This is a genomic window from Amycolatopsis sp. NPDC004772, from assembly GCF_053601215.1.
In genome coordinates this window covers 1-51,819 of record NZ_JBSGBK010000067.1, presented here as the reverse complement: position 1 = coordinate 51,819, position 51,819 = coordinate 1, and the positions used below count along the sequence as shown (strand labels likewise).

Below are 51,819 nucleotides of genomic sequence, written 5' to 3'. Positions count from 1 at the left end.
TCTGCCCACACCGCATCGGCGCCATCGTCCAAGCAGCACTCGTCCTGACCCATCACGAACACCACGGCCGCTACTGAGAAAACCTCATTGGGGCGTTTGGAGCCTCAGCGGCCGCCGGTGCTTTCGCGGATCTCCAGGGCGAACGGGGTCTGGATGTCCTGGGGCGGGGACGTTTTGTCGCCGGTGATGCGGCGGTGCACGAGGTCCACCGCGGCCTCCGCCAGGGCCGTTTTGTCCGGCGCGATCGTCGTCAGCGACGGGAGTGAGAATGCGCTCTCTTCGTTGTTGTCGAAACCCACGATCGCGACGTCCTCCGGCACCCGCAGGCCCAGCTCGGCCACCGCGCGCAGCGCGCCGATGGCCAGCAGGTCGTTGAAGCAGAACACCGCGTCCGGCGGCGAAGGCAGGGCCAGCAACGACTTCATCGCCGCCGCGCCCACCGAGCGGTGCCACTTCTCCGCGGGGGCCACCAGAGTGTCCGAATAGGACAAACCCGCCGCGGCCAGCGCCGCCCGGTAGCCGGCCAGGCGCTGCGACGACGTCCCGCGGGAGGGATTCCGCCCGATCGCCGCGATGCGCGTGCGCCCCAGCGAGGCCAGGTGGGACACCGCCGTGCTCGCGGCCAGGACGTTGTCGATCGCCACGTGGTCGATCGGCACGTCCACCGCGTGCTCGCCCAGCATGACCAGCGGGATTCCGCCCGGGTCGGCCGGGAAGTCCGCCGCCTCCAGGGCTTCCGGGTGGACCAGGGCGCCATCGACCAGGTGCGGTCCCAGCGACGAAAGCGTCTCCCGCTCCCGCGACCGCGTCCCCTGCGTCTGTTCGATCAGGACGCTCCAGCCGCGCTTCTGCGCCGCCGTGATCACCAGGCCGGCCAGCTCGCCGAAGTACGGGATGGACAGCTCCGGCACCATCAGCGCCAGGAAGCCGGTGCGGCCGCGGCGGAGGTTGCGCGCCCCGACGTTCGGCCGGTACCCGGTCGCCGCCAGGGCTTCCTCGACGCGCCGCCGGTTCTCCGGCTTGACGAAGGCGTAGCCGTTCACGACGTTCGACACCGTCTTCACCGACACTCCGGCAAGCGTGGCGACGTCCTTGAGCGTCACGGTCACGGGCGGTCCCTTCAGAGAGTGAGCACGAAGTGTAGCCAACGGCTGCCGGTTTACAACGTTGTTCCAACGATGTAAAAAGTACCCCAAGGCTCCCGTGGTGACCCCGATCACCCCGGCGAGCGGGCCACCAACGACGCTGCCCGAGGAGTCGACGTGCTTCTGCCCTCCCGTCCCCGACTGGTCCTGGTCACCGCGGCCGCCGCCGCGCTGACCCTCACCTCCTGCACCGCCCGGGAGGAAAGCCCCGCGGCGCCCTCCAGCGGCGGCGGACCGGCCGCCAGCGCCCAGTCCGCCGCGCCGTCCGCCGACGGCTGCACGCTCCAGAAAACCGGTTACCCCAAGGTCGACCTGAAGACCGCGGTGGTGGGTTTCTCCCAGTCCGAAAAGGAGGCCAACCCCTTCCGGATCACCGAGACGCAGTCCATCCGCGACGAAGCCGCGAAGCTGGGTATCGGCAACCTGCTGGTCACCAACGCCCAGAGCGACCTGAACCGCCAGATCAGCGACATCAAATCGATGCTCGACCGCGGTGCCCAGCTGCTCATCGTCGCGCCGCTGAACTCCGACGGTCTCCAGCCCGCCCTCGACGCGGCGAAGGCCAAGAAGGTCCCGGTCGTCACCATCGACCGCAAGGTGACGTCCCAGCCGTGCACCGACTACCTGACCTTCATCGGCTCGAACTTCGTCGAGCAGGGCAAGCGCGCCGCCCAGGAGACCGCACGGGTCACCGGCGGCACCGGCAAGGTCGCGATCCTGCTCGGCTCGTCCGGCAACAACGTCACCACCGACCGCACCAAGGGGTTTAAAGACGAGCTCGCGAAGACACCGGGCCTGTCCGTGGTCGCCGAGCAGACCGGCGAGTTCGACCGCTCCAAGGGCCAGGCCGTGATGGAGCAGCTCATCCAGAGCCACCCGGACATCACCGCCGTCTACGCCGAGAACGACGAAATGGGCGTCGGCGCGGTCAACGCGCTCAAGACGGCGGGCAAGACCCCCGGCAAGGACGTCAAGATCGTCTCCATCGACGGCACCCGCAACGCCGTGCAGCTCATCGTCGACGGCAGCTACAACGCGGTGATCGAGTCGAACCCGCGCTTCGGCCCGCTGGCCTTCCAGACGCTGCAGAAGTTCGCCGACGGCGAGGCGATCCCGCCCAGCATCGTCATCACCGACGACCAGTACGACGAGACCAACGCGGCGCAGAAGGTCGGGAACTCCTACAAATGACGGCCACCACCGAAGTGCGGACCGCACCGGTGCTCGAGGTGACCGGGGTGACCAAACGGTTCCCCGGCACCCTCGCGCTCGACGACGTCAGCTTCGCGCTGGCCCCGGGCGAGGTGCACGCGCTGGTCGGCGAGAACGGCGCCGGCAAGTCCACGCTGATCAAGGTGCTCACCGGCGTCTACCAGCCCGACGAGGGCGAGGTGCGGCACCTCGGCGAGCCGGTGACGTTCAAGCGGCCGATCGACGCCCAGCGCGCCGGGATCTCCACCATCTACCAGGAGGTCAACCTCGTCCCGCTGATGAGCATCGCCGGCAACGTCTTCCTCGGCCGCGAGCCGCGCACGAAGGCCGGCCTGGTCGACTGGTCGAAGATGTACGCCGACGCCCGCGAGCTGCTCAAGGGCTACGGCATCACCGACGACGTCAAGCGGCCGCTGCACACCCTCGGGGTCGGCGCCCAGCAGATGGTCGCCCTCGCCCGCGCGGTGTCAACCGACGCCAAGGTCGTCATCATGGACGAGCCGACGTCCTCGCTGGAACCGCGCGAGGTCGAGACGCTGTTCGAGGTGCTGAACCGGCTGCACGCCCACGGCATCGCGATCGTCTACGTCAGCCACCGGATGGACGAGCTGTACCGGGTCTGCGACAGCGTCACCGTGCTGCGCGACGGCCGGGTCGTCCACAGTGGACCACTGAAGCCGCTGCCGCGCATCGAGCTCGTGTCGCTCATGCTCGGCCGCGAGATCCGGCAGATCCGCGAAGAGGGCGTCACGGCGTTCGGCGAGGAGCACGACGTCGAGCGCGAGCCGCTGCTCAAAGCCGAAAACCTCAGCGGCATGCGGAAGCTGCACGACGTCTCGGTGAGCATCCGGCCCGGCGAGGTCGTCGGCCTGGCCGGGCTGCTCGGCTCGGGCCGCAGCGAGACGGCCCGGGCCATCGTCGGCGCCTTCCCCCTCGACGGCGGCAGCGTGCTGCTCGCCGGGAAACCGCTCAAGAAAGGCCGGATCGCCCAAGCGATGCGGGCCGGGATCGCGCTGCTGGCCGAGGACCGCAAGACCGACGGGATCATCCCGAACCTGTCGGTCCGCGAGAACATCGTGCTCGCCGCGCTGCCGGCCCTCTCGCCGTTCGGCCTGGTCAGCAAGGCCAAGCAGGACCGGATCGTGAAGGTCTTCATGGAGCGGCTGCGGATCAAGGCGGCCAGTCCCGAACAGAAGGTGTCGGAGCTGTCCGGCGGCAACCAGCAGAAGGTGCTGCTGGCCCGCTGGCTCGCCACCGGCCCGAAGATCCTGCTGCTCGACGAGCCGACCCGCGGCATCGACGTCGGCGCGAAGGCCGAGGTCCAGGCGCTGATCGACGAACTCGCGCAGGAAGGGCTCGGCGTGCTGCTCATCTCGTCCGAACTGGAGGAACTGATCGACGGCTCCGACCGCGTGGTCGTCCTGCGCGACGGCGCGGTGGCCGGCGAGCTGACCGGCGACCGCATCACCGAAGAGAACGTCCTGACGGCCATCGCGGCGGAAACCACCGGGGGTGACAACGATGTCCACGGCCACCCTTGAGCGCGCGAAGGTCACCGCGTGGCTGCAGAACTACGGCGTCTACCTGGCCGTCGTCGTGCTGCTGCTGTTCAACGTGGTGTTCACCGAGAACTTCCTGTCCGCGGCCAACTTCCGCACCCAGCTGGTGCAGGCGGCGCCGGTCTGCATCGTCGCGCTCGGGATGGCACTGGTGATCGGCACCGAGGGCATCGACCTCTCGGTCGGCTCGGTGATGTCGATCGCCGCCGCGCTCATCCCGCTCTACCTGGGCGCGGGCCCGCTGACGGCGATCGTCGTGGCCGTCATCGCCGGGATCGTCTCCGGCCTGTTCAGCGGGTACCTGGTGGCCTACCTGGGCATCCAGCCGATCATCGCGACCCTCGCCCTGCTGGTCGGCGGCCGCGGGCTCGCGCTGGTCATCGCGCACGGCCAGCTCGTCCAGCTGCACAACCGGGACTTCCTCGAACTCGGCACCGGTGACGTCCTCGGCGTCCCGATCATGGTCGTCGTCGCGGGTGTCCTCGCCGTGCTGGCCGGGCTGGTCGTCCAGCGCACGACGTTCGGGCGGCACCTGGTCGCCGTCGGCGGCAACCGCGCGGCGAGCACCCTGGCCGGGCTGCCGGTGAAACGCGTGCTCGTCGGCGTCTACGTCATCTCCGGGGCACTGGCCGCGGTGGCCGGCGTGCTGGCGACGTCGAGACTCGGCGCGAGCGACCCCAACGACCTGGGGCTGCTCATGGAACTGTCCGCGATCACCGCGGTCGTCGTCGGCGGCACGCCGCTGACCGGCGGCCGGGTCCGCGTGCTCGGCACCGTGTTCGGTGCGCTGCTCATGCAGCTCGTCCACGCCACTCTGATCAAGCACAACCTGCCGGACTCGACCGCGCAGATGGTCCAGGCGGCCATCATCGTCGTCGCCGTCTACGTCGCTCGCGAGCGGAGCAGCCAGTGACCACACAGCCCGCAACGCAGACCACGGAACGCAACGCCGCCTTCGCCGGAGTCCTGCAACGCCAGGGCGCGGCCGTCGTGCTCGTGCTGGGCATGGCCGCGGCGTGGTTCGCCTTCCCCCGCTTCGGGTCCGCGGACAACCTGCGGGACCTGGCGCTGCAGAGCTCCTTCCTGGCGGTGATCGCGCTCGGGATGACGTTCGTGATCATTTCCGGCGGCATCGACCTCTCGGTCGGATCGAACTACGCGCTCGGCGGCGTCCTGGCCGCGTACGGCGCCCAATACGGCCTGGTCGTGGCGATCCTGCTGCCCCTGGCGGTGTGTTCGCTGATCGGGTTCGTCAACGGCGTGCTCATCGCGCGCACCGGGATGGCGCCGTTCATCGTCACGCTCGCGTCGCTGCTGTTCGCCAGGGGACTGCTGCTGGCGCTGACGTCCGAGGGGGCGACGACGTACAAAGTGGACGCCGGGTCGGCGTTCCTCTGGCTCGGCCAGGGCACGATCTTCGGCATCGGCGTCCCGGTTTACCTGACGCTCGTCCTGTTCGCCCTCGGCGGGCTCCTGTTGCGCCGCACGCGCTTCGGCCAGTCCGTGTTCGCCATCGGCGGTGCCGAGCAGTCGGCGCTGCTGATGGGACTTCCGGTGGCCCGCACCAAGATCGGCCTCTACACGCTCAGCGGCGCGCTCGCCGGCGTCGCGGGCATCCTCACCGCCGCCTACCTGCAGTCCGGCGTCACGGTGATCGGTGTCGGCACCGAACTCGACGCGATTTCCGTCGTGGTCATCGGCGGCACGCTGCTCACCGGCGGCGCCGGGACGATCATCGGCACGCTCGTCGGCGTGCTGCTGCGCACGCTCATCCAGAACGTCATCAACCAGATCGGCACCCTCGACTCCAATTACCAGACGGTGGTGAGCGGGGCCTTCCTGCTCGTCGTCGTGGTGATCCAGCGCCTGCTCGCGCGCGCCCGAACCCGCTGACCCCTGTCCCCTACCAGGAGGTTCGACGATGCTCCGCCCCGCCCGCCTGGCCGCCGTGCTGGCCCTGGCGCTCACCGGACTCGCGGTGCCCACCGCGAACGCCGCGGCGCCACCTCAGTGGCAGCGGCTCGCCCCGCCGCTGTCGACGCCGTGGACGAACGACGTCTCCCCCACCAACGCCCTGCCGGACTACCCGAGACCGCAGCTGACCCGCGCGAAGTGGCAGAACCTCAACGGCGTCTGGGAATTCTCCTCGGCCAAGCCCGGGGAGGCCGTGCCGGTGGGCAAGACGCTGGGTGAGCGGATCCTGGTGCCGTACCCGGTCGAGTCGGCGCTGTCGGGGATCATGCGCCACGAGACGAACATGTGGTACCGGCGGACGTTCCAGCTGCCCCGCGACTGGCGGGGCCAGCGCATCCTGCTGCACTTCCAGGCGGTCGACTACGACACGACGGTGATCGTCAACGGCAAGACCGTCTCCCGGCACACCGGGGGCTACGACGCCTTCTCGGTCGACGTCACCGACGCCCTGACCACCGCCCGCGACCAGGAGCTGATCGTCGGCGTCGCCGACCCGAACGACCAGGGCGGGCAGCCGATCGGCAAGCAGCGCCAACCCGGGGACGGCATCTTCTACACGCCGTCGTCGGGCATCTGGCAGACGGTCTGGATGGAACCGGTCGCGCCCGCGCGCATCGATCGCCTGGACGTGACGCCGGACCTCGGTTCCGTGACGGTGACCGCGGTCGTCGGCGGGCCGGTGAAGCAGCGCGTCGAAGCGACCGCCTACGACCACGGCCGCCCGGTCGGGCGCGTGTCCGGCGACGCGAACAAGCCGTTGAAGCTCAAGGTGGACCGGCCGCACCTGTGGTCGCCCGACGATCCGTTCCTCTACGACCTGCGGGTGAAGCTCGTCCCGTCGGGCGACGAGGTCGGCTCGTACTTCGGGCTGCGCACGGTCGGGCTCGGCAAGACCGTCGACGGCAAGCAGCGGATGCTGCTCAACGGCAAGTTCGTCATGCAGGTCGGCCCGCTCGACCAGGGCTTCTGGCCGGACGGCATCTACACCGCGCCGACCGACGCCGCGCTGAGGTTCGACCTGGAGCAGGAGAAGGCGCTCGGCTTCAACATGGTGCGCAAGCACATCAAGGTCGAGCCGGACCGCTGGTACTACTACGCCGACAAGCTCGGTCTCCTGGTCTGGCAGGACATGCCGGCGATGAAGGACGACGTCGAGCCGTCCGCGGCTTCGCGGGTCAACTTCGAGTCCGAGCTGAAGCGGATGATCGACCAGCACCGCAGCTTCCCGTCGATCGTCAGCTGGGTGCCGTTCAACGAGGGCTGGGGCGACTACGAAGTCGGCCGCATCGCCGACCTGGTCAAGTCGTGGGACCCGACGCGGCTGGTGAACGCCGAATCCGGGGTCAACTGCTGCCGGTCCGAACCGGACAGCGGCAAGGGTGACGTCTACGACGACCACACCTACACCGGCCCGGGCACCCCGGCGCAGACCGGCACCCGCGCGGCGGTCGACGGCGAGTACGGCGGCCTCGGCCTCAAGGTCGCCGGGCACGAGTTCGACCCCGCGGGCAGCTTCGCCTACGAAATGGAGCCCGACAGCGCGACGCTGACCCGGCGCTACGGCGAACTCCAGCAGCGCCTGCTGCTGGTCGCCCAGCGGTGCGGGGTGTCCGCGGGTGTCTACACGCAGACCACCGACGTCGAGAAGGAGGTCAATGGCTTCTTCACCTACGACCGGCAGGTGAAGAAGATGGACTTCGCGGCGGTCCGCGCGGCGAACCTCGCGGTGATCAAGGGGGCCACCGGCGCCCCGGTGTCCGGTCCGTCGGTTCCCGCCGGAACGCCCGGCATCGACGGCATCGCCGCCTACCCCTTCGACGAGAACGTGGGCACGGTGGCCGAGGACGTCGTCGGCAGCCACGACGCCACGCTCGTCGGCGGCGCGTCCTGGACGGCCGGCAAGAGCGGGTCGGCGTTGGCCACCAACGGTTCCGGTCAGTTCGCCGACACCGGCGCGGCCCTGGTGAACACCGAGGGCAGCTACAGCGCGGCGGCGTGGGTCCGCTTCAACGCCGTGGGCGACGGCTTCCAGACCGTGGTGAGCCAGGACGGCGACGACCACAGCGCGTTCTTCCTGCAGTACTCGGGCGCCGACCACCGGCTCGCGATGAGTTTCGTGGGCACGCGGGCCCTGGCGCCCACGGCTCCGGAGGCGAACCGCTGGTACCACGTGGTCGGCGTCCGTGACGCGGCCGCGGGCACGCTCAAGCTGTACGTGGACGGTCAGCTGGCGGCGACGAAAAGCGTGTGCCTCGGCGAAGCGTCGACGGGCCACACGGTGATCGGCCGCGGCAAGTACGGCGGCGGCCCGGTCGACTTCCTCAACGGGGCGGTCGACCAGGCCCACGTCTACGACCGGGCCCTGTCCGATTCGGACGTGAGCGCGTTGTACTCGAGCGGGAAGTAGCGAAGCAACCGGACGGCCCCGGGGACCGCGGTCCCCGGGGCCGTCCTTCACCCTTGCCGCGCGACCAGCCCGGCCAGCAGGTTCGTGAGGCCCTCGGCCAGCCCGAACACCGGCCCTTCGACGGCCGCCACGGCGGCCGTCGGGTTGGCCGCGGGCCACGAGCCCGACAGCAGGACCACCACCCCGCCGGCGAAGTGGCGGGCCGCGTCGGGCGGCAGTTCCGGCAGGCGGACGCGCACCAGCTCGCCCAGCCGTTCGGTGTTCGCCGCGGCCCGGCGTTTGAAGCTGCGGGCGAACGCCTCCGGGATGTTGCGCTCCAGCACCGGCGCCATCGAACTCAGCAGCTCGCACAGCACCCGGCGGCCGGTCAGCGTCGCCGCGATCGTGCTCGCGATCCGTTCCTCGCGCGCGAAGCCGGGCTCCGCCGGGCCCGGTGCGCCGAGCGCCTCCCCGAGGTCGTCGAGCCACGCCGTCCACGCGCTGTCGAGGACCTCCAGGAAGATCGCCTCGCGGCTGTCGAAATACCGGATCACGTTGGACTTCGCCAGCCCGACCCGGCAGCTGAGCTCCCGCAGGCTGATGTCGGCGACCGGGCGCTCGGCCAGCAGCTCCCTCGCCGCGGCGAGGATGGCCCGCCGGCGCGCCTCGACCTGCTCGGGACGGCGGGCGCGCTGGAATCCGGCGCTCATGGCGCCGAGGCTACCGATCGGTCGACGCCTTCGCCCCGGCCTCGCGCCGCGACTTGACCCGGTGGTAGCTCCAGCCCAGCAGCGCGAACAGGATGATCGAGGACAGGATCAGGCTCGACCCGGTGCTCCAGCCGCTGAACGGCAGCGACTTCACGCTGCCCCAGACGATCCCCGCCGCCAGCAGCGCCAGCCCGGCCAGCACCGAGCCGGCGATCCGCAGCGGCGACGACACGCTGTCCTCGGCCGCCTTCATCGCGCGGTCGCGCACCGGGTCGACGTACTTCTCCAGCGCCGGGAACTCCGAGGCCAGCACCAGGAGCCCGGCGAGCACGAGCAGCAGCCCGGGGCCGGGGAGGACGAGCAGCACCACGCCGACCACCAGCAGGACCGCACCCGCCACGGTGATCAGGATCCGCTTCGCCTGCTTGCCGATGCCCACTGGGCGTCTCCCCTCGTTTTCCCCGATTGTTCCTGGTCGCGGCGCCGCGTGCCACTCACCAGGACCCGGGCCCTGGCCACGGCCACGATCAGTCCCGCCAGCGCGGCCACGCCGAGCGCGGCCACGAGCCCCGGCCAGACGTAGAGCACCTGGGCGTAGGTACCCCGCCGTCCGGCGAATACCCACCCGAGCAGCTGCGGCAGGAACACCAGCGGGACGAGCGGCAGCAGCGGCGGCGCGACCCGCCACCACCGGGGCTTCCGCCCGGCCCGGCGGACGCCCGGGACGGCGAGGCCTGCCGCGAGCAGCGCCAGGGCGCCGAGCACCCGGTCCGCGACCACCCCGGCGGGCAGGGCCGGCTCCGGCGCGCCGCCTTCCAGCAGGCTCGCGAGGCCCTCGGCCAGCTGCTCCGCGTCGTTGTCCAAGGCCAGCCCGGTGTTCGCGAGCACGGCGATGCCGTACCCGCCGGGCAGCAGCACCTGCGCCGCGGTGTGGGTGAACAGCTCGCCGGTGTGCGACGTCCGCCCGCCCCGGACGCGCCAGCCCAGCGCGTAGTCGCGTCCGGGCGCGGGCGTGTGCGCGGTCCGGACCGATTCCGGGGTCAGCACCCCGCCGCCGTCCCGCTGCGCCCGCAGCCACTTCGCCAGGTCCGCCGCGGTGCTGAGCACGCCGTGGCTGCCGCCGGTGAACCAGTCCGGTTCGGACGCCGGCACCTCGACCCCGAAGGCCCGGACGTACCCCTCGGTCCCGGACGGCGGCGCGTCCACGGAGGTGCTGCCGGTCATCCCCAGCGGCCGGAAGAGGTGCCCGGCGAGGTAGTCCGCGAACGGTTGCCCGGCGACGACCTCGACGATCCGCGCGGCGACCTCGTAGTTCGGGTTGTGGTAGTGGAACGTGGTGCCCGGCTCGTCGGCGAGTTCCGCGTCCTTCAGCCGGGCAACGGCCTCGGCGAGGGTGTGCGGCTGCGGCAGGGTGAGGTCGGGGAAGGCGGAGTCGGCCATCCCGGACGTCTGGTCGAGCAGCATCCGGACGGTGATCTTCGCGCCGCGCGGATCGGCGAGCCGGAAGTCCGGCAGGTACCGCGTCACGGGCTCATCCAGCCCCAGCCGGCCGGCTTCGGCGAGCTGCAGGACGGTGAAGGCCGTCATGGACTTGCTCACCGACGCGATCGGCAGCCGCGTCTCCGCGGTCAGCGGCGCGCCCGCGGTGTCGTGGCCGTAGCCGGCGATCCGGACGACTTCGTCGCCGTGGGTGATCGCGACGGCCGCGCCGGGCAGGCCGGTGTGGTCCAGGTAGGCGCGGACGTAGCTGTCGATGTCCGGGGGCGGGGCCGCCGCGGCCGGGGTCGCCGTGGCCGTCAGGAGGGCCGCCAGCACGAGGAGAAGCCTGATCATGGGGGTGAAGGTAGGCAGCCCGGGGTGGCGGGCGCTGCTGCCGGACGATCGGGGCGACCCCTTACTTTCGGCACCTTCCTGTGCTTTACTCAACTCATCGGTTGATAAACCAGATGGTTGATCAGGAGGTCACGGCGATGCCCGGAGTGGTGGCGAGTTTCTGCATGTCGCTCGACGGATTCGTGGCCCGGCCCGACGACAGCGTCGGGCCGCTCTTCGACTGGTACCAGGCCGGGGACGTCGAGCTGCCGACGATCGGCTACCCGATGACGTTCCGGGTCGCGGCGGCGAGCGCGGAGTACCTGGGCACGTTCCTGGATTCGGTGCGCCACAGCGCCTTCGTGTGCGGCCGCCGCGTATTCGAGTACACGCACGGCTGGGGCGGCCGGCCGCCGGGCGGCGGCACGGCGTTCGTCGTGACCCACCGCCCGCCCCCGGCGGACTGGCCCGCGGACCACCTGGCGCCCTTCAGGTTCTGCCCGGACGTCGCGACCGCGGTCGAGCAGGCCCGGTCGGCGGGCGACGGAACGGTGGGCGTTTCCGGGCCGTCGATCGCGCAGCAGTGCCTGGAGCTCGGGCTGCTCGACGAGCTGCGGATCGACCTGGTGCCGGTGCTGCTCGGCGAAGGGGTGCGGTACTTCGGGCGCCCCGACCTCGGGAAGTCCGAGCTGGAGCAGGTGGAAGTCGTTGCCGGACAAGGGGTCACCCATCTCCGGTACCGGGTCCACCACCCGTGACCGCCCTACTCGGCCGCCAGCAGCTGCTCGAACGGAACGAAATCCGGCTCCCCCGAAACGGCAACCCGCCCCGAGGCCGACGCAGCCAGGTCCGCCCCCGCCTTCTCGATCCGCCGCTGCAACGCCCCGGAAGCCTCGCCACTGCCCCAGTCCGACGATGCCGCGTACACGCCCGTCGCCACCGGATCCGCCTTCAGGTACCCGAACAACGGCCGCAGCTGGTAGTCCAGCACCAGCGAATGCCGTTCCGTCCCGCCGGTGGCCGCGAGCAGCACCGGCTTGCCGACCAGCGAATCCGTGTCCAGCACGTCGAAGAACGACTTGAACAACCCGCTGTAGCCGGCCGTGAACACCGGGGTCACCGCGATCACCGCGTCCGCGCCGGTCACCGTCTCGATCGCGGTGCGCAGCTGCGGACTGGGGAAGCCGGTCAACAGGTTCTTCGTGATGTCCAAGGCGATGTCCCGCAGCTCCACCACGGACACCGAGACCGGTTCCCCGGCCGCGGCGACGGTCGCCGCGGCCAGACGGTCGGCGAGCAGGCGGGTCGACGAAGGCACCGACAGGCCCGCGGTCACCACTGCGAGCTTCATACCGTCGCCTCCACCGCGGCCGAAGCCGCCGCCTTCAGGGATTCGTGCGTCGGCGCGTCCGGGACGTGCGCCGGGCGCAGCGCGTCGAGTTCCTTGCGCAGCACCGGGACCACGTGCTCGCCGAGCAGGTCGAGCTGTTCCAGGACGGTCTTCAGCGGCAGGCCGGCGTGATCCATCAGGAACAGCTGGCGCTGGTAGTCGCCGAAGTGCTCGCGGAAGGTCAGCGTCTTGTCGATGACCTCCTGCGGGCTGCCCACGGTCAGCGGTGTCTGGTCGGTGAACTCCTCCAGGGACGGCCCGTGCCCGTACACCGGCGCGTTGTCGAAGTACGGCCGGAACTCGTTCCACGCGTCCTGGGACTTGGGCCGGATGAACGCCTGGCCGCCGAGGCCGACGATCGCCTGGTCCGCCGAGCCGTGGCCGTAGTGCTCGAACCGCTGGCGGTAGAACGAGATCAGCTGCTGGAAGTGTTCCTTCGGCCAGAAGATGTGGTTGGCGAAGAAGCCGTCGCCGTAGTACGCGGCCTGCTCGGCGATCTCCGGGCTGCGGATCGAACCGTGCCACACGAACGGCGGGACGCCGTCCAGGGGCCGCGGGGTGGACGTGAAGCCCTGCAGCGGGGTGCGGAACTTGCCGGACCAGTCGACGACGTCCTCGCGCCACAGCTTGCGCAGCAGCGCGTAGTTCTCGATCGCGAGGGGGATGCCCTGGCGGATGTCCTGGCCGAACCACGGGTAGACCGGGCCGGTGTTGCCGCGGCCCATCATCAGGTCGACACGGCCGTCGGCGAGGTGCTGCAGCATCGCGAAGTCCTCGGCGATCTTCACCGGGTCGTTCGTGGTGATGAGCGTCGTCGACGTCGAGAGGACCAGCTTGGACGTCTGCGCCGCGATGTGGCCCAGCATCGTCGTGGGCGACGACGGGACGAACGGCGGGTTGTGGTGCTCGCCGGTCGCGAAGACGTCGAGGCCGACCTCTTCGGCCTTGAGCGCGATGCGGACCATCGCCTTGATCCGCTCGTGCTCCGTCGGCGTGGTTCCGTTCGTGGGATCGGTCGTGACGTCGCCCACCGTGAAGATTCCGAACTGCATGACCTGCTCCCTTCGCGAGCACCATCTTACATGCGCGTTCAACTACTTCCAAGCAAGAGATATTCCGGCCGTCAGGCGCCCGAGGGGCACCGGCTAAGGTCGGGGGCATGGACGCGGAGCTCGCTCGGCTGGGTTTGGCAGAACGTTCGGTACGACTACTCGCCGGTCGCGACATCTGGGCCTCGATCACCCCCTTGCTCGCCCCGCGCCGGAACCTCGTGGCCGCCTTCGGTCACGTCGGGCCCGGCGCGGCGGCCCTGCTGCCCTTGCAACCCGGCGACACGCTGATCACGGACGCGAGCCTGGACACCGTGCTGTCCGGCGCGACGAGCCCGCACGCGCTGCTGCACTGGGTCAAGGCGGGCGTGATCGTGCACTCGCTGCGGGGCCTGAACGCGAAACTGGTGATCGCGGAGGACGACCCGTCGTTCGTGGTGGTCGGCTCGGCCGACGTCACCGCCGCCGGCCCGCGGCAGCTGTTCGAGGCGGTCACGCTCTCGCACGAGCGGCACACCGTCGAGGAGGCCCAGGAGGCCTGGCTCGAGTGGTGCGACCTCGCCGGCCCCTCGCTGACCGCGGGTGACCTGGAGCCGCTGCTGGAGCAGTACGGCGCGGGCAAGCCGGTCACGGCCCGCCCCGCGGCGGCGACCCGGACCGCGGCGGCCCCCGCCCGGCCGGTGGTGACCAGCCGCCCGGTGCCCCCGGTCCGCCCCGCGGCCGTGACCCCGCCGCCCTCGCCGGTCCGACCCGCGGCGCCCGCGCCGTCGCCGGTCCGCCCGGCCACACCGCCCGCGTCGCCGGTGCGCCCGGCTGTGTCCGACGCCCCCGCCGCCGCGTCCCCCACGCCGGGCGCCCCGGCCACCGGGTCCCCGGTGCCGTCGCCCGCCGAGCCCGCCCGCCCGGCGCAGCCGGAGGCGGGTTTCCCGGCCGCCGAGGCCGGCGCACCCGAAACCACGGCCGCCACCACCGAGCCCGCCACCGCGGAACCGGTTGCGGCCGAGCCGGAAGCCGCCGAAACCGTCGAAACCACCGACGTGCCGCGCCCGTCGTGGCCGCGCCCGGCCGAGCTCTACCTGGTCAGCCTGGTCGAAGGCGGCGAACCGAACGCCGAGGCCGCGTACCGGCTCGAGGAGCTGCAGCGCGAATACACCCACCCCGGTGAAGACGGCGAATCGCCGTTCCGGGTCGAACTGCTCTGGGCCGACGACGGCCAGGGCCAGGACCCGCCGCGCACGCTGCGCGCGGGCGTGCACGTGATCCCCGTCTACAGCCAGAAGCAGGGCCGCCCCCTCGTCGGGTCGCGGATCGAAGCCCCCGGGCTCGTCCTGCAGGCGTACATCGACGAGTTCGCCTACCCCCGCCGGACGTACTGCTACGTGCTGACCCGGCAGTCGGCCGCCAAACCGGCGTTCGGCGATCTCCGCAAGGCCCTCGCCGCGATCGGCGAGAAGCCGAATTTCCGGAACAGTTTCCAGGTCCCGCGGAAGATCGAAGCCCTGCTGGGCCTGTGGCCCGACCTGGGCTACGACCCCCGTTAGCGGGCGGCGCACGCCACTCCGGGAGCGGGAGCGCGCGAAAGTTGTCGGGGGTGGCGGATATCCTGCACTACGGTGCAGGCGAGTCCGCACCACCACCAGCACTTTCGCGAGCCACGATCCGGGAGAACGACCCTGTGACTGCCGAGACCTTGTACGGGGCCGACGACCTGACGCATCTCGAGGGTCTCGAAGCCGTCCGCAAACGACCCGGGATGTACATCGGCTCCACCGACAGCCGGGGCATCAACCACCTCTTCTCCGAGGTGGTGGACAACTCGACGGACGAGGGCGTCGCCGGCCACGCGACGAAGATCGTCGTCACGCTGCACGCCGACGGCAGCGTCCAGGTGGACGACGACGGCCGCGGCATCCCCACCGGCACCCACGCCAAGTCCGGTTTGTCCGGCGTCGAGCTGGTGCTGACGCGGCTGCACGCCGGCGGCAAGTTCGGCGGCTCCGGTTACAAGACCTCCGGCGGCCTGCACGGCGTCGGCGCTTCGGCGGTCAACGCGCTGTCGCACCGCTTCGACGTCACGGTGAAGCAGGACGGCAAGGTCCACCAGATGTCGTTCAAGCACGGCGTCCCCGGCACGTTCGACGCGCCGGGCCCGAAGGCGAAGTTCACCCGCCGGTCCGGGCTGAACATCACCGGCAAGATGAAGCGCGGCGAGCGCAGCGGCACGTCGATCCGCTACTGGTACGACGCACGCTACTTCGAGTCGGGCGCGGCGCTCGACGTCGAAGGCGTCCGGTCGAAGCTGCGCAACACCGCGTTCCTCGTCCCGGGCGTCACGTACGTGCTGCGCACCGCGATCGAAGACACGATCAACGAGGAGACCTTCCACTTCCCGCACGGCCTGGCCGACATGGTCGACTTCCTCACGCCGTCGGGCGAGAAGCCGGTCTGCGGCACGCTGCTGATCACCGGCGAAGGCACGTACAAGGAGAACGCGGCCGACGCCGCCGGCGTCATGCAGTCCAATGTGGAGCGCCACGCCGAGGTCGAGGTGGCGCTGCGCTGGGGCACCGGCTACGAGCGCACGGTCGAGTGCTTCACCAACACGATCCGCAACGTCCACGGCGGCACCCACCGCCGCGGCTTCGACCGCGCGATGGCGAAGGCGTTGCAGGACGCGATCTCCAAGACCCGCGGGCTGCTCAAGCCCAAGGAGGACATGCCGACGATCGAGGACGTCCTCGAGGGCATGACCGCGGTGATCCACGTCCGGCTGCCGGAGCCGCAGTTCACGTCGCAGACGAAGGACGAGCTGTCCACCGCCGGCATCACCCGCGTGCTGCAGGGCATCGTCGACAAGCACGTCAAGGCCTGGACCGAGGATCGCAAGACCAAGTCCGAGGCCAAGGTCGTGCTGCAGAAGGTGGTCGACGCCTCCCGCGTCCGGCTCACCCAGAAGCAGCAGAAGGACGCCGCCCGGCGCAAGACGGCCCTCGAAGGCGCGGCGATGCCGCCGAAGCTGGTCGACTGCCGCACCACCGGCGTCTCCCGCTCCGAGCTGTTCCTGGTCGAGGGCGACAGCGCGCTGGGGTCGGCGCGGATGGCGCGCGTGTCCGAGTACCAGGCGCTGCTGCCGCTGCGGGGCAAGATCCTGAACGTCCAGAAGGCCTCGCTGGGCGACACGCTGAAGAACGCCGAGATCGCGTCGATCGTGCAGGTGCTCGGCGCGGGCACCGGGCGCACGTTCGACCTGACGACCATGCGCTACGGCCGGGTGATCCTGATGGCGGACGCGGACGTCGACGGTTCGCACATCCGCACGCTGCTGATCACGCTGTTCGCGAAGTACATGCGCCCGGTGATCGAGGACGGCCGGCTGTACGCGGCGATGCCGCCGCTGCACAAGCTCGTCACGAAGGGCCGCAACCCGGAGACGCACTTCACGTACACGCAGCAGGAGATGGAGACGAAGTTCGCCGAGCTGGAGCGGGCCGGCAAGAGCATCGTCACCCCGGTGCCGCGGTTCAAGGGTCTCGGCGAGATGGACGCCGACGAGCTGTGGGAGACCACGATGAACCCGGCCACCCGCTCGGTCCGCCGCATCACCATGGACGACGTCGAAGCCGCCGAAGGCGCGCTGGAGCTGCTGATGGGCGAGAAGGTCGAGCCCCGGCGCAACTGGCTGGTCGCCTCTTCGGACCGGATCGACCGCGAAGCCATCGACGCTTGAGTTATTCGTAGCTACCAAGGAGTTCTGCCGTGGCACGCCGCAAGGGCACCACCACCAAGGTCGATCCCAGCGCGTTCGACTCCCCCGGTGCGCACGTCTTCGACAACTCGCTCAAGACCGAGATCGAAGACTCCTACCTGGAGTACGCGTACTCGGTCATCCACTCGCGCGCCCTCCCGGACGCGCGTGACGGGCTGAAGCCGGTGCACCGCCGGATCCTGTACTCGATGAACGAGAACGGCTACCGCCCGACGCACGCGTACGTCAAGTCTTCGCGCGTGGTCGGCGATGTCATGGGCAAATACCATCCGCACGGTGACGTCGCGATCTACGACGCGATGGTGCGGCTGGCGCAGGACTTCTCGCTGAACGTCCCCCTGATCGACGGCCACGGCAACTTCGGCTCCCCCGACGACGGCCCGGCCGCCAGCCGGTACACCGAAGCCCGCATGTCGCCCGAGGCGATGCAGCTGGTCGGCGAGCTCGGCGAGGACACCGTCGACTTCCGGCCCAACTACGACGGCTCGCTCGAAGAGCCGTCCGTGCTGCCCGCGGCGTTCCCGAACCTGCTGGTCAACGGCACGTCCGGGATCGCGGTCGGGATGGCGACCAACATGATCCCGCACAACCTCGGCGAGGTCATCGCCGCGGCGCGGTGGCTGATCACGCACCCGTCGGCGACGCTCGACAAGCTGATGGAGTTCGTGCCCGGCCCCGACCTGCCGACCGGCGGCAAGCTGCTCGGCCTGGACGAGGTGCGCCGCGCGTACGAGACCGGCCGCGGCGTGGTCCGGATGCGCGCGAACGTCGAAACCGGCCCCCTCGAAGGCAGCCGCGGGCGGCAGGCGATCACCGTCACCGAACTGCCCTACGGCGTCGGGCCGGAGAAGGTGATCGAGAAGATCACCGACGAGGTCAACAAGTCCAAGCGGCTCACCGGCATCGCCGACGTCAAGGACCTCACCGACCGCGAGAACGGCACGCGGCTGGTCATCGAGTGCAAGGTCGGCGTCAACCCGCAGGCGCTGCTGGCCGACCTGTACCGGCTCACGCCGCTGGAGCAGTCGTTCGGCATCAACAACCTGGTGCTCGTCGACGGCCAGCCGCAGACCCTGGGCCTGAAGGAGCTCCTGGAAGTCTTCCTGCGGCACCGCTACGACGTCGTCACGCGGCGGACCAAGTACCGCCGCCGGAAGCGCGAAGAGCGGCTGCACCTGGTCGACGGCCTGCTGATCGCGCTGCTGAACATCGACAAGGTGATCCGGCTGATCCGCGAAAGCGAGAACGCGCAGGCCGCGAAGGACGGCTTGATGACGCGCTTCAAGCTGTCGGAGATTCAGGCGACGTACATCCTCGACACGCCGCTGCGCCGGCTGACCAAGTACGACCGCCTCGAGCTGGAGTCGGAGCAGGAGCGGCTGCGCGAGGAGATCGCGGAGCTGACCAAGATCCTGGACGACGAGTCCGTGCTGAAGAAGCTCGTCTCCTCGGAGCTGGCGAAGATCGCGAAGGACTTCCCGACCGAGCGCCGTACCGCCCTGATCGACGGTGACCTGAAGGAGGTCCTGGCCGCGTCGAAGCCGTCGGGCCCCCTGGAGGTCGCGGACGACCCGTGCCAGGTGATCCTGTCGGCGACCGGCCTGGTGGCCCGCACGGCGGCCGAGTCCGAGGAAGCGACGGAGACGCGTCGCCGCAACGGCCGTGTGAAGCACGACGCGGTGGCGGCCCTGGTCCACACGACCGCCCGCGGGCAGATCCTCCTGGTGACCAGCCGCGGCCGCGCGTTCAAGACGGACGTCCTGCCGTTGCCGGTGCTCCCCGAGCAAGCGGGCACGGTCTCGCTGCGTGGCGGAATGGCAGCGAAGGAACTGGTGCCGCTGGAGAAGGGCGAGACGGTCGTCGGGATCGCGCCGCTGGGCGAGCAGGCGGCGGGCTCCCCGGGCCTGGCGCTCGGTACCCGGGCCGGCGTCGTGAAGATCTGCGCGCCGGAGTGGCCGGTCCGCTCGGACGAGTTCGAAGTGATCTCGCTGAAGGACGGCGACGAAGTCGTCGGCGCCACGTGGCTGACGGACGGTTCGGAGACGCTGGCGTTCGTGTCGTCGGAGGCTTCGCTGCTGAAGTACGCGGCGTCCTTGGTCCGCCCTCAGGGCCTGAAGGGCGGCGGCATGGCGGGCATGAACGTGGGCGCGGGCTCGGTGGTGTTCTTCGGAGCGGTCCGCACGGACGACGACGAGCACGGCGAACCGCTGGTGATCACCGCAACGGGCCAGAGCGTGAAGGTGACCCCGTTCAGCGAGTACCCGGCGAAGGGCCGCGCGACCGGAGGCGTCCGGGCCCAGCGTTTCCTCAAGGGCGAGACGGCGTTGAGGGTGGCCTGGATCGGCCCCCGCCCAGCCGGAGCGGCCCGCAACGGAGACCCGGTGGAGTTGCCGGAGATCGACGTCCGCCGCGACGGCTCCGGCCACGCCCACCCGGGCCCGGACGTGGTCGGCCACCTCATCGAGCGCGACTGACGAGGGGTGGCCTTCGCAGCGCCCATCGCCGCGAAGGCCACCTCAGGTCACGGGTTCACGCCGAATAGAACTCCTTCAACCTTCTCGCCAGTTCCCTGGCGGCTGCGGGATCCCTCGCCGTTTTCAGAGCAACGGCGTCGATATGCGTGGCTTCCGGGACGGAAAGATACTCACCAGCAGTTTGTTCGACGACGAGGTCGTGTTCCGGGCTCTTCTTCTCCCGCCGACTCTTCCGCGCCTCGATCCGCTCTTTCGAGCCTTCGAACAACGCCGTCTCGAACTGTTCGGCCACCCAGAACGGCCGAACGATGCGCGGCATCGCATACAGTTCGGCGAGCAACTCCCGGCGACGCTCGTCGCCCCGCGGGTACAGCAGAACGGCGATGCGCAGGACGAACCCGGGGACGAATCCGAAGATCAGCACCGCGACGAGCAAGGAACCCGGAAGCTTCACCGCATCCAACAGCTCAGTCACAGCGCGAACCCCAGCACCTGGAAACGCGGGTCGTTCCGCGTGGCCTGCAGAAGTCGGCCGAGTTCTTCGCGGCCTTTGTCCGTGAGCACGTAGTAGCGGCGAGGAGGCCGCTTGTGCGCCTCCTCCGCAGACTCCCAACCGTCGTCGACCCAACCGTCGTCGAGCATCCTCCGCAGGATCGGGTACAACACGCCCGATCGGACGCCGGAGTCCTTGCCGAGGCTGTAACCCCAGTGCCGCGCCTCCGGAACCGCCATCATGGCCATCGCCACCTGGACGAGCGCGTGAGTGGTTCGCATGGGTCGTAATCTACATAGGTATGCCGGATCGAACGGCTCGCGGCGCAGCCCCGAACGGGGGAAACGCCGCGAGCCGGACGCTAGGCGACCTTGAACGACTGAGCGGCGCTGCCGCTGCAGGCCGCCTGGACCAGCTGGACACTGTCCGCGGTGGACGAGCCCGGCACGGTCAGGCACTTGCCGCTGTGGCGGGCGACGAAGTGGTAGTACCCGCTCCCCTCGGCCACCGGCTGCCACTGCTGGTTGTTGCCGCCGCTGTAGGACCACAGCTGCAGGCCCGCGTTGTCCGCCGTCGACACGTCCGTCACGTCGATGACCTGGGCGGCGTTCGTCCGGTTGCTGATCCGGTCGAAACCGCCGCTCGTCGGGGCGAACTGGTACTGCTGGGCCGTCGTTCCGTTGCACGTGTACTGCTGGATCACCGTGCCGTTCGCACTCGCGGCCGCGCGGGCGTCGATGCACTTGCCCGACGCCTTGTTCGTCACCGCGTACCAGGCCGCCGGGTCGATCGTGCCCGGGTCGGTCGGGCCGGTCGAGCCGCCGCCGAGCCACTTCAGGCCGTCCAGCACGAACCGGTTCTGATCGGCGCTCTCGAACGTCGACGACAGCGCCGTGTTCGTCTCGTAGTTCATCGCGTTGTGGCCGAAGTTGGCGTACAGCATCTTGTAGCTCTTGTTCGTCCACGCGATCGGGTAGTAGCCGCTGTACCAGGTCTGGTTCGGGTCGGTGCCGATCGGGAACGTGGAGGAGTCCATCGAGGCCAGGATGGTGATGTTGCCGTTCTGCCGCAGGTCGTTCTGCCAGGCGTACCACTCCGACGTCGACGACCGGATCGTCGCCGGCAGGTTCGCCGTCGACGGGTGCGTGCGGTTCTCGATCTTCAACGTCTCCGGCGTCGGGCCCCACGTGTTCGACGTGAACCGGCCGGTGCCGAGGAAGTCGTTGTGGAACCAGTTCGCGTACGACGGCGTCGAGCTGTCGTTGTAGGCGGTGACGTGGAAGCCGAAGAACCCGCCGCCGTTCTGCATGTACTTCTGGAAGCCCTGGAACTGGGCCGCCGACTGCGGCTGGTCGTCGAGGAACAGCACGACGTCGGCGGTGGACTTGGTGAGGCTCGTGAGCCGGTTCCAGTCGGTCGTCGCGGTGTAGGTGAACCCGTTGGCCGCCGCCTGCTGCGGGAACCAGACGTTGGCTTCCTTCTCGAAGCTGATGTGCGCGGCGTCGTAGCTGCCGCTGTAGAAGGCCAGCACCTTGAACGGTGTCGCGGCGTGCACCGCCGGAGCGCCGAGCGAAAGTCCTAAGCAGGCGGCGAAAAAGGCGAGAATTCTGAGCAGGGGACGGCGGGGCATGCGGGAACCTTTCCGGTGGGGGACGGGGATCACCAGTGGCGCGAGTAGTGCAGGCCGAAGCCGAACGGGAACAGCGCGGGCTTGCCGTCGCCGGCGTTGATCGGCTGCTGGTCGGCGCTGCGCATCCAGGTCACCGGCAGCTTGCCGGTCGGGTTGTAGTCGCCGAAGAGGACGTCGGCGACGCCCTGGCCCTCGCTGCCGGGCAGCCAGGATTGGACGAGCCCGGCCCAGTCCGGCAGCTGCGCGGCGATGTCGAGCGGCCGCCCGGACACCAGCACGACCACCGTCGGCACGCCGGAGTCCTTCAGCTTCTGCAGCGTGGCGAGGTCGGTCGCGTCCAGTCCCATCCCCTGCGGCCGGTCGCCCTTGCCTTCGGCGTACGGCGTCTCCCCCACGACCGCGACGGCGACGTCGTAGCTGCCGTCGATCCCCGTGCCGTCCTTGGCGAAAGTGACGTCCGGCGACTTCTGCCGCATGCCCTGCAGGATGGTGGTGCCCGGGATGACGGGCCCGCTGGTGCCCTGCCAGCCGACCGTCCAGCCGCCGGACTGGTTGCCGAGGTCGTCGGCGCTCTTGCCGGCCGCGAAGATCTTGCTGCGCCGGGAAAGCGGCAGGACGTGGTGCTCGTTCTTCAGCAGCACCTGCGATTCCCGCACGGCCTGGCGCGCGAGGTCCCGGTGCGGCTTGCTGCCGATGGTGGCCAGGAACCGCCGGTCGGTCAGCGGGTGCTCGAACAGGCCGAGCTCGAACTTCTTGGTGAGGATGCGCCGGTTGGCGTCGTCGATCCGCGCCATCGGCACGCGGCCCTGCTCGACCAGCGACCGCAGCGTGTCGATGAACTTCTGCCACTCGAAGGGCACCATGACCATGTCGATGCCGGCGTTGATCGAGGCCTCGACCTCTTCGGGCGTGAACCCGGACTTGCCGTCGATCTTGTCGACGCCGTTGTAGTCGGAGACGACGATCCCGGTGAAGCCGAGTTCCTTCTTGAGCACGTCGTTGATCAGGTACGAGCCGGCGTGCATCTTGACGCCGTTCCAGCTGCTGTAGGAGATCATCACCGAGCCGACCCCGCGCCGGATCGCGGCCTTGAACGGCGGCAGGTGGATCGCGCGCAGTTCCTGCTCGCTGAGTTCGGTATTGCCTTCGTTGACCCCGCCGGTGGTGCCGCCGTCACCGACGTAGTGCTTGGCGGTGGCGAGGACCGAGCCGGGCCGGTCCAGCCGGTTCCCCTGCAGCCCGGTGATGATCGACGTCATTTCGGTGGCGAGCTGCGGAACCTCGCCGAAGGATTCGTAGGTCCGGCCCCACCGGTCGTTGCGGGCGACGCACAGGCAGGGCGCGAAGTCCCAGTCGATCCCGGTGCCGGACACCTCTTCGGCGGTGGCGCGCCCGATCTTCTCGACGAGCCGCGGATCGCGCGTCGCCCCGAGGCCGATGTTGTGCGGGAAGACGGTGGCGCCGTAGAGGCCGTTGTGGCCGTGGACGGCGTCGACGCCGTAGATGAGCGGAATGCCGAGCGGCGTGGCGAGCGCGGCCTTCTGGAAGCCGTCGTACATGTCGGCCCAGGTGACGGGCGTGTTCGGCGTCGGCTGCGAACTGCCCCCGGAGAGCAGCGACCCGAGCCGCCCGGTGGTGACGTCGGCCGGGCTTTTGACGCCGAGCCGTTCGGCCTGCATCATCTGGCCGAGCTTGTCGTCGAGGGACATCCGCGAGAGCAGATCGGCCACCCGGACCTTGACCGGGCGCCAGGAATCCTTGTAGGCGGGGCCGTTTCCGGCGAGCGCGGGCGTTTCCGAGGTGAGCAGCAAGCCCACGGCCAGCGCGCCGATGCCCAGCCTGCGTCCGAGGCGCATCCGGGTCCTCCTCGTCGAGAGACCAAAATTCACGCCTTGGATTAAGACACAGCAGTACGCAGCTGGTCCAGACCTCTCAGCGAACTCGGTTTCCGCTCACCGGGACCGCCGGCCGAAAGCGCTACCCGGCCAACCGGGCGCGAACCGCGCGGAGTTCACTCCCGGTGACACCGGCGCCGCGCAGGTAGCGCTCGACGTCGAACCCATCCAGGGTCGCCAGCACGGCCCCTTCGAGCGTGGTCCCGTGCTTCGCCAGGGCGGCCCGGATGAACGGCCCCTGGTCGTCGGCACCCATCGCGGCGACCAGCGCCGCCGTGGCTTCGGCCGACAGGGCGTAGTCGGCGGCGATCGCCCGCGGTTCGACGTCGGCCAGAGCGAGCAGCAGCAGGGTGACCAGGCCCGTCCGGTCGCGCCCCATGCCGCAGTGGAACAGCACCCCGCCGGGATCGGCGTGGGCCATCGCCTTGACGACCGCGGCGCAGCGGCCGGCCTTCTCCCGGAGGAAAACCGGGTAGTAGAGCGGGGAACCGTTGAGCCCGGCGCCGTTGATGTGCTGCCAGAGGGCGAGGTCGTCGACGTCGTCAATCGGGACTTCGAGCCGCGCGATCCCGGCCGGGGTGACCGGCCCCGCGGTGTCCGGGGTGAACTGCGCCGAACCCGCCAGCGCGGTCCGGGCGTCCGCCGCGGGCCGGATCTCGTCTGCGTTCCGGAGGTCGACGACGGTGCGGACCCCCGCGGCCCGCGCCTGCGCCCACCCCTCGCCGGTGACGAACCGCAGGTCCGCCGCCCGGAAGAAGGCCCCGAACCGGGTCGTCCGCCCGGACGTCGTCGGCAGCCCACCCAGATCCCGCGTGTTGTGGAAACCCGGCCAGGCAACCACCCGGCGAGCGCTCAAAGTGTCGGCCCCCTCCGGTAGCGTGGAAAACGGGGGCTGCTCACCGATCCGAGCGCAGCGAAGCCGGGTCGAAGCTCTCCCAGTAAGCGTCCTCGTCTTCGACACTCGAAGCGGCAGAAGCGGGAGAAGCGGGAGCGGCAGCAGCAGGCGCGGACCCCAGCCGCTCCTCCCGCAGCCGCTGGAACTCCTCGACCGTCATCCCCGGGTCGTCGTCCGCCGCCCGGGCCGGCGCCGGCATCCCCGTCATCTGCTCGATCATGGCCGTCATGTCCTCGCCCACCAGCAGGGCGACCTTGTTGTACCCGTCTTGCGTGGCCTCGCGCATGGCCGCCTGGGCGATCTCCACCACCAGTGGGCCCAGGCCCTCGCCCAGCTCCACCGCCGACGGCGCGAGCCACAGCCGCAGCAGCTTCCCCCGCGCATCCACCGTCACCTCGACCTGCCCGTCGCGGTCGTGCGCCGTGCCGGAAGCCGAGGCCAGGAGCTCCTCGACCCGGGACATCGCCTCTTCGCGCGCCCGGGCCTGGGCGATCAGCTGCCGGGTCGTGATCACCGCTGTCCCTCCCCGTACGAGTACGTCTCGGCGTCCGGGTCGTCGTCCGGGATCGGCTGGTAGCCCAGGTTTTCCAGCTGGTCCGCGGGAACGGCCGAGGCCAGCGCGTGGTACATCCGGTCGCCCGCCCGCCGGGTCGCGCGCTGGGCCAGCTCGAAGATCCGGTCGGCCAGCACCGCGGACCCCTGCCGCAGCTCGGACCGGTGGATCGACAGGCCGGTGAGCAGCCCGCCCGGCGCCACCTGGACCTCGATGCCGCCGGACGCGGCCTTGCCCACCACCGGGCCCGAGCGCTCGAGCCGCGCGGACACCTCGGCGCCCGCCCGGGACGCCTGCTCGGCGATCCGCGCGGACGCCAGTTCGACGTCGAAGTCAGCCAATGCCATCACCCCGTGGGCCGGTAGAAACCGATGAACGACTGTCCCGCGTTCGTGGTGCGGATCTTGCTGATCTGCACCGGGTCGCCCGCTTCGATCATCTGGCCGTCGCCGATCACCATCGCCACGTGACCGGACCAGACGACGAGGTCGCCGGGCAGCAGCTGGTCGATCGAGGGCACCTCGGCCCCGACCGTCTGCTGCGCCGCCGTCCGCGGCAGCTGCAGGCCGGCGTCCTGGTACGACGTCATGGTCAGCCCGCTGCAGTCGAGGCCGACACCTCGGGCGGTGCCGCCCCAGACGTACGGCACGCCGAGCTGCGCGAGCGCGTTGCGCACCGCCTTGGCCGCGGTTTCGTTCGGCGCCATCACCTGCTTGCCGCCGGGCAGGTTGATCGCGACGCCGCTGCCGGGCTGCGGCGGGATCGCGACCGGCAGCCGCGGCTTGTGGACGGCGCCGCCGCCCCCACCGCCACCGCCGCCCCCGCCGTCCGATCCGCCGGAGTACCCGCTGTTGCTGTTGAACGACGACCCGACCTTGGTCGAGGCCGCCGACGAGGACGACGTCGACTGCTCTTCGCCGCCGAGGCGGGTGCCGATCGCGGTCAGGTCGTTGATCGTCTGCTCGCTGAACGTCGCCGCCTGGCCGGTGAGCTGGCTGATCTTCGTCTGCAGCTTCATCAGGATGTCGCGCGAAGCGGCGCCGCGGCTCTCCGGCGGCTGGATGGTCTTGACCGCTTCCAGCGCCTTCATCGACGCCGCGATCTCCTTGATGATCTGGTCGCGGACCTGGTCGTTCTTGATCTCGCCGACGTGCAGCGTCTCGGCCGCCTCGGCGACGGCCTTCTCGATCTCGGCACTCTCGTCGAGGAGGTCCTGGACCTCCTTCTCCAGGCTCTGCGACGTCGCCGTGGCGCGGTCGGTCGTCGAGCCGGAGGTCGCCGAGGCCAGGTTGACGCGCTGCTCTGAGGCGACGTCGCGGGAGCGGCCCACCGACGTCTGCAAGGCGTGGTGGGCGTCCCGTGCGCCGCCGATGGCCGCCGGGTCGTGGCGCAGTTTCTGCGCGAACTGGTTCGTCGTGTCCAGGTGGTGCCGGACGAGCTGGTCGGTGTGCTCGGTCATGAATCGCCGCCGAGCCGCCGGAGGACGTCGCCGTGTTCGCCTTCGACCGCCGCATAGTTGCGATCGGTCTGCCGCGCGGCCTCGCCGACCTGCCCCCAGCCGCCGCCGACGCGGCGCAGCTTCTCCTGCAGCGCGCGCATCCGGCCGCTGTAGGCGCCGGAGAAGCCGGACTCGCCGCCCATCTCCGAAAAGCCGTGGCCGCCGAGCGTCACGTGCGGGCCGACGTGCTTGTCGGCCGCGCCTTTGACGTCTTCCCCGAGCGGGTCGACTTCGCGCGCGTACCGCGTGTACGCGCCCTCATCGACGTGAAAACCGTCCACTGACCCCTCCTGTCACCGGGGGTGCGACGCGCACGCGGCACCCCCGGTTCCCCTGGTGCGGAATCAGCCTAGTCGAGAGTCCGTACCCGGGTGGGCGAATTGCCCGGAGTCAGCCGGTGACCTTGGCGAGCCAGCCCGGGTCCTGCCAGGACACGATCGAGCCGTTCGCGGTGACCGTCGGCGTGCCGAACCCGGTCTGCCCGCCGCCGAAGTCCTGCGCCAGCTTCGGGTCGTTCTCGATCTGCTGGAACGCGGTGTTCAGCTGCTGGTCGTAGGTGCCGGCGTTGACCGTCTGGGCGAACGCGGCGTCGGTGATGCCGACGTTCTTGCCGAGTTCGATCAGCTGCGCCTTGTCGTAGCCGCGCTTGCCCTCTTCGGGCTGGTTGGCGAACAGCGCGTCGTGGAACTGGAGGAACTTACCGGCGTCGGCCGCGGCCAGCGCCGCGTTCGCCGAGTCGAGCGAGTAGCCCGGCGGGCTGGAGCGCTCGTTGAGCAGCGGGACCATGTGGTAGCGCACCTGCAGCTTGCCGTCGTTGATCGCCTGCTCGATGCCGCTCTTGTACTGCTTCTCGAACTCGCCGCAGATCGGGCAGAGGAAGTCGGCGTAGACGTCGATCGAGGCTTTGGCCCCCGGCTTGCCCACGGTGACGACCACGCCGTCGCGCTTCTGCGTGACGTCGCCCGCGAGCGAGTTCGTCGTCTTGCCCGCGTCGATGATCTGGCCCTCGGTCCGGTTCCGGTCCGCGATCGTCCAGATCACGCCGCCGATCACCAGCGCGGCCACCACGACCACGGCCCCGATCCCGATGATCCACTTCCGCCGGTCTCCGGAAGCTCCCCTGGCTTGTGCGACCACGTTCGAACCGGCCTGCGCCGCCTGACGGCGTTTCCGCGCGGTCCGTTCAGCTCCACCCACTGTGTATCAGTTCCCTTCCGCGATACCCGAGTAGTCGTGCCCGGGCTCGCCCGAGTTCCCGCGACCTCGCGCCAGCCACCCGTCGAGCGACAGCCACGTGCGCGGCCGCACCACCAGCCAGCCGGCCAGCAGCGCGAACCCCGTGTCGCGGAGGATCTCCTGCGGGTACTCGGTCTGCCCCGCCGCCACCTGCCCGCCGCCGCCGAAGCACCCGCAGTCGATGCTCAGCCCGCGCGCCCACGACTGGGCGATGCCGGCGATGAGCACCACGAGCAGCCCCAGCGCGGCCGCGGCGGCCCACCGGGTCGCCAGGCCCGCGAGCAGCAGCAGCCCGAGCACGAGTTCCACGAGCGGCAGCGCGATGGCCACCACGTTTTCGAGTGCGTCCGGCAGCACCTCGTACGCCTGCACGGCGATCAGCGTCTGGCCGGGATCCGCCAGCTTGAGCGCACCGGAAACGAGCCAGACGGCCGCCAGCCCGAGCCGGGCGAGCGTGCCGGCGGTGTTCAGCACGGGTTGGGACGGTCGCACCACGCACTTAGGCTAACGGGGGGACCTGAGAACAACGTGAGGCGGAGGGAGCGGCCGGATGCGGTGGCGCACGCTCCTCGGCTCGGCGTTGCTGCTGGTCACGGCGTCGGCGTGCGGTCCGGCGAAGGTGTCGCCCACGGACTCGCTCGTCACCCGGGCGAGTGCCACGGATCACCTGACCATCGGCATCCGGTTCGACGCGCCGGGGCTTTCGGAGCACACCATCGACGGCCGGTTCGTCGGGTTCGACGTCGATGTCGCGACTTTCGTCGCGAGTGAGCTCGGTGTCCCCGCGAAGGACATCACGTGGCGCGAGACGACGTCGGCGACGCGGGAGACCGACCTCACCTCCGGCGCCGTCGACCTGGTCGTGGCCAGCTACTCGATCACCGACAAGCGCAAGCAGGTCGTGTCGTTCGCCGGCCCGTACTTCACCACGGGCCAGGACCTGCTGGTGCGCCGGACGTCGGCCGACATCGCCGGGCCCGAGGCACTCAACGGCCGCCGGCTGTGCTCGGTGACCGGGTCGACGCCGGCGCAGCAGGTGAAGGACAAGTACGCGCAGGCCGTCCAGCTGGTCGAGTACCCGCGGTACTCCGACTGCGTGACCGCGCTGCTCGCCGGGCAGATCGACGCGGTGACCACGGACGCGGTGATCCTGGCCGGGTACGTCGCCCGCGACCCGGAGCTGCTGAAGATCGTCGGGAAGCCGTTCTCGAAGGAGAACTACGGCATCGGCCTGCGCAAGGACGACACCCAGGGGGTGGCCGCGGTCGACGACGCGATCCGGAAGATGATCTCCTCGGGCGAATGGCTGCGCTCGCTCAACGCGAACATCGGCCCGTCCGGCTACCCGCTGCCCCCGCCCCCTGAGGTCACGTCGAAGTGAAGCTGCCCGACCTGCCGGTCCGGTCCGTGCTGCCCGACGTCGTCGCCGCGCTGGACGCCCGTGGTGCCGCGGTGCTCGTGGCGCCGCCCGGCACGGGCAAGACGACGCTGGTCCCGCTCGCGCTGGCTTCAGCGGCCGAGGGCCGGGTGGTGGTCGCCGAGCCGCGCCGGCTGGCGGCCCGCGCGGCGGCGGCGCGGATGGCGGCGCTGCTGGGTGAGCCGGTCGGCGAGACGGTGGGTTACGCGGTGCGCGGCGACCGGAAGGTGTCGGCGCGGACCCGGATCGAGGTCGTGACGTCGGGGCTGCTGGTCCGGCGCGTGCAGGGTGACCCGGAGCTGCCCGGGGTGTCGACGGTGCTGCTCGACGAGTGCCACGAGCGGCACCTGGACGCGGACCTGCTGCTGGCCCTGCTCCTGGACGTCCGCGCGGGGCTGCGGGAGGACCTGCGCCTGCTGGCGACGTCGGCGACGGTCGCCTCCGGGCGGCTGGCCGCGTTGCTCGGCGACGCCCCGGTGGTCGAGGCCACGGCCCGGACGTACCCGGTGGAGTTCTCCTACGTCCCGCCGGCCCGCGGCGAGCGGATCGAGGCCTGCGTCGCCCGCGCTGTCCGGACGGCGTTGTCCTCGGGCGAGGGCGATGTGCTCGCCTTCCTGCCCGGAGCCGGGGAAATCGCCCGCACGAAAGGGTTGCTGCCGCTGTCCGATGTGGACGTTCTCCCCCTGCACGGCCGGTTGTCGGCCGCGCACCAGGACGACGCGCTGCGGCCGCGCGACCGGCGGCGGGTGGTGCTGGCGACGGCGGTGGCGGAGTCGAGCCTGACGGTCCCGGGCGTGCGCGCGGTGGTGGACTCGGGCTTGGCGCGGGTGCCGCGCGTCGACCACCGGCGCGGGTTGCCGGGGCTGGCGACGGTGCGGGTCTCGGCCGCGGTGGCCGCGCAGCGGTCCGGCCGCGCGGGGCGGGAGGCGCCGGGACGGGCGTACCGCTGCTGGGCCGAGCACGAACAGGCGACGCTGCCGGCGTACCCGGAGCCGGAGATCCGCACGGCCGAACTGGCCCGGCTGGCGCTGGAGCTGGCGTGCTGGTCGACCCCGGACGGCAGCGGGCTGGCCTGGTGGGACCCGCCGGGCGAGGGTGCGCTCGCGGCGGGCCGGGCACTGCTGGTGACACTGGGCGCGACGGCCGAGGACGGAACGGTGACCCCGCGCGGCCGCCGGATGGCGGAGCTGGGCCTGCACCCGCGGCTGGCCCGGGCGTTGCTGGACGGGGCCGCGGAAGTGGGCGCTCGCCACGCGGCGGAGGTCGTGGCGCTCCTGGACGCGGGCGCGACGCTGACGGACGTGAACGCGGAGCTGCGCCGCTTGCGCTCGGCGGGCGACGAGGGCTCGCGACGCTGGAAGCGCGAGGTCCAGCGTCTGGAGGGTCTCGTGTCCCGCGACCGGGCCGGCCGTTCCCCGTCGACCGCCAGTTCCGGCCCCAAACACGCGAGTCCCGCCCCCAAACACGCGAGTCCCGGCCCCGATCACGCGAGTTCCGCCCTCGATCACGCGAGTTCCATTCCCGATCACGCGAGTTCCGTTCCCGCGCCCGGTGGCCACCGGCCCGACCCTGCCCTCGTCGTCGCCCTGGCCCATCCTGAGCGGCTCGCCAGACGGCGGCCCGGCGGTGCGCCCGTCTACCTGATGGCCGGCGGCACCGCCGCCGAACTCCCGCCCGGCAGCGGCCTCGACGCCGAGTGGCTGGCGATCGCCGAAGCCACCCGCGATCCCGGCCGCGTCCACGGCACCATCCGGCTCGCCGCGGCCGCCGACGAAACCCTCGCCGTCCGCGCCGGGCGGGTGTCCGAAGTGGACGAAGTGACCTGGGCCGGCGATGTCGTCGCCCGGCGCGTCCGCAAGCTCGGTGCCATCGTCCTGTCCGAGAGGCCGCTCAAGGACGCCGACGTCCACGACGCCCTCGTCGCCGGCCTGAAAGCCGAAGGGCTCGGCCTCCTCAGGTGGAGCCAGGACGCGACCCGCCTCCGCGAACGGCTGGCCTTCCTGCACCGCGTCCTCGGCCCGCCGTGGCCACCGGTCGGCGACGCCGCCCTGCTGTCCGATGTGGACAGCTGGCTGGACCTCGGCACGGCCCGCCGGAAAGCCGACCTGGCGAACATCAACGCCGGTACCGCCCTGAAGGCCCTCCTCCCCTGGCCCGAAGCGGCGAAGCTCGACGACCTCGCCCCGGACCGCCTCGAAGTGCCGTCGGGGTCGCACATCCGCGTCGACTACCGCGGTGACCAGCCCGTCCTCGCCGTCAAGCTCCAGGAGACCTTCGGCTGGACCGAAACGCCGGTGATCGCCGGCGTCCCGGTGGTGCTGCACCTGCTCTCCCCCGCCGGCCGCCCGGCCGCGGTCACCGCCGACCTCGCGTCGTTCTGGACGTCCGGCTACCCGGCCGTGCGCGCCGACCTGCGCGGCCGCTACCCGAAGCACCCCTGGCCGGAGGACCCGGCCGGCGCCGTCCCGACCCGGCACACCCGCCGCCGCACCTGACGAAAGTCGGGGGCGGCCCGCGACCGTCGTCCGATGCCCGCGCGCCCCCGCGGGCCGCAGACTTCGACGCATGATCACACTCAGGGGACTCACGAAGCGCTACGGGGAGAAGACCGTCGTCGACGCGCTCACCTGCGATGTCAAACCGGGCCAGGTGACCGGTTTCCTCGGCCCCAACGGCGCCGGGAAGTCGACGACCATGCGGATGACGGTCGGGCTCGACCACCCGCAGGCGGGCGAAGCCCTGGTCGGAGGGAAGCGGTACGCGGAACTGCGGCACCCCCTGCGCGAGGTCGGCGCGCTGCTCGACGCCAAGGCCCTGCACCCCGGCCGCAGCGCCGGCAAGCACCTGCTGGCGATGGCCCGCAGCAACGGCATCGCGGCGAGCCGGGTCGAGGAAGTGCTGGCGACGGTCGGGCTGTCCGACGTCGCCGGCAAGCGCGCCGGCCAGTTCTCCCTCGGCATGGGCCAGCGGCTGGGCATCGCGGGCGCGCTGCTCGGCGACCCCGACGTGCTGCTGTTCGACGAGCCGGTCAACGGCCTCGACCCGGACGGCGTCCGCTGGGTCCGCCAGCTGATGCGCTCCCTGGCGGCCGACGGACGGACGGTGTTCGTCTCCAGCCACCTGATGAGCGAGATGCAGCTGACCGCCGACCACCTGGTGGTGATCGGCAAGGGCAAGCTGCTGGCCGACGCCCCGGTGGCGGAGTTCATCGCGGGCAATTCCCGCACGACGGTCTCGGTCCTCGTCCCGGCCGACGCCGAGCGCGCTTCGCTGGACGCGCGGTTGCGCGCCGAAGGCGGGCTGACGCACCCGGGCGAGCCGGGCGAACTGGTGGTGGACGGCATCGGCGTCACCCGCGTCGGCGACCTGGTGCACGAGCTCGGGATCCGCGTGCACGGCCTCGCCGAGCGGACGGCGTCGCTCGAGCAGGCGTACATGGAACTGACGGCTTCTTCGGTGGAATACGGGGTTTCGGCATGACGGCGGCGGTGGAAGTGCGAGGAGGCGGCCTGCCGGGCGCGGTGGCGGCGGAGTGGACGAAGTTCTGGTCGGTCCGCGCGACCTGGTGGTGCCTGGTGGGCGGAACGGCGCTGATGTTGTTCTACAGCACGGTGTCGGCCATCGCCCAGCGCATCGGCGACCAGCCCCAGGGCGCCCACACGATCGCCCTGGGCGGTGGTTTCTACCTGGCCCAGTTCGCGGTGATCGCCCTGGCGACGTTGTTCGTCACGAGCGAGTACGCGGGCGGCGGAATCCGTTCGACGCTGCTGTGGACCCCGGTCCGGCCCCGCGTGGCCCTGGCCAAGGCGGCGGTGGTCCTGCCGGTGCTGTTCGCGTACGGAGTGCTGCTGTCCTGCGCGGGCATGGTGCTGGCCCGCGTGGTGATGGACGGCCACGGCCTGCCGACGTCCCTCGAAGAGGGCTTCACCACGGCGACGGGCATGGGCGGGTACGTCGCCCTGCTCGGCTTGCTGTGCACGGGATTGGCGTGGGCGCTGCGCAGCGCGGCAGGGACGCTGGTGTCGGTGGTCGTGCTGCTGGTTCCGCTGCCGCTGATCGTGGCCTCGCTGGGCCTGCCGGAGGCCATGCCGTACTTCCCGGGCATCGCGGGCGTGAACGCGATGGTGGAGGCGGGGCAGCCGAACCCGATCACGATGACGGTGGCGCCGTACGCGCCTTGGGTGGGTCTCCTGATCTGCGCGGCGTGGGCGGCTGTGGCGCTGCTGGCGGGTACGGCGGTGTTGCGCCGTCGGGACGCCTGACGTCCGGGGCCGGCCGAGTCTCCTCGGCCGGCCCCGGCCTCGTCAGCCGCCCAGGTGGCGGACGAGCAGGTCGAGCAGGGTGCGGACGATTCCGGAGACGATCCCGGTGAGCACCGTGCGGACCAACGGGCGGGGCTGGTACCGGCGCATGATTTTCCTCCTCGTGGTGGTGACCGGCGTGCTGTCGACCACGATGGGGGGACGGCGCCGTTCGGTAGGGTCGATCCCGGTGTGACCCGGACGCGCCGCGCTGCCGAGCTGGTGGGCGGGGTTTCCGGGGTCCGGGATCCGGACGGTTCCGGAACAGGAGGGCCGGTGGACGCAGGGACGAGTCCGCAGAACTGGTTCGCCGGCAAACTGGCCGAGGTGCTCGCCGCGGCCGGAAATCCGTCGCAGAGGCAGCTGCTGGCCTGCGTTCAGGACTACGACAACGCGCTGACCAGGACTTCTCTCTCGGACCTGCTGGCCGGGAAGTTCAAGAAAGCCCCTCCGTGGGGGCGGGTCGCGGCGTACGCGAAGGCTTGCGTCTCCGTCGGGCGCGCCAATGGGGCCGACCTGTCCCTCGAAGCCACGCTCAAGCGGCTTCGCGGCCACCACCACACCTTGACGGAGTTCCTGGAGAACACCCCGCGGCCCCGGACCCCGGACCCGCGGCGGGAGCGGCGGATGTTCGGCGCGGTGCCGGTCCGGGCCGACGCGTTCCGGCACCGGGACGTCGCCGGGCAGCTGGCCGGCGCCGGCTCGACGAGCGTCCTCACCGGGCTGGGCGGCGTGGGCAAGACCCAGGTCGCCGCCGATCACGCCCACACCGCGTGGGACACGGGCGCGGTCGACCTGGTGCTGTGGATTCCGGCGCGCAGCCGCGACGCGATCGTCGCGGCCTACACCGACGTCGCCGCGGATCTGCTCGGCGCGGACCCGGCGGCGCCGGAACGTGCGGTGCGGCGGCTCCTGAGCTGGCTGGCCGAAACCGCCCGCCGGTGGCTGATCGTCCTCGACGACCTCCAGCAGCCCGACCACCTGACCGGTCTGTGGCCGCCGCACTCGGCCTCGGGTCAGGTCCTGACGACCACCCGCCGCCGCGACGCCGCACTGCGCGGGCACCGGCGGCAGATCGTCGAAGTCGGCCTGTACACGCCGTCCGAAGGACTCGGCTACCTGACCGAAAAGCTCCCGGACCGCGCGCGCACCGACAGCGGGAAGGCGGAGCTGACGGCCCTGGCGGACGACCTGGGGCACCTGCCGCTGGCGCTCGCGCAGGCCGCCGCGTACCTGATCAACAAGCCCCTGCTCGAAACGGCCGGCTACCGCGGACGACTGGCCGAACGCCGGACGGCCTTGCGTGACGTGCTCCCGAAGGAGCAGGAGCTCCCGGACGAGCACGAACAGACCGTCGCCGCGACCTGGGCGGTGTCGATCGACGCCGCCGACCGGCTGGAGCCCGCCGGTGTCGCCCGGCCGGTCCTGGAGTTCAGCGCGCTTCTCGATCCCGCCGGCATCCCGCTCGCGGCGTTCACCACCGAGGCGGTCGCGAACCACCTCGCCGACCGCCTCGACCGCGAGGTCACGGCCGGGCAGGTCGAAGCCGGGCTGGAGTTCCTGCACCGGTTCAGCCTGCTGTCCCTGGATCCGGCCGAGCCCCAGCGCGCCGTCCGGGTACACGCGCTCGTCCAGCGCGCCGTTCGTGACTCGCTCGGTGCGGAAACCCTGGACGACTTGGCGTGGGCGGCCGCGGACGCGCTTTCCGACGTTTGGCCCGACATCGAAGACGACCACGAACTGCGCCGAGCCCTGCACGCCAACACCGTCGTCCTCCAGGAGACCGCCGAGCACGCGCTCTGGGATCCGGCCGGGCACCCGCTGAACTTCCGCGCGGTGGAGAGCCTCGGCGAGGCCGGCCTGCTCGAATCGGCCATCGCCGCGGCCACCCGGCTCCACAACCGCGCGCTCCGTTATCTCGGCGCCGACCACTCCGACACCCTCATCGCCCGCGCGAACCTCGCCACGTGGCGCGGCGAAGCGGGAGATGCCACCGGCGCCGTCCAGGTGCTCGAGGAGCTGCTCGCGGATCGGCTGCGGCTCCGCGGCCCGGTCCACCCCGACACCCTGACCACCAGAGCCAACCTCGCCGCCCGGCGCGGAGAAGCCGGCGATCCGGCCGGCGCGGCCGAAGCGCTTGGGGAGTTGCTCGACCTCCAGCTGCGCCTCCTCGGCCCGGACGACGAGACCACCCTCATCACCCGCAACAACCTCGCCTACTGGCGGGGTGAGGCCGGCGACCCGGCCGGTGCGGCCCGGATGCTCGAGGAACTGCTGCCCGACTATCGCCGCATGCTGGGGCCGGACGACCCGCGAACACTGACCGTCCGCAACAGCCTCGCCCGGTGGCGCGGGGAAGCCGGCGACCCCGCCGGCGCCGTCGAAGCGCTCGAGGAGCTGCTGGCCGATCGCTTGCGGATCCTCGGTCCGGACCATCCCCACACCCTCAGCACCCGCGCCGAGCTCGCCGGCCGGCGGGGGGCCGCCGGCGATCTTGCCGCCGCGGTCGAAGCGCTCGAGGAGCTGCTGGCCGACCACCTGCGCGTGGTGGGCCCCTCGCATCCCCACACGCTCAGCACCCGGAGCAACCTCGCCTTTTGGCGCGGGGAAAGCGGGGACTTCGCGGCCGCCGCCCAGGCCTATGAGGAGCTCCTCGCCGATCAGCTGCGGCTCCTCGGTCCGGACCACCCCCTCACCCTCGTCACCCGCGGCAACATCGCGTTCTGCCGTGCGCAAGGACGCGACTTCACCGGCGCCGTCGGGGCCCTGGAGGAGCTGCTCGCCGACCAGCTGCGGGTGCTCGATCCGGACCACCCCCAGATCCTCCTCACCCGCAGCAATCTCGTGGCCATGCGCAGAGACGCCGGTGACACGGCCGGCCTTGCCGAAGTGGCCCAGGACCTCTTGGCCGACCAGCTGCGGGTGCTGGGCCCGGATCACCCTCGCACGTTGATCACCCGGATCAACCTGGCCGATCTGCGGGGCCGAGCGGGCGACCCCGCCGACGCGGTCGAAGAGTTGGAGCAAGTTCTTCGCGATCACCTGCGGGTGCTCGGCCGGGACCACCCGCAGACCCACAGCGTCCGCACCAATCTCGCCGCTTGGCGGGTGCTCTCCGGCGACCCCGACGGGGCCGCGGAGGAGCTCGAAGAACTGCTCGCCGACCAGGTGCGGGTGCTGGGACCGGACCACCCCCGCACCCTCGCCACCCGCACCCAACTGGCCGGACGGGAAGCCGGGTGATCCCCGGCCGTCCGGGGCAGGTCGCGTCGATCGTGCGCAGGTTCCGGTCCGCGGCCTCCTGGTGCACCATCGGCTCGCGGCGGCGAAGTCACTCCACGCCGATCCCCGCGAGGATGTCCCGGGCGCTCGCTTCCAGCGCGGCCAGGTCGGGGGGCGCCAGGGAGCCCGTCCCCGCCAGCGCGCCGAAGATCGTGCCCTCCATCCAGTCCACCACGATCCTCGCGTGCCGCTCGGGGGCCGACGACCCGGCCGCCTCCAGAGCGGCCGCCGCTTGGCGGCGGATCTGCAGACCGCCTTCGTCGTACACCGCGCGCAACTCCGGCCGCCGCGTGGCCTCCAGCGCGAACTCGTACCGCGCCAGCATCCGCGTCCGTCCCGAAGTGATCGCGTCGAACGCGTAACCCGCCACGAACTCCGCCAGCGAGCCCGAAGACCGCAGCGGCGCCTGGTCCAGCACCACGATCCGCGAAATCGTCAGCTCCAGCAGCGCCGCCCGTGTGCGCGCGTAGTACGACGTCGACCCGACCGGCAGCCCCGCCTCGCGATCCACCGCCCGGTGGGTCAGCCCTCGCATGCCCTCCGCGGCGATCACGGCGATCGCCGCGTCGGCAATCACATCAACCCGTTCCACGCATCGCACTCTACAGGTGTAGAGTCCTCTACAGATGTAGAGGAGGCGACATGCACGCGATAGTGGTCGGCGGCGGCATCGGCGGACTGGCGGCGGCCGCGGGGCTGCACCGGGTCGGCTGGACGGTCACCGTCTTCGAGAAAGCACCCGGGTTCGGCGACGTCGGCGCGGGCATCTCCCTCTGGCCGAACGCCCTGCGCGGCCTCGACGAACTCGGCGTCGACCTCGGAGACCGCCTGGCCCCGCAGCGGGAAGGCGGCTTCCGCGACCGGCGCGGCCGCCGGCTCACCCGTTTCGACGCCACCGAGTTCGAACGCCGGCACGGGCGGCCGCTCGGCGCGATCCACCGGCGGGACCTCATCGCCGCCCTGCGAGACGCGGTCCCCGCCGAGAGCTTGCGCACCGGCGAAGAAGTCACCGAAGTCCGCGAAGACGGCCTCGTCCGCGTCGGCGGCGAAGAACTGCGTGCCGACGTCGTCGTCGCGGCCGACGGCATCCACAGCCGGGTCCGCCACGCGCTCTTCCCGGACCACCCGGAGCCCGTCTACGCCGGCAGCACGGCGTTCCGCGGCGTCGCGCACCTCCCCGGCACCGGGCTGAGTACGAGCTTCGACCGCGGCACCGAGGTCGGCGTCCTGCCGCTGACCGGTGGCGACGTCTACTGGTGGCTCTCGACCCTCGCCGCACCGGGCACCCGCCGGTCCGACCTCGAACCGGCCTTCCGGGGCTGGCACGACCCGATCCCGGCCCTCCTGGCCGCCACCCCGCTCGAAGCCGTGCTGCACCACGACCTGTACTACCTCGGCACGCCGCTGCCCACCTACACGCGCGGCCGGGTCGTGCTGCTCGGCGACGCCGCGCACGCCATGCCGCCGTTCCTCGGCCAGGGTGGCTGCCAGGCCATCGAGGACGCCGTCGTGCTCGCCCACGCCGTGTCCACACAGGACATCGAGACCGCTCTCGCGCGCTACGACCGGCAGCGACGGCCCCGCAGCCAGCACGTCGTCCGCGAGTCGGTCCGGATGGGCAAGCTCGGCCCACAGCTGACCAACCCGGTCGCGACCACCCTGCGCACGGCCCTGCTGAAGTGCCTGCCGGCCAAGGCCACGGCCCGCGTCGGCGCGGGGATCACGGGGTGGGTGCCGCCGCGTCTCCCCCGACCAGCCCCGCCTCGTACGCCGTGATCGCCGCCTGGACCCGGTTCTTCGCGCCGAGCCGGGTCAGGATGGTGCTCACGTGCGCCTTCACCGTGCCCTCGACCACGAACATCTTCGCCGCGATGTCCGCATTGGACAGTCCGGAACCCAGCAGCGTCAGCACTTCCCGCTCACGCGGGGTCAGTGCGGCGATCCGTTCACGGGCCGCGGCCGCCCGCGCCAGCTGTCCGCCGGAAAGCCGGGCGATCACCCGCTGCGCCACCTTCGGCGAGAGGAACGCGGCCCCACCCGCGACGGCGTGCACGCCGGCCAGCAGCTCGCGCGGGTCACCCGACTTGAGCAGGAATCCGCCCGCGCCCAGGCTCAGGGCGCGCTCGATGTAGTCGTCTTCGCCGAAGGTCGTCAGCATGATGACACCGGTCGCGGGCAGCAACCGCCGGATCTCGGCGGCCGCGCCGAGGCCGTCCAGCCCCGGCATGCGGATGTCCAGCAGCACGACGTCGGGATGCGTGGCGAGGACCTCCGAGACGGCCGAGCGGCCGTCGGCGGCTTCGGCGACGACCTCGATTTCCGCGTCCGCGGCCAGGATCGCCGCCACCCCCGCCCGCATCATCGCTTCGTCGTCGGCCAGCACGACCCTGATCACGTTGCCCCCTCGGCGAACCTGTCCTTGGCGACCAGTCTCCCACCGGCGAAACACAGCCGGTAGGCGGCGTAGTCGTTGTCGAGCCACGACCTTCCGGTGCCGTAGTACTCGCAGGCGACCCCGGGCACGGCCGGCAACGGCGGCTCGCCCCGGTTCGGGCGAGCGCCGCGCTCACGTTCGGGCAGCTGCGGCGCCACCTCGGCCCGCGACTGCCCGATCCGCAACCGCTCGTAGACGCCGGGCGGCAGTTCCGACGAGTTCCACAGGTACAGAAAAGCGATCCCGGCGATCCCGAGCACCACCGCGAACAGCCCGAGCGGGACGGCGACTGCCTGGATCAGGCTGCGCCGCACATCCCGCCGGGCCAGCTCGAGCGCCCGGGCCGACGTCGACGGCTCCCCATCGTCATCCGAAGAAGCCCCCGGCTCGGCCGGCTCGGCCGGCTCGGCCGGCTCGGCCGGCGCGGCCCCGTGCGGCAGCATCGCGGCAACGCCGAACCCACCGGCGGCATCGGGCCCGGCCCGCAGCGTCCCACCGACGAGCCGCACGCGCTCGCGCAGCCCGATCAGCCCGACGTGCCCGGAAGCGGCCCCGGGCAACGGCCCGGCGGGCGGCGCGGCGTTGACGACACCGACCTCGGTCCGCGCACCGGAACTGGTCACCCGGACGGTAACGGCGGCCCCCGGAGCATGCTTCGCGACATTCGTCAGAGCTTCCTGCACGACGCGGTAAGCGGCACGAGCCACCATCGGCGGCGCCCCGGCGGTGTCCACAGTGGATTCGATCAGCAACCCGGACGCCCGCGCCCGCGCAATCAGCTCGCCGAGATCCCCCTGCACCGGCTCGACCGGCGCGGCATCCTCCCGCAGCACGCCGATGATTTCCCGCAACCGCTCGGTCGCCGTCGCAGCACTGGTCCGCAGTTGCGCGGCGGCGTCGCGCTGGGCATCGTCGAGCCCGCCGGCAACCTCCAGAGCGGCGGCCCGGACGGCGATCAGGCTCAGCTCGTGCCCGAGCGAGTCGTGCATATCGCTGGCAATCCGAGCACGTTCCCGCAGCCGAGCCTGCTCGGCGACCAGCCGCTGCCGGCTCTCCATTTCTTCGGCCCGGCGCCAGCCCGTGCGGGCAAGCTCACCGCGGACCCGGACGTAACGGCCAAGCAGCCACGGCGACAGCCCGGCAAAGACGAGAATCGCGACCATAGCCGCCCAGTCCCCCAGCCCATCGGGCCCGAAGACGAGGGCGACGGGAAGCCCGAGGATCGCAACGGCGGTCCCGGTCAGAATCCCGGGCCGCGCCCGCGGCATCCGCAGCCCGGCTTGGTAGCTCATGGCGACGAGGACGAAGACAACCCAAACGGGCACATGATCGCCGTAGGGAAACGGAACGGCCAGCGCCCCGCCCAGAGCAACCCCAAGCGAGACGGCGGGATACCGCCGGGCGGTGACAACAGAGCAGGCGACGACGAGAAGGCCCCCGACCAGCTCCGCGTAGGAACGGGCACCCAGCGTGCTCACGACGACGGTAAAGGCAAGGAACACCCCGAGGGCAACATCGAGCGCCACCTGCCATTTGCGCCTGGTCACCGTCCGCACGAGTCCGAAGCTACAAGCTGTGACAGCGGCCGACCACTGCCGAAAGTCAACCGTCGCGACCTGCCGCCGAACGCGGCTTGACGCCTCGGGAAAGCGCGACACTGGATACCTTCGTGAGCACTGCTCTCGATTCAGTGCACCGCTCACGGGCATTGCGTGAGCAGTGCTCTCACTTCAGAGCACCGCACCGAAGACCGGGAGCAACCGCACCCAACGCGGACCGGTGTGCGCCGCTAAGCCCCAGCGCGCACCGCTACGCCAGCGCATGCCGCCACGCGAGAGCAGTGCTCTCAATTGCGAGCACCCGACCGCGCCCCCACGAGAGCACCGCTCTCGAAACAGAGCACCCCCGCGAGTCCGACCCATCGCTCACGGCGCCGGTGAGCAATGCTCTCCTTTTGGAGCACCCCTCAAATCACACATGCCCCGCGCACACATTGCCCGCTGCACGGTGAGCAGTGCTCTCGTTTTAGAGCACCACGCCAGGCGACTCGGGAGCAGTCTCCGGGCGCAGGGCAATGTCCGGGCGCAGGGCAATGTCCGCGGCGGACCCAGGTAGCGACATCGGAAGCGGCGCGAGAGCAGTGCTCTCAATTGCGAGCACCACCTTCACATTCGGCGAGAGCGGCGCTCTCGGAACAGAGCAGCGCTCTCCGATCCGCGCGCCGCCAACAGGCGACAGGTGAGCAGTGCTCTCGAAGCTGAGCACCGCTACTCCTCGAAGCGAGAGCAGTGCTCACAACGGCGAGCACCGCTTCGTCACGCACCGCGCGGACACGAAGGCGGACACTCCCCGACACAGACCCCGCGGGCACCCCACCCCGGCAGAGACAGCAGGCGCCCTCCCCGACACGGGTGGCGGGCGTCTCGATGCCCATATCCGCGCAGCCGCGCCCACTGTGTTGCATGATGATCCACCATGGCCGAGCGCACACTCGCCGATCAATTGGGCGGCTACCTCCCCGAAGGCATCGAGGCCCTCGAAGAGCACGAGCGACAGGACCTCGCCAACGCCCTACGCGACGCGCGCAGGCGGCAAGCGAAAGCGCTCGCCGAAGCAGGCGAAGAAGGTCTTCGGTACGTCCCAGCCCTGCTGCGCGGCGCCGTCCGGAAGGCCGTGGGCCTGTGACACCCGACAAACCCGCCGCGGAAAACTACGCAGCCGAGGCCGAGATCCTCAAGCTCGCCCGCGTCCTCGACGTCGAGCCCGCGCGCCTCGCATACCTCGCCCGCGTCGATGCCGATGATCTGCAAGCCTTCCGCGAACAGGTCACCGACACACTCTTCGACGCCAACGCCGCCGCCCTGCAGCGGATGGCTCTCGCCGCGCGGGTTGTGCCCGTCGGGGTGCTCGCCAAGATCGCCGAGAAAGTCTTCGGCCCACTGCTCTGCGCCCGGATCGCCGGGCTGGTCGACGTCGGGCGGGGCGTCGATGTCGCCAAGCGGCTCAGTCCGCGCTTTCTCGCCGCGGTCGCCGCGGAGCTCGATCCGCGGCGGGCCAGCGCCATCATCAGCCGGATCCCGCTGGACACCGTTCTCGCCGTTGCCGGGGAGCTGGCGCGCAACGAGGACTGGATCACCCTCGGGCGGTTCGTCGGGCACCTGCCCGACCTCACCGTGCGGCGGGCCCTCGAACAGATCGACGACCCGTCGCTGCTGCGGATCGCCTTCGTGCTCGACGACAAGCGCCGCATCGATCACGTCGTCGGCCTGCTTCCGGCGCACCGGCTCGGGCGGCTGGTCACCGCCGCCGGCGCCGATGAAGACCTCTGGGCGCCGGCGCTCGACCTGCTGACCCACCTGAGCGAGGCGCGGCGAAACACCCTGAAACCGATGCTCGCCGGCCTGCCCGAGGGGTTCCGGGATCGCGTTCAGGCGACGATCAAGTAGATCCCGTAGCCGACGATCGCCGCGCAGAGTGCGAAACAGATGACCGCGCCGGCCAGCGGGGCCGAACCCGAGCCGCCCGCCGCTCGGGCCGAGTCGCGCTGCGAGAGGCCGACCACGCCGAACGAAAACAAGCTCGTCAGGACGACGACCGCGCCCAGCGCGACGAGGAAGACGAGACCGAGGGAACCCCAATCGATGTGCACGGCGCTCCTCAGGCGTTGGCCGGCTGGGCGGCCGGCTCGGACTCGGTGATGGAGTGGGCGCCGACCGGGTTGCGCTTCGACGCCAGGTAGATGCCGAGGGCGACGACGACGCCGGCCAGGCCCACCAGCACGGTGCCCCAGGTCCCGAGCGTCGACACCTCGGCGGCGACGGCGCCGACGATCGCCGCGGCGGGCAGCGTCAGCGCCCAGGCGACGACCATCTTGCCCGCGACGCCCCAGCGGACTTCGGCGAGCTTGCGGCCGAGGCCGGAGCCGATGATGCCGCCCGAGCAGACGTGCGTGGTCGACAGCGCGAAGCCGAGGTGCGCCGAGGTGAGGATGACCGCCGCGGCGCTGGTCTCCGCCGCGAACCCTTGCGGCGTCTGGATTTCGGTGAGCTTCTTGCCCATCGTCTGGATGATCCGCCAGCCGCCGAGGTAGGTGCCGAGCGCGATGGCGAGGCCGGCGGTCAGGATCACCCAGATCGGCGGGCCGGAGTTCGGCGCGAGCGAGCCGGACGCGATCAGCGTCAGCGTGATGACGCCCATGGTCTTCTGCGCGTCGTTCGTTCCGTGCGCGAGGGACACCAGCGACGCCGAGGCGATCTGGCCGGCCTTGAACGTCCGGCCGACCGTGTCCTGCTTCGCGCGCGCGGTGATCCGGTACACGAGGAAAGTGCCCAGCGTCGCGACGATCCCGGCGACGATCGGCGAGGCGAGCGCCGGGATCAGCACCTTCTCGACGACCTTCCCGAAGTGGACGGCGTCGGAGCCCGAGGCGATCCAGGTCGCGCCGATCAGCCCGCCGAACAGCGCGTGCGACGAACTCGACGGCAGCCCGATCAGCCAGGTCACCAGGTTCCACACGATGGCGCCGACCAGCCCGGCGAAGATGATCACCGGTGTCACCTTTGTGTCGTCGACGATCCCGCCGGAGATCGTCTTCGCGACCTCGACCGAGAGGAACGCGCCGACGAGGTTCAGGACGGCCGAGACGGCGACGGCGACTCTCGGTTTGAGGGCCCCGGTGGCGATGGAGGTGGCCATCGCGTTGGCGGTGTCGTGGAAGCCGTTGGTGAAGTCGAAAGCCAGCGCCGCGACGATCACCACCAGCACGATCAGCGAGAAGTCCATGGGCGGCCCACTTTCGTTGCTGTTCGTTAGCAACGCTACTGATCGACAGGGACGGCTCCGATCCCGGTCGTGTGACGGCTTACTGAACTCTCCGTGAACCAAGGTGAGGAGAACCCCACCAAGACTCGGTGGTGCACCGCACTGTGCCCGCCCGTCTCACCTGGAATCGTCGAAATCGGGCGAAAGGGGCCACGATGAACAAGCTGGGGTGGGCGGTCGTCGCGACCGTCGGGTCGGCGGTGCTGTTCTTCTTCGGTACCGGCTTGGATCCGGTGCCCGAACTCGCTTGGGCGGCGCCCCTGCCGATCCTCCTGCTCGCGCCCCGCGTGCCCGGCGCGGCGGCGATGGCGTGCGCGTTCGCCGCCTACCTCGCGGGCAGCGCCGGCAGCTGGAGCTACTTCTGGCACTCGCTGTCGGTCCCGCGCCCCGCCGCGATCGCGATCCTCGGCGGCAGCGCGCTGTTGTTCGCCCTGGCCACGGGCCTGTTCCGGCTGCTGGTCCGCCGGGGTCACGGCTTGCTCGCGGCGATCGCCGCACCGGCGTTGTGGACGGTCGTCCTCTACGTCGTTTCGCTGCTCAACCCGACCGGCGTGATGGACACGCTGATGACGACTCAGGCCGACCGGCCGGCCGTGCTGCGGCTCGCCGCGGTGACCGGCGGCTGGGGTGTCGAGTTCCTGGTGCTGTTCGTCCCGGCCGCCGTCGCCGCCGCGCTCGCCCCGCGGGTCCGCGGCCTCGCGCGAGTGGCCGGGCTGGTCGTGACCGCCGCGGTGCTGGCCGGCCTCGTCGTCTGGACCACACCGCCCCTGGCCGGGCCGTCGACGCGGGTCGCCCTGATCGCCATGGACAAGGGTCCCTGGGCGGCCGACGTCGGCACGTTCGAAGGCCGGACCACCGTCCAGACCTATGTGAACGAGATCGAACGGGTGCCCGACGGCGTCCAGGCCGTCGTGCTGCCGGAAGCCGCTTTCGCGGTGGACCAGACCAGCCGGCCGCGGCTCGTCGACGCCTTCACCGAAGTCGCCCGCAGCCGGAACCTCGACGTCGTCACCGGCGTCATCGACACGACGCCGGACGGCCGGTTCAACGCCGCGCTGGCGATCCCGCCGTCGGGCCCGCCGGTGGAATACCGCAAGTGGCACAACGGAGATTCGCCGAACCTCGCCTCCGGCTCCCAGCTCGCGCACCTCGCCGGGGTCGGGCTGATGGTGTGCATGGACGTCAACTTCGCCGACCCCAGCGGCGAGTACGGCAAGGCCGGCACCGGCCTGGTGCTCATCCCGGCGTCCGATGAGGACGTCGACGGCTGGGCACACAGCCGCACGGCGCTGATCCGCGGCGTCGAGAACGGCTTCTCGGTGGCGTGGAGCGCGGCTCGCGGGACGCCGATGCTCTCGGACGCCCAGGGCCGCGTACTGGCCGACGCCCACACCGGCGGCCGTCCGTTCACCGTGGTCGTCGCCGACGTCCCGATCGGGCCGGGGAAGACGCCGTACGCCCGCTTCGGCGACTGGTTCGCGTGGCTCTGCGGGCTGATCGCGGTGGCCGGGATCGCGGTGGCTGCTCGCCGGCCGTCGTTGTCACCCGTCACAACGAACACCGGGCAACTCTGAGCGTTTTCCCAGGTCGTCTCCAGCGGTATGTGACCGATCATGATCTGCGTCACGTACTGACGGGTAACTGGAGGCAACGGAATGCGGGTCACCAACGGCGGTGTCAAGCGAACCCTGGCCGTGCTCGCCGCGGCGCTCACCTTCGGCGCGGTCGCGCCGTCGATCGCCGAAGCGGCTCCGAGCAGCGGCTGGAACGACTGGGGCTGCCGTCCGTCGGCCGCGCACCCGGAGCCCGTCGTGCTGGTGCACGGCCTCGGCGCGAACGACACCGTCAACTGGTTCTTCCACGCGCCGAAGATCGCCGCCCAGGGCTACTGCGTCTTCTCGCTGACGTACGGCACCGGCGTCCTCGGCCCGGGTGTCGGCGGGCTCGCGTCCATGCGGGACAGCGCGGCGCAGCTCGGCCGGTTCGTCGACCGCGTCCGCGCCACGACCGGGGCGGCGAAGGTCGACATCGTCGGCCACTCCGAAGGCAGCACGATGCCGGCGTACTACCTGAAGTTCGGCGGTGGCGCCGCCAAGGTCGCCCACTTCGTCGGCTTCGGCGCCAACTACCGCGGGACGACGCTCGGCGGCCTCGACGCGCTGGCCAAGGCCCTGCTCACGTCCGTGCCCGGCCTCGCCGCGGTCCTGCGCACGGCGTGCGGCGCGTGCTCGGAGTACCTGGCCCCCTCGGCGTTCCTGGACGACCTCGCCCGCGGCGGCGTCCACGTCGCCGGCCCGGCGTACACGAGCATCGTGAGCAAGTACGACGAGGTCGTGACGCCGTACACGAGTGGCATCCTCGATGAGCCGGGCACGACGGACGTCGTGCTGCAGGACTTCTGCCCGGCCGATCTGTCGGGCCACCTCGGCCAGGCGATCGACCCGAACGTCACCGGGCTGATCCTGCACGCCCTCGACGAGGGCTACGCGCCGGCGTGCACGCCGTTCACCCTGCCACTTTAACCCCGGCCCGCCACACCGCGCGGGTCAGCGGCACGCCCGGGCGATAGGCCAGGTGCGTCACCGAGGGCGCGTCGAGCACGTGGACGTCCGCCCGCGCGCCGGGCCGCAGCACACCCACGTCGTCACGGCGCAGCGCCTTCGCCCCGCCCGCCGTCGCGGCCCAGACCGCCTCCTCGATCGTCATGCGCATCTGGAGCACGGCCGTCGCGACGCAGAACGCCATCGACGTCGTGTACGAGCTGCCCGGGTTGGCGTTGCTGGCCAGCGCCACCGTCGCGCCCGCGTCGAGCAGCCGCCGCGCCGGCGCCAGGGGCTGCCGGGTCGACAAATCACAGGCGGGCAGCAACGTCGCCACTGTCTCGGAGGCCGCCAGGGCTTCGACGTCGGCGTCCGAAAGGTACGTGCAGTGGTCGACGCTCGCCGCACCGAGTTCCACCGCGAGCCGGACGCCGGGTCCCTCGCCGAGCTGGTTGCCGTGCACCCGCAGGCCGAGCCCGCGCTGGGCGGCCGCCTTCAGCACCCGCGCCGACTGGGCCTCGTCGAAGGCACCGGTCTCGCAGAAGACGTCCGCCCAGCGCACGCTTTCCGCCACCGCGTCGAGCATCTCGCCGCAGACGAGGTCCACATAGGACTCGGCGTCGGCGCCGGGCGGGACCAGGTGCGCGCCGAGGAAGGTGACCTCGTCGGCCACCTCGCCGGCGATCCGGGCGCTGCGGGCTTCGTCGGCGACGGTCAGCCCGTAGCCCGTCTTCGTCTCCAGGCAGGTCGTCCCCTGCCGGGCCGCCTCGTCGACGTGGTGCCGCAGGTTCGCCGCCAACTGCTCGTCCGACGCCTCCCGCGTCGCGCCGACCGTGATCGCGATTCCCCCGGCGGTGTACGGCTTTCCGGCCATCCGCGCCTCGAACTCGGCGGTGCGGTCACCGGCGAAGACGAGGTGCGTGTGGCTGTCGACCCAGCCGGGCAGCACCGCGCGGCCTCCGACGTCGACGCGTTCGTCGGCCGCCGGCGCGCTCGCCGCCGGGCCTGCCCAGGCGACGCGCGAACCGTCCAGCACCAGGGCCGCGTCGGAGAGCCGGCCCAGCGCCGGGTCGTTGGTGGTGAGTTCGCCGATCCCCGTGATCAGGACTGCCACAGTGCCTCGATCTCCTTCGCCAGAACGGTTTCCGGTCGGTCGACGAGCAAGTGCGTACCGTCCCGGACGACCTCGCGGCCGGCGACGACGACGTGCCGGACGTCCGAGCCGGAGGCCGCGTACACGACCCCCGACGGCTCGATCCCGGCCGTCCGCACCGAATCCAGGGCCACGGTGACGAAGTCCGCGCCCGCCCCCTCGGCGAGCGCGCCGACCTCGGCCCAGCCGATCGCCGCGTGGTCCGTGCCCGCTTCGAGGAGCTCCTCGGCGCTGAACCGGCCGCGTTCCTCGCTGGCCAGCCGGTCGTCCAGTTCCAGCGCGCGGGTCTCCTCGAAGGCGTCGACGACAGCGTTGCTGTCACTGCCGATGCCGAGCCGCACCCCGGCGTCCCGCAGCGCGCGGGCCGGGCCGATGCCGTCGCCGAGGTCGCGTTCGGTGGTCGGGCAGAAGCACGCGCGCGCCCCGCTCAGCCGGTCGATGTCCGACGTCGTCAGGTGCGTGGCGTGCACGGCGACCAGGCGTTCGGTCAGCACCCCGCGGTCGTCCAGGAGCTCGGTGGGTGTGCGGCCGTAGGCGGCCTGGCACTGCTCGTTCTCGGCCCGCTGCTCCGACAGGTGGACGTGCACCACCCGCGTACTGTCCACAAGCGACAGTTGATCGGCCGGGACCGCGCGCACTGAATGGATCGCCGCACCCACGCGGAACAGCTCGTCTTCCTTGAGCGCGGCCACCCGCGAACCCCACGCCGACGCCGAGCCGTCGGAGAAGCGCCGCTGCACCTCGTCCGGTTCGACGCCGATACCGCCGGCCAGGTAGCACGTGTCCAGCAGCGTCAGCCGGATCCCGGCGTCGGCCGCGGCCTGCCGCAGCGCCTCCCCCATCGCGTTCGGGTCGGCGTACGGCTTCCCGCCGGGCGCGTGGTGCAGGTAGTGGAACTCGCCGACGCTCGTGTACCCGCCGAGCACCATCTCCGCGTAGACGCCGCGAGCTAGCCGGTAGTACGTGTCGGGGTCGAGCCGTGCGGCCAGGGCGTACATCCGCTCGCGCCACGTCCAGAACGTGCCGCGCTCGTGGTGCGTCCGGCCCCGCAGCGCCCGGTGGAAGGCGTGCGAGTGCCCGTTCGCGAAACCCGGCAGCGTCAGCCCGCCGAGCACCGTCCCGGACCGCGGCGAGCCGGGTGCCACGCCGGTGATCCGGCCGCCGGCGACGTCGATGCGCACCGCCGACGCGATCCCGCCGGGCAGCCAGGCCTGCTCGCACCAGAAAACTGTCGGTGCCGCGCGATAGGCTGGAAACGGGGGGCGCCCCCGCGGGCCGGAGGTCGGGTTGCGGGTCACTGCGCGAGCCGTTCCAGGGCCGTGGCCAGCGCCGCCGCGCCGGCTTCGACGTCGCCGGCCTCCGCGAACTCCTCCGGCGAGTGGCTGATGCCGGTCGGGTTGCGCACGTAGAGCATCCCGGCCGGGGCGAACCCGGCGAGGATGGCCGCGTCGTGGCCGGCCCCGGTCGGCAGCTCCGGCGGTCCGCCGAGCCAGGCGCCGAGGTCGCGCCGGAGGCCGTCGTCGAACACCACGTCGTCCGAATAGGACTCGCGGGTCACCGCGACCCGGCAGCCCTCCGCCGCGGCCGCCTCCGCAGCCGCCCGGCTGATCTCGGCGACCAGCCCCGGCGTGCCCTCGCCCGGCACCCGCGCGTCCAGCCACAGGTCCACTGTGGACGCGATGACGTTGGTCCCACCGGGGGTCGGCACGAGCCGGCCGACGGTCGCCCGCGCGTCCGGCACCTTCGCGGCCAGCCGCCGGACGGCCGTCACCGTCGCGGCGGCGGGCAGCATCGGGTCGGCGCGGTCGGCGAGCAACGTCGCCCCGGCGTGGTTCCCCTGCCCCGCGAAGGAAAACCGCCACCGCCCGTGCGCGATCACCGTGCTGCCGACGGCGACCGGCGCGCCGAGGTCGATCAGCCCGCGGCCCTGCTCGACGTGCAGTTCGAGGAAGTGCCCGATCCGGTCGAGCCGCTCGGCGTCCGGGCCCATCCGCGCCGGGTCGACACCCGCTTTCGCGGCCGCCTCGGCGAACGTCACGCCGTCGGCGTCCCGCAGGCCGCGCGCCTTGTCGGCGTCGATCGTGCCGGTGAGCAGCCGCGAACCCAGGCACGGGACGCCGAAACGACCACCTTCCTCCTCGGCGAACACCACGACGGCGAGCGGCCTGCGCGGCCGGAAACCCTTGTCCTGCAACTGCGAGACGGCAGCCAGCGCGCTGACCACGCCGAGCGGGCCGTCGAACGCGCCGCCGCCCGGCACCGAGTCGAGGTGGCTGCCGGTCACCACGGCGTTGCGGCCCGGCGGCCCCCACCACGCCCAGATGTTGCCGTTGCGGTCGGTCTCGACGTCCAGCCCGAGCCCCAGCGCGCGCTCGACGAACCACTCGCGCAGGTCGTGCTCGGGCGCGTCGAAGGCGTGCCGCGAGTAGCCGCCGCGCTTCGGATCGCGCCCGACGTCGTCGATCTCGGCCAGCAGGCCCGAAGCCGTCACGCCTGTTCCCGCATCGGGACGCGCACACCCCGCTCGCCGGCGACCTCGGCCGCGCGGTCGTACCCGGCGTCGACGTGCCGGATGACGCCCATGCCGGGGTCGTTGGTGAGCACGCGCTCCAGCTTCTGCGCGGCCAGCGGCGTCCCGTCGGCGACGCTGACCTGGCCGGCGTGGATGGACCGGCCCATGCCGACGCCACCGCCGTGGTGGATCGACACCCAGCTGGCGCCGGACGACGTGTTGACCAGGGCGTTGAGCAGTGGCCAGTCGGCGATCGCGTCGGAGCCGTCGGCCATCCCCTCGGTCTCGCGGTACGGCGAGGCGACACTGCCGGAGTCGAGGTGGTCGCGGCCGATGACGACCGGCGCCTTCAGCTCCCCGCTGGCCACCATCTCGTTGAACCGCAGGCCGGCCAGGTGCCGCTCGCCGTAGCCGAGCCAGCAGATCCGGGCCGGAAGTCCCTGGAAAGCAACGCGTTCGCCGGCGAGGCGGATCCAGCGGGCGAGGGATTCGTTCTCCGGGAACAGTTCCAGCATCGCGCGGTCGGTCGCGGCGATGTCCTCGGGGTCGCCCGACAGCGCGGCCCAGCGGAACGGGCCGTTGCCCTCGCAGAACAGCGGGCGGATGTAGGCGGGCACGAAGCCGGGGAAGTCGAACGCGCGCTCGCAGCCGCCGAGCTTGGCCTCGCCGCGCAGGGAGTTGCCGTAGTCGAAGACCTCAGCGCCGCGGTCGAGGAAGCCGAGCATGGCTTCGACGTGGTCGGCCATCGACTCGCGCGAGCGGTCGGTGAACTCGTCGGGCTTCTTGGCCGCGTAGTCGTGCCAGTCGTCGACATCGACGCCTTTGGGCAGGTAGGACAGCGGGTCGTGCGCGGACGTCTGGTCGGTGACGATGTCGACCTCGACGTTCCGGCGCAGCAGCTCCGGCAGCACCTCGGCCGCGTTGCCCACGACACCGACGGACAACGCTTTGCCTTCCTTTTTCGCCTTGGTGACGCGGGCGATCGCGTCGTCGAGGTCGTCGGCCACCTCGTCGAGGTAGCGCGTCTCGACACGGCGGTGCGCACGCTGGGGGTCGCACTCGATGACCAGCGCGACACCGTCGTTCATGGTCACGGCGAGGGGCTGCGCGCCACCCATGCCGCCGAGGCCGGCGGTGACGGTCAACGTTCCGCGAAGCGAGCCGCCGAACTTCTTCTTCGCGACGGCGGCGAACGTCTCGTACGTGCCCTGGAGGATGCCCTGGGTGCCGATGTAGATCCACGAGCCCGCGGTCATCTGCCCGTACATCGTCAGGCCCTGCTGCTCGAGACGGCGGAACTCCGGCCAGGTCGCCCAGTCGCCGACCAGGTTCGAGTTCGCGATGAGCACCCGCGGCGCCCACTCGTGCGTGCGGAACACGCCGACCGGCTTGCCCGACTGGACCAACAGCGTCTCGTCGACGTCCAAAGTGGTCAGTTCGCGGGTGATCGCGTCGAAGCTGGCCCAGTTGCGGGCGGCCTTTCCGGTGCCGCCGTAGACGACCAGGTCGTCGGGGCGCTCGGCGACGTCGGGGTCGAGGTTGTTGTGGAACATCCGCAGCGCGGCTTCGGTCTGCCACGACTTGGCAGTGAGCTGGGTGCCGCGGGCGGCACGGACGACGCGGGACATCAGACCTCCAGGTAGGCGGTCGTGAGTGGTAAGGCGGGTTCTAACCCGCCTTAC

45 protein-coding genes are annotated in these 51,819 nt (G+C 71.4%); 19 read left to right on the top strand and 26 right to left on the bottom strand.

Going from position 1 to position 51,819, the window contains the following annotated elements:
• Positions 1-104: 104 nt before the first annotated feature.
• Positions 105-1,109, bottom strand: a complete 1,005-nt coding sequence (locus tag ACWEF6_RS31280) for a LacI family DNA-binding transcriptional regulator (RefSeq protein WP_449686232.1) — start codon at positions 1,107-1,109, stop codon at positions 105-107.
• 153 nt (positions 1,110-1,262) lie between these two features.
• On the opposite strand from ACWEF6_RS31280, the gene ACWEF6_RS31275 reads away from it, so the two are divergent.
• The 5 genes from ACWEF6_RS31275 to ACWEF6_RS31255 are packed head-to-tail and all read left to right on the top strand — an operon-like array spanning position 1,263 to position 8,297.
• Positions 1,263-2,336 carry an ABC transporter substrate-binding protein gene (locus ACWEF6_RS31275; RefSeq protein WP_449686231.1) on the top strand — a complete coding sequence of 358 codons (1,074 nt, stop codon included), beginning with the start codon at positions 1,263-1,265 and terminating at the stop codon, positions 2,334-2,336.
• Complete coding sequence (locus tag ACWEF6_RS31270) at positions 2,333-3,898, top strand: sugar ABC transporter ATP-binding protein (RefSeq protein ID WP_449686230.1); 1,566 nt, start codon at positions 2,333-2,335, stop codon at positions 3,896-3,898. The genes ACWEF6_RS31275 and ACWEF6_RS31270 overlap by 4 nt, the downstream gene beginning before the upstream one ends.
• Positions 3,879-4,829: an ABC transporter permease gene (locus ACWEF6_RS31265; protein ID WP_449686229.1), complete on the top strand. Its 951-nt coding sequence runs from the start codon at positions 3,879-3,881 to the stop codon at positions 4,827-4,829. Before ACWEF6_RS31270 ends, ACWEF6_RS31265 begins: the two co-directional genes overlap by 20 nt.
• A complete protein-coding gene (locus ACWEF6_RS31260) occupies positions 4,826-5,809 on the top strand; it encodes an ABC transporter permease (protein WP_449686228.1) in 984 nt (327 codons plus the stop codon). The genes ACWEF6_RS31265 and ACWEF6_RS31260 overlap by 4 nt, the downstream gene beginning before the upstream one ends.
• 28 nt (positions 5,810-5,837) lie before the next feature.
• The gene (locus tag ACWEF6_RS31255; RefSeq protein WP_449686227.1) at positions 5,838-8,297 is read left to right on the top strand and encodes a LamG-like jellyroll fold domain-containing protein; all 2,460 of its coding nucleotides are present in this window, start codon (positions 5,838-5,840) and stop codon (positions 8,295-8,297) included.
• 47 nt (positions 8,298-8,344) lie between these two features.
• On the opposite strand, the gene ACWEF6_RS31250 is transcribed toward ACWEF6_RS31255, so the two are convergent.
• Genes ACWEF6_RS31250 through ACWEF6_RS31240 form a run of 3 tightly spaced genes read right to left on the bottom strand, consistent with a single transcriptional unit; the run spans position 8,345 to position 10,819 of the window.
• Positions 8,345-8,986, bottom strand: coding sequence for a TetR family transcriptional regulator (locus ACWEF6_RS31250; RefSeq protein ID WP_449686226.1), 642 nt, complete (start codon positions 8,984-8,986; stop codon positions 8,345-8,347).
• 10 nt (positions 8,987-8,996) lie between these two features.
• Complete coding sequence (locus ACWEF6_RS31245; RefSeq protein ID WP_449686225.1) at positions 8,997-9,425, bottom strand: PGPGW domain-containing protein; 429 nt, start codon at positions 9,423-9,425, stop codon at positions 8,997-8,999.
• Positions 9,392-10,819, bottom strand: a complete 1,428-nt coding sequence (locus ACWEF6_RS31240; RefSeq protein WP_449686224.1) for a serine hydrolase domain-containing protein — start codon at positions 10,817-10,819, stop codon at positions 9,392-9,394. The genes ACWEF6_RS31245 and ACWEF6_RS31240 overlap by 34 nt, the downstream gene beginning before the upstream one ends.
• A 137-nt stretch (positions 10,820-10,956) precedes the next feature.
• On the opposite strand from ACWEF6_RS31240, the gene ACWEF6_RS31235 reads away from it, so the two are divergent.
• A complete protein-coding gene (locus ACWEF6_RS31235; protein ID WP_449686234.1) occupies positions 10,957-11,556 on the top strand; it encodes a dihydrofolate reductase family protein in 600 nt (199 codons plus the stop codon).
• 5 nt (positions 11,557-11,561) lie between these two features.
• Here ACWEF6_RS31235 and ACWEF6_RS31230 read toward each other — a convergent pair whose 3' ends face one another.
• Positions 11,562-12,149 carry an FMN reductase gene (locus ACWEF6_RS31230; protein ID WP_449686223.1) on the bottom strand — a complete coding sequence of 196 codons (588 nt, stop codon included), beginning with the start codon at positions 12,147-12,149 and terminating at the stop codon, positions 11,562-11,564.
• Entirely contained in the window at positions 12,146-13,240 is a 1,095-nt protein-coding gene (locus ACWEF6_RS31225; RefSeq protein ID WP_449686222.1) for an LLM class flavin-dependent oxidoreductase, read from the bottom strand. The genes ACWEF6_RS31230 and ACWEF6_RS31225 overlap by 4 nt, the downstream gene beginning before the upstream one ends.
• A gap of 107 nt (positions 13,241-13,347) precedes the next feature.
• Between ACWEF6_RS31225 and ACWEF6_RS31220 the strand changes: the two genes are divergently transcribed.
• From ACWEF6_RS31220 to ACWEF6_RS31210, 3 genes are all read left to right on the top strand, one after another.
• Positions 13,348-14,778, top strand: coding sequence for a hypothetical protein (locus ACWEF6_RS31220; RefSeq protein WP_449686221.1), 1,431 nt, complete (start codon positions 13,348-13,350; stop codon positions 14,776-14,778).
• Between the two features lie 134 nt (positions 14,779-14,912).
• Entirely contained in the window at positions 14,913-16,964 is a 2,052-nt protein-coding gene (locus tag ACWEF6_RS31215) for a DNA gyrase/topoisomerase IV subunit B (RefSeq protein ID WP_449686220.1), read from the top strand.
• 29 nt (positions 16,965-16,993) lie between these two features.
• Entirely contained in the window at positions 16,994-19,477 is a 2,484-nt protein-coding gene (locus ACWEF6_RS31210) for a DNA gyrase/topoisomerase IV subunit A (protein ID WP_449686219.1), read from the top strand.
• A 55-nt stretch (positions 19,478-19,532) separates the two neighbouring features.
• On the opposite strand, the gene ACWEF6_RS31205 is transcribed toward ACWEF6_RS31210, so the two are convergent.
• The 11 genes from ACWEF6_RS31205 to ACWEF6_RS31155 all read right to left on the bottom strand — a co-directional run bounded on the left by ACWEF6_RS31205 (position 19,533) and on the right by ACWEF6_RS31155 (position 28,151).
• The gene (locus ACWEF6_RS31205; protein WP_449686218.1) at positions 19,533-19,952 is read right to left on the bottom strand and encodes a hypothetical protein; all 420 of its coding nucleotides are present in this window, start codon (positions 19,950-19,952) and stop codon (positions 19,533-19,535) included.
• Positions 19,949-20,251 (bottom strand): PadR family transcriptional regulator, encoded by a 303-nt coding sequence (locus ACWEF6_RS31200; RefSeq protein WP_449686217.1) that lies wholly within the window; start codon positions 20,249-20,251, stop codon positions 19,949-19,951. Before ACWEF6_RS31200 ends, ACWEF6_RS31205 begins: the two co-directional genes overlap by 4 nt.
• Before the next feature lie 80 nt (positions 20,252-20,331).
• The gene (locus tag ACWEF6_RS31195) at positions 20,332-21,600 is read right to left on the bottom strand and encodes a ThuA domain-containing protein (RefSeq protein WP_449686216.1); all 1,269 of its coding nucleotides are present in this window, start codon (positions 21,598-21,600) and stop codon (positions 20,332-20,334) included.
• Positions 21,601-21,629: 29 nt separating this feature from the next.
• A complete protein-coding gene (locus tag ACWEF6_RS31190) occupies positions 21,630-23,456 on the bottom strand; it encodes a glycoside hydrolase family 3 protein (RefSeq protein ID WP_449686215.1) in 1,827 nt (608 codons plus the stop codon).
• A gap of 121 nt (positions 23,457-23,577) precedes the next feature.
• Positions 23,578-24,336: a tyrosine-protein phosphatase gene (locus ACWEF6_RS31185; protein WP_449686214.1), complete on the bottom strand. Its 759-nt coding sequence runs from the start codon at positions 24,334-24,336 to the stop codon at positions 23,578-23,580.
• A 55-nt stretch (positions 24,337-24,391) separates the two neighbouring features.
• Complete coding sequence (locus tag ACWEF6_RS31180; RefSeq protein WP_449686213.1) at positions 24,392-24,904, bottom strand: YbaB/EbfC family nucleoid-associated protein; 513 nt, start codon at positions 24,902-24,904, stop codon at positions 24,392-24,394.
• On the bottom strand, positions 24,901-25,290 hold the full coding sequence (locus ACWEF6_RS31175; protein WP_449686212.1) for a YbaB/EbfC family DNA-binding protein: 390 nt from the start codon (positions 25,288-25,290) through the stop codon (positions 24,901-24,903). The genes ACWEF6_RS31180 and ACWEF6_RS31175 overlap by 4 nt, the downstream gene beginning before the upstream one ends.
• On the bottom strand, positions 25,290-26,402 hold the full coding sequence (locus ACWEF6_RS31170; RefSeq protein WP_449686211.1) for an NlpC/P60 family protein: 1,113 nt from the start codon (positions 26,400-26,402) through the stop codon (positions 25,290-25,292). The genes ACWEF6_RS31175 and ACWEF6_RS31170 overlap by 1 nt, the downstream gene beginning before the upstream one ends.
• Entirely contained in the window at positions 26,399-26,722 is a 324-nt protein-coding gene (locus ACWEF6_RS31165) for a hypothetical protein (protein WP_449686210.1), read from the bottom strand. Before ACWEF6_RS31165 ends, ACWEF6_RS31170 begins: the two co-directional genes overlap by 4 nt.
• Positions 26,723-26,831: 109 nt before the next feature.
• Positions 26,832-27,578, bottom strand: a complete 747-nt coding sequence (locus ACWEF6_RS31160) for a DsbA family protein (RefSeq protein ID WP_449686209.1) — start codon at positions 27,576-27,578, stop codon at positions 26,832-26,834.
• 66 nt (positions 27,579-27,644) lie between these two features.
• Positions 27,645-28,151, bottom strand: coding sequence for a MauE/DoxX family redox-associated membrane protein (locus tag ACWEF6_RS31155; RefSeq protein WP_449686233.1), 507 nt, complete (start codon positions 28,149-28,151; stop codon positions 27,645-27,647).
• A 76-nt stretch (positions 28,152-28,227) separates the two neighbouring features.
• On the opposite strand from ACWEF6_RS31155, the gene ACWEF6_RS31150 reads away from it, so the two are divergent.
• The 5 genes from ACWEF6_RS31150 (at position 28,228) to ACWEF6_RS31130 (ending at position 36,638) form a co-directional block, all read left to right on the top strand.
• Entirely contained in the window at positions 28,228-29,058 is an 831-nt protein-coding gene (locus ACWEF6_RS31150) for a glutamate ABC transporter substrate-binding protein (RefSeq protein WP_449686208.1), read from the top strand.
• Positions 29,055-31,589, top strand: a complete 2,535-nt coding sequence (locus ACWEF6_RS31145) for an ATP-dependent RNA helicase (protein WP_449686207.1) — start codon at positions 29,055-29,057, stop codon at positions 31,587-31,589. Before ACWEF6_RS31150 ends, ACWEF6_RS31145 begins: the two co-directional genes overlap by 4 nt.
• Before the next feature lie 70 nt (positions 31,590-31,659).
• On the top strand, positions 31,660-32,574 hold the full coding sequence (locus ACWEF6_RS31140) for an ATP-binding cassette domain-containing protein (RefSeq protein ID WP_449686206.1): 915 nt from the start codon (positions 31,660-31,662) through the stop codon (positions 32,572-32,574).
• On the top strand, positions 32,571-33,356 hold the full coding sequence (locus ACWEF6_RS31135) for an ABC transporter permease (RefSeq protein ID WP_449686205.1): 786 nt from the start codon (positions 32,571-32,573) through the stop codon (positions 33,354-33,356). Before ACWEF6_RS31140 ends, ACWEF6_RS31135 begins: the two co-directional genes overlap by 4 nt.
• Before the next feature lie 315 nt (positions 33,357-33,671).
• The gene (locus tag ACWEF6_RS31130; RefSeq protein ID WP_449686204.1) at positions 33,672-36,638 is read left to right on the top strand and encodes a tetratricopeptide repeat protein; all 2,967 of its coding nucleotides are present in this window, start codon (positions 33,672-33,674) and stop codon (positions 36,636-36,638) included.
• 88 nt (positions 36,639-36,726) lie between these two features.
• Here the strand turns inward: ACWEF6_RS31130 and ACWEF6_RS31125 are convergent, their stop codons facing one another.
• The gene (locus ACWEF6_RS31125; protein ID WP_449686203.1) at positions 36,727-37,269 is read right to left on the bottom strand and encodes a TetR/AcrR family transcriptional regulator; all 543 of its coding nucleotides are present in this window, start codon (positions 37,267-37,269) and stop codon (positions 36,727-36,729) included.
• Between the two features lie 50 nt (positions 37,270-37,319).
• On the opposite strand from ACWEF6_RS31125, the gene ACWEF6_RS31120 reads away from it, so the two are divergent.
• The gene (locus ACWEF6_RS31120; RefSeq protein WP_449686202.1) at positions 37,320-38,453 is read left to right on the top strand and encodes an FAD-dependent monooxygenase; all 1,134 of its coding nucleotides are present in this window, start codon (positions 37,320-37,322) and stop codon (positions 38,451-38,453) included.
• Here ACWEF6_RS31120 and ACWEF6_RS31115 read toward each other — a convergent pair.
• Together ACWEF6_RS31115 and ACWEF6_RS31110 are read right to left on the bottom strand one after the other, a co-directional pair.
• Positions 38,398-39,072: a response regulator gene (locus ACWEF6_RS31115; RefSeq protein WP_449686201.1), complete on the bottom strand. Its 675-nt coding sequence runs from the start codon at positions 39,070-39,072 to the stop codon at positions 38,398-38,400. The genes ACWEF6_RS31120 and ACWEF6_RS31115 overlap by 56 nt on opposite strands.
• The gene (locus ACWEF6_RS31110; protein ID WP_449686200.1) at positions 39,069-40,667 is read right to left on the bottom strand and encodes a sensor histidine kinase; all 1,599 of its coding nucleotides are present in this window, start codon (positions 40,665-40,667) and stop codon (positions 39,069-39,071) included. Before ACWEF6_RS31110 ends, ACWEF6_RS31115 begins: the two co-directional genes overlap by 4 nt.
• A 919-nt stretch (positions 40,668-41,586) precedes the next feature.
• Here ACWEF6_RS31110 and ACWEF6_RS31105 point away from each other — a divergent pair.
• Entirely contained in the window at positions 41,587-41,796 is a 210-nt protein-coding gene (locus ACWEF6_RS31105) for a hypothetical protein (RefSeq protein WP_043776570.1), read from the top strand.
• Entirely contained in the window at positions 41,793-42,557 is a 765-nt protein-coding gene (locus ACWEF6_RS31100; protein WP_449686199.1) for a hypothetical protein, read from the top strand. Before ACWEF6_RS31105 ends, ACWEF6_RS31100 begins: the two co-directional genes overlap by 4 nt.
• On the opposite strand, the gene ACWEF6_RS31095 is transcribed toward ACWEF6_RS31100, so the two are convergent.
• Positions 42,539-42,760 (bottom strand): hypothetical protein, encoded by a 222-nt coding sequence (locus ACWEF6_RS31095; RefSeq protein ID WP_310975808.1) that lies wholly within the window; start codon positions 42,758-42,760, stop codon positions 42,539-42,541. The genes ACWEF6_RS31100 and ACWEF6_RS31095 overlap by 19 nt on opposite strands.
• A gap of 8 nt (positions 42,761-42,768) precedes the next feature.
• Positions 42,769-43,893 (bottom strand): anion permease, encoded by a 1,125-nt coding sequence (locus tag ACWEF6_RS31090; protein WP_449686198.1) that lies wholly within the window; start codon positions 43,891-43,893, stop codon positions 42,769-42,771.
• 194 nt (positions 43,894-44,087) lie between these two features.
• Between ACWEF6_RS31090 and ACWEF6_RS31085 the strand changes: the two genes are divergently transcribed.
• Positions 44,088-45,506 (top strand): acyltransferase, encoded by a 1,419-nt coding sequence (locus ACWEF6_RS31085; RefSeq protein ID WP_449686197.1) that lies wholly within the window; start codon positions 44,088-44,090, stop codon positions 45,504-45,506.
• Positions 45,507-45,587: 81 nt separating this feature from the next.
• Entirely contained in the window at positions 45,588-46,454 is an 867-nt protein-coding gene (locus tag ACWEF6_RS31080; RefSeq protein ID WP_449686196.1) for a lipase family alpha/beta hydrolase, read from the top strand.
• Here the strand turns inward: ACWEF6_RS31080 and hutI are convergent.
• The 4 genes from hutI to hutU all read right to left on the bottom strand — a co-directional run bounded on the left by hutI (position 46,438) and on the right by hutU (position 51,765).
• Positions 46,438-47,586, bottom strand: coding sequence for an imidazolonepropionase (gene hutI / locus ACWEF6_RS31075; RefSeq protein ID WP_449686195.1), 1,149 nt, complete (start codon positions 47,584-47,586; stop codon positions 46,438-46,440). The two genes, ACWEF6_RS31080 and hutI, sit on opposite strands and share 17 nt — an antisense overlap.
• Entirely contained in the window at positions 47,574-48,806 is a 1,233-nt protein-coding gene (locus ACWEF6_RS31070; protein ID WP_449686194.1) for a formimidoylglutamate deiminase, read from the bottom strand. Before ACWEF6_RS31070 ends, hutI begins: the two co-directional genes overlap by 13 nt.
• A gap of 113 nt (positions 48,807-48,919) precedes the next feature.
• Entirely contained in the window at positions 48,920-50,116 is a 1,197-nt protein-coding gene (locus ACWEF6_RS31065) for an allantoate amidohydrolase (protein WP_449686193.1), read from the bottom strand.
• Positions 50,113-51,765, bottom strand: coding sequence for a urocanate hydratase (gene hutU, locus ACWEF6_RS31060; RefSeq protein WP_449686192.1), 1,653 nt, complete (start codon positions 51,763-51,765; stop codon positions 50,113-50,115). Before hutU ends, ACWEF6_RS31065 begins: the two co-directional genes overlap by 4 nt.
• Positions 51,766-51,819: the final 54 nt, after the last annotated feature.

Excerpts from the sequence above, each read along its gene's own strand:
- ACWEF6_RS31200 (WP_449686217.1), bottom strand. The coding sequence starts at position 20,251 with ATGCGAACCACTCACGCGCTCGTCCAGGTGGCGATGGCCATGATGGCG.
- ACWEF6_RS31080 (WP_449686196.1), top strand. The coding sequence starts at position 45,588 with ATGCGGGTCACCAACGGCGGTGTCAAGCGAACCCTGGCCGTGCTCGCC.
- hutU (WP_449686192.1), bottom strand. The coding sequence starts at position 51,765 with ATGTCCCGCGTCGTCCGTGCCGCCCGCGGCACCCAGCTCACTGCCAAG.
- ACWEF6_RS31250 (WP_449686226.1), bottom strand. The coding sequence starts at position 8,986 with ATGAGCGCCGGATTCCAGCGCGCCCGCCGTCCCGAGCAGGTCGAGGCG.
- ACWEF6_RS31195 (WP_449686216.1), bottom strand. The coding sequence starts at position 21,600 with ATGCCCCGCCGTCCCCTGCTCAGAATTCTCGCCTTTTTCGCCGCCTGC.
- ACWEF6_RS31135 (WP_449686205.1), top strand. The coding sequence starts at position 32,571 with ATGACGGCGGCGGTGGAAGTGCGAGGAGGCGGCCTGCCGGGCGCGGTG.
- ACWEF6_RS31255 (WP_449686227.1), top strand. The coding sequence starts at position 5,838 with ATGCTCCGCCCCGCCCGCCTGGCCGCCGTGCTGGCCCTGGCGCTCACC.
- ACWEF6_RS31230 (WP_449686223.1), bottom strand. The coding sequence starts at position 12,149 with ATGAAGCTCGCAGTGGTGACCGCGGGCCTGTCGGTGCCTTCGTCGACC.
- ACWEF6_RS31140 (WP_449686206.1), top strand. The coding sequence starts at position 31,660 with ATGATCACACTCAGGGGACTCACGAAGCGCTACGGGGAGAAGACCGTC.
- ACWEF6_RS31085 (WP_449686197.1), top strand. The coding sequence starts at position 44,088 with ATGAACAAGCTGGGGTGGGCGGTCGTCGCGACCGTCGGGTCGGCGGTG.
- ACWEF6_RS31190 (WP_449686215.1), bottom strand. The coding sequence starts at position 23,456 with ATGCGCCTCGGACGCAGGCTGGGCATCGGCGCGCTGGCCGTGGGCTTG.
- ACWEF6_RS31240 (WP_449686224.1), bottom strand. The coding sequence starts at position 10,819 with ATGATCAGGCTTCTCCTCGTGCTGGCGGCCCTCCTGACGGCCACGGCG.
- ACWEF6_RS31225 (WP_449686222.1), bottom strand. The coding sequence starts at position 13,240 with ATGCAGTTCGGAATCTTCACGGTGGGCGACGTCACGACCGATCCCACG.
- ACWEF6_RS31170 (WP_449686211.1), bottom strand. The coding sequence starts at position 26,402 with ATGACCGAGCACACCGACCAGCTCGTCCGGCACCACCTGGACACGACG.
- ACWEF6_RS31105 (WP_043776570.1), top strand. The coding sequence starts at position 41,587 with ATGGCCGAGCGCACACTCGCCGATCAATTGGGCGGCTACCTCCCCGAA.
- ACWEF6_RS31270 (WP_449686230.1), top strand. The coding sequence starts at position 2,333 with ATGACGGCCACCACCGAAGTGCGGACCGCACCGGTGCTCGAGGTGACC.
- ACWEF6_RS31150 (WP_449686208.1), top strand. The coding sequence starts at position 28,228 with ATGCGGTGGCGCACGCTCCTCGGCTCGGCGTTGCTGCTGGTCACGGCG.
- ACWEF6_RS31220 (WP_449686221.1), top strand. The coding sequence starts at position 13,348 with ATGGACGCGGAGCTCGCTCGGCTGGGTTTGGCAGAACGTTCGGTACGA.
- ACWEF6_RS31175 (WP_449686212.1), bottom strand. The coding sequence starts at position 25,290 with ATGGCATTGGCTGACTTCGACGTCGAACTGGCGTCCGCGCGGATCGCC.
- ACWEF6_RS31235 (WP_449686234.1), top strand. The coding sequence starts at position 10,957 with ATGCCCGGAGTGGTGGCGAGTTTCTGCATGTCGCTCGACGGATTCGTG.
- ACWEF6_RS31090 (WP_449686198.1), bottom strand. The coding sequence starts at position 43,893 with ATGGACTTCTCGCTGATCGTGCTGGTGGTGATCGTCGCGGCGCTGGCT.
- ACWEF6_RS31265 (WP_449686229.1), top strand. The coding sequence starts at position 3,879 with ATGTCCACGGCCACCCTTGAGCGCGCGAAGGTCACCGCGTGGCTGCAG.
- ACWEF6_RS31120 (WP_449686202.1), top strand. The coding sequence starts at position 37,320 with ATGCACGCGATAGTGGTCGGCGGCGGCATCGGCGGACTGGCGGCGGCC.